Genomic DNA, 43,104 nt, shown 5'->3' with positions numbered 1-43,104 from the left:
CCCCCGCGATCGGCGCGAAAGCGGGCGCGGGGGTGCCGTCCAGATTCCGGCCCTCGTTCACCGCCAAGGCCCGCGTCACAGTGTCGCGGGCTTCCTTGGGGCTGATCCGGGCGGTCTCGGCGAACCAGCCCGCCGTGGAACCGTGCCCATACAGTTCCATCGGGCCCCGCGACTCGATCTCGACCAGGAACTGCCCGACCTCCGCCAACGCCTGCCGTGCCAGCGACAAACGCTCGACCACGCCGTGCGCGAGCTCCCGCGCACCGGCACGCCACAACTCCTGCGGCGGTTCGAGGATCCGTTGGCTGGACACCCCGCAAGAATACCAATAATCGAACAAGTGTGCGAATATGAAATTGTTTCCCGAAAGGGAGTTGAAGGTATTTCGTATTCAATGGTTAGGGCTGGGTGGCTTGTCGATCTGGGTGAAGGGGACTTTCGCCGCATTCCACGCGGGGAAAGATTCCTTCGCGTCACGACACGTTTGCCTTACCGTTCACTAGAACGGCCCTTGCCGCTCGCGACCATGGGTACTGGCCGCCGATCATTCGAGAACGCGGTCTTCCCGCGGCGATTCGATGGTCAGGGGAGCCGACGTGCCGTCGGTGAGCTGGTTCAGCTGGGTCATGGTGCGGTCCAGTTGCTCCGCCAGCCGCGGGATCGTGCTCGAAGGCAGGTAGGCCTCGGCTCCGGCGTCGAGAAGACGGCGGACCGGGCCCTCGTACTTGACGCCGAGTTCGGCGTCCTCGATCTCCGTGATCACGATCCGGGCCTTCGGGTACAGCGCCCGGAAGTTCCCGATCAGCTGCGGGCTGGCAGGCGGGACGAGCAGGACGTCGACGGTCGGGGGCGCCGAATGCAGGTCCAGGACGAGATAGCCGGGGCCGAGCCGGTCGGACAACGAGTCCCGCGCGGACGCGGACAGCTTCATGGCGGTGGCCACGACCGTGATGTCCTCGGAGTCCGCCGAGGGGACCGGGGTTTCGCGGGCAGCGCCGGAAATCGTCCCGATGGTTTCGCCGTTTCGCGTGATCAGCACGTTCTCGCCGGGGCGGAGGGTGTCGATGAGCGCTACGAGTTCTTCAGGAAGCTGGGTGGCGTCGACCCACCGCTCGGACTGATCACTCATGAGGACATGATGGCCCCCTTCCTTGAACCAGGTTCAAGGAAGGGGGCCATCAGGGACTTACTTGTAGCGAGGCCGTCCCGGAACACCGGGCCGGGTCTGCCAGGGGTGCGGCCCGTCGAGCGGCCGGTACTCGACGCCCAGCGCGTCCAGCCTGGGCAGGTGGTGATCCCGCAGGCGCGGCAGGAACTCCGCGTAATCCCGTCCCGCGGGGTCGCTCCACGCCACCTCGGCGAAAGCGCACAGACGCGGGAAGGCGACGTAGTCCACTCGCCGCACGTTGTCGAGGTGCTCCGCCCACACCTGCGCCTGCGCGCCGAGAATCGTCTTCCCCTCGGGGAAATCGGCGGGCACCGGCTCGTAGCCGTAGAAGCTCTCCAACGTGCTCAGATAGCCGACGGGGATCGGCTCGTCGGGGTGATCGGACTGCCGGTGGTCCAGGTAGACGTGATCCTCCGGGCACATGACGACGTCGTGCCCGGCGGCAGCGGCGCGCGCCCCCGCGGCCTCGCTCTGCCAGGAACCGATGACCATCGGCGGCAGATCGCCCGCTTCGAGCACCTCGTCCCAGCCGAGCGGACGACGTCCTCGTTCGACCAGATGCTGTGCGATCTCGCGGACGAACCAGCCGTGTTCCTCGGTCGCGCCGGGCACCTCGTCACCGCCGAGGGCGATGACCTCGGACGGGAAGATGTCCAGTACGTGGTCGAAGATCCGCTTGAAGAAGTCCACAGTGGACTTTTCCGTGTTCAGCAGTGACGTGCTGATACCCCAGCTCGTCCACACCTCCCACGGTTCGTCGGTCTCCGGGCCGAGTTCGGGGTAGGCGGCGATCGCGGCCCGCGCGTGCCCGGGGATGTCGACCTCCGGGACGACGGTCACCGAACGAGCGGCGGCGTACGCGACGATCTCGCGGAGATCATCGACCGTGTAGAACCCGCCGTGCGGCCGCCCGTCGCGCTCGGGCCCGTCGTGCCGTCCGACCATGGACGACTTCCGCCAGCCGCCGACCTCGGTCAGCTTGGGGAACTCGGCGATCTCGATCCGCCAGCCCTGGTCGTCGGTCAGGTGCAGGTTGAGCACGTTGAGCTTGTGCGCGGCGATCAGGTCGATGAACCGCAGCACCTCGGCCTTGGTCCGGAAATTCCTCGCCACGTCGAGGAGACAGCCTCGCCAGCCGAACCGCGGGTGGTCGGTGACCACACCGCACGGGATGGTCTGCTGTCCACTGTGGATCGGCGTGGCCCGGAACGCGTCCGGCCCGATGAGCTGCCGGAGCGTCTGGCGGCCGTAGAACTCGCCCGCGGCGTCGGCCGCGTACAGCGTCACGCCGGACGGGTCGATCTCCAGCCGGTAGCCCTCGGCGGGCAGCCCGGCGTCGGTGCGGACGTCCACTTCGGACGGTGCCGGACACTCTCCCGGCAGCGGTTCCACCGAGACGGGACGGGGGAGCAGGGTTTCGAAACCAGGCATGTCAGCCCTTCACCGCGCCGCCCATGACGGACACGAGTCGTCGTTGCACGAGAATGAAGAACACCAGCACCGGGATGGTCATCAGGGTCGAACCCGCCATCACCGCGCCCCAGTCGGTGTCCTCCGGTTTGAAGAACACCAGGATCGCCAGCGGGAGCGTCTGGTTCTCGGTGTTGGAGATGATGAACGTCTTGGCGAACAGGAAGTCGTTCCACGCGTGGATGAACGCCAGCACGCTGATCGCCACCAGCCCGGGCGCCACCAGCGGGAAGAGGATCTGCCAGGTGAACCGCATGCGGCTCGCCCCGTCGATCTTCGACGCCTCCTCCAGTTCCTGCGGCACCGCGGCGACGAAACCGCGCAGCATCCAGATCGCGAACGGCAGGCTGAACGCCAGGTGCACCAGGATCAGCGAACCGAGGTGGTTGGTGCCGAACGCGGGCGCGACGTCGCCGACCGACCGCATCAGGAAGAACAGCGGGATGGTCAGCGCCTCGACCGGAACCATCTGCGCCACCAGCACCATCACCAGCAGCACTGTCCGGCCCTTGAAGTTGAACCGGGTCAGGGCGACCGCCGAAAGGAACGACAGCAGCAGCGACAACGCCACCACCACGACGGCCACGATCACGCTGTTCAGGAAGAACATCGCGAAGCCCTCGCCGCTGAGCACACGTTCGAAGTGCTCCAAGGTCGGCGTGAGCGTCCAGGGGCGGGGATTCTCCGCCTGGATCTGCCCGGTGGGCTTGAACGCCGAAAGCACCATCCAGTACACCGGGAACGCGACCATGCCCGCGATCACCACGCAGATGATCTCCGCGATGAGCCTGCCCGGCTTCTTGACCCGACGGGTCTTCGGCGCTGTCGTCACACCCATCCCGCGCTCCGGCGTTGCGACCGGACGTACAGCCCGGTGATGGACAGCAGCAGCAAGGTCATCACGACTCCGAGCGCCGCGCCGAGACCGTATTCCTGTCCGGCGAAGGCCTGTTGATAGGCGAAGACGTTGAGCACGAGGTTGCGCCCGGCCACGCCTCCGCCGTTGGTCATCACGTAGATCTGGGTGAAGATCTTGAAGTCCCAGATGATCGACTGGATCGTGGCGATGGTCAGCAGCGGCCGCACCATCGGCAGCGTGATCGACCACGTGGTGCGCCAGGTCGACGCGCCGTCGAGGTACGCGGCCTCGATGACCTCCTCCGGCACGCCCTTGAGCCCCGCGTACATCGTCACCATGACGAAGGGGAACGAGCACCAGATGACCTCGGCGGCCACCAGGCCGAACGTGCTGTAGGTGTCGAACGTCCAGGAGTGGTTCGCCATCCCGGTGAACCCGAGGCCCGAAAGCACCTCGTTCACCAGGCCGAAGTCCGCGTCGAACAGGAACAGCCAGACGTAGGACCCCGCCATCGCCGGTGTCGCCCACGCGGCCAGTGCCGCCAGGAACAGCGGGACCCGCGCCCACGCGCGGACCCGGGTCGCCAGCACGGCGAGCCCCGTCCCGAGCGCGAGACTGCCGACGACGCAGACCGCGGTGAAGCCGAGTGTCTTGGCCAGAACCTCCCAGAACTGGATGTTCTGCAGCAGGTCGGTGTAGTTCTGGAAGCCGAGGAACACCAGCGGCGCGTTGCCGACCGCCTGCGGTTGCCCGTAGTCGTAGAACGAGATCAGGACGAGCTGGTAGATCGGGTACACCAGCATCGCGAGCAGCAGGATGCCGCCGGGCGCCAGGTAGAGCAGGGCGGCCCGCCCGTCCCGGCGACGGCGGGGGGACCGCCGTGCCGGGACGGCCGGAGCCGTGGTGCGGGGGATTTCTTTCGTGACCACTTAGCCGAACGCCTTGTTCATCTCGGCGGACGCGGTCGCGAGCGCGGCCGCGGGGTCCTTGCCGCCGGTCGCGATCTGCTGGATCGCGGTCGGCAGCACGTTCTGCGCGTCGATCTTCGACCAGGCCGCGGTGGCGGGGACGAACTTCGTGCCCGCGGTGAGCGTGTCGACGAACGGCTTGACCGACGGGTCGCTCGCGGCGAGCTTCTGCTGGACGCTGCCGAGCGTGGGCAGGTTGCCCATGGCGACGTACATCTTCTCCTGGTACTTCGCGCCACCGAGCAGTTCGGTGAACTCGACCGCGAGGCTCTTGCGCTTCGTCGCGTTGAACACGCCGAGCAGGTTGCCGCCCGCGAACGCCGGGGCGATCTTGCCCGCCTCGGTGCCCGGGATCGGGATGATCGCGTACTTGCCCTTCACCTGGCCGGCTTCGACGGCCTTGCGGTTGAAGTCACCGCCGATCGACATGCCCGCCTTGCCACCCGCGAACGCCGTGATGCTCTGCGTCCCGGTGAGGTTGGCGCACTGCTCCGGCGGGCAGATGTCCGCCTTCAGCAGGTTCGAGTACGCCGTCACCCCCGCCTTGGCCTGCTCGGAGTCCACAGTGGACTTCCACTTGTCGCCTTCCTGCTTGGCGATCTCACCACCGTGCGCCCACAGGAACGGAAGCATCGCGTAGGTGTACTTGCCACCGACGGAGATACCGTACAGCTCGGGCTTCTTGGCGCGGATGGTCTTCGCGGTCTCGGTCAGCTCCGCCAGCGTCGTCGGCGGCTTGAGGCCGAGTTCGGCGAAGAGATCCGTGCGGTAGTACAACGCGCGGATGCCGGTGAACCAGGGCAGCCCGTAGGTCTTGCCGCCGGACTTCGCCGTCTCCAGCACCGCCGGGAGGATGTCCGCCCCTTCCTTCCACGACGAGAGGTCGCCGGTCAGGTCGGCCAGCGCTCCGGTGGCGGCGTAGCTGGAGACGTCGGTGTTGCCGAACTCGGCGACGTCCGGTGCGCTCGCGGGGTCGTTGAAGGCGCCGGAGAACTTGTCCGCACGGCCCTCCACCGGGATCCACTGGACGTCGACCTCGACACCCGAATGCGCCGCCTTGAATTCGGCGATCGCCTCCTTGACCGCGGCCTCCTTGGGCGCGCGGTTGGCTTCGTCGAACAGCCAGACCCGGACGGTGCCGGTCTTCTCGTCACCGCCGCCCGCGGCGGGGGCGTTCTGGGCGGGCGCGCAGCCCGCGACGAGGCCGACCGCGGCGAGGCCCGCGATGAGCACGCGAGTTCTCATGAAATTTCTCCTTATGCGAAAAAGACGGAATTGACCTGGGGGAGCGCCAGTTTTCCGGCGACGGCCCCCGGGAGGCCGGTGGCGGGATCACGCGGCAGCCAGCTGAGCGTGCCGGACTTGTCGCTGGAGACGTAGAACCAGCGTTCGGTCGGATCCAGGGTGAGGTGACGCGGGTACACGCCGCCGACGGGCGCGTTGTTCAGCAGCTTCAAGGACTTCCCGTCCTCGCCGACACCGAACGACGCGATCGTGTCCGACCCGCGCACGGACGCGTAGACGAACTTCCCGTCCTTGGACGTGGTGATCTCGCCCGGGTACTGCGCGCCGGGCGTACCCGCCGGAACGGCCGCGACGACCTGTCCGGCGGTCAGTTTCCCGGTGGCCGGGTCCCACGCCGCGACGGTCACCTCGGCCCGCAGCTCGCCGAGGATGTACGCGTACTTGCCGTTCGGGTGGAAGGCGAGGTGGCGCGGCCCGGCACCCGACGGGAGCTTCAGCTGCTGGTTCAGCTTCAGTTTCCCGGTGGCGACGTCGAGTTTGTAGACATAGACCGAATCCGCGCCGAGGTCGACCGAGAGCACCCACTTGCCGGTGGGATCGTTGACCACCTGGTGCGCGTGCGCGTCCCGCTCGGCGCCCTTGTGCTGGGCCAGATCGACGACGTCGCCGAGCTTCCCGCCCGCGAGGATCGGGAGGACGACGACGCTGCCGCTGCTGTAGTTCGCGGCCAGCACGTACTTCTGGCTCGAGTGGACGCACAGATGCGTCGGGTGCTTGCCCTTCGCCGACTTCTTGTTGAGCAGCTTGGGTTTCACCGGATCGGCCAGGCTGAGCGCGGAGATCTGACCGTTCTCGTCCTCGTTGGTCACGTAGAGCGTCTTGCGGTCGGCGCTGATGTCGAACCAGGAAGCGTTGCTGACTCCCGGGATCGTCCGGTCGACGACCACCGCGTTCGTGGTCGCGTCCCGGTGAGCGACATCGAGCCCGTGCCCGGAACTGGTGTAGCTGCTGACGTAGATGGCCCCGGTTCCCTTCGGTCCGCAGGTCTGTTCGGAGGCGTTCGCGAGGTGGGAACCCAGAACGGTGGTGAGTCCAGCCGCTCCGACGGCGCCGAGGAAGGTGCGTCGATCGAGTCCGGTCATCGTGATCTCTCCCAGCTTTCAGGTGGTTTAAACCACTGCCATGAGCAATGCTGCCACGCCGAAACCGGAAACGGAAAGGACGGTTTCCAATACGGTCCAGGTTTTCAGCGTCTGGGGCACCGTCATGTTGAAGTAGCGCGAGATGATCCAGAAACCGCCGTCGTTGACGTGGGAGGCGATGATCGACCCGGCGGAGATCGCGACGACCAGCAGCGCGAGCTGCATCTGCGAGTAGCCCAGCGTCGCCACGGTCGGCGCGACGATGCCGCTCGTGGTGACGATCGCGACCGTCGCCGAACCCTGCGCGATGCGCATACCGCAACTGATCACGTACGCCGCCAAGATGACCGGAAGACCGGCGTTGTCCAGCGAACCGGCGACGGCCTTGCCGATCCCCGTGGCGGACAGCACGGCACCGAAGAACGCACCGGCGCCGACCACCAGCAGGATCATCGCCACGGGACGGAGGGACTTCGCCGAAAGCTCGCTCAAGTCCTTGCCCGTCAAGCCTCGGCGCAGGCCCAGCAGCCAGGAGGCGAGCAGCACCGAGATCGTCAGCGCGACGGCCGGGGTGCCGATGAACGCGGCGACGCCGGCGAGCGCGGATTCCTTGGGAAGCCAGATGCTGCCGAAGGTCCCCGCCAGGATCAGCACCAGCGGGACCGCGATGATCGCCACCACCAGCTTGAGCGACGGCGGGTTCTCTTCCTTCTCGCCTTCCTCCTCGGCGATGAGGAATTCCGCGGGAACCGGCACGTCGACGCGCTTACCGATCCAGGTCGAGTACAGCACACCGCCGACGAGGAACGCCGGAATGCCGCAGACCAGGCCCATCAGGATGATCCAGCCGAGTTCCACGTGCAGCAGGCCCGCCGCGGCCACCGGACCGGGGTGCGGCGGGAGGAACGCGTGCGTGATCGAAAGACCGGCGAGCAACGGCAAGGCGTACAGCACCAGCGAACGGCCACCCTGCTTGGCGGCGACGTAGACCAGTGGCGCCAGCACGAAGATGCCGATGTCGAAGAAGACCGGGATACCGAACACGAAGCCCGCGAGACCCATCGCCAGCGGGGCCCGCTTCTCGCCGATGGCCCGCAGCAGCGCGCTGGTGAGCACCTTCGCCCCGCCGGAACGCTCCAAAATGGACCCGAGGATGGTGCCGAGCCCGATGATCGCGGCGATATGCCCGAGGATCCCGCCAAAACCCTTTTCCAGCAAGGAATCCGACGCCTTCTGCGCGGAGCCGACGATCTGGACGACCGGCAGGCCGGCGGCCAGCGCGGTCAGCAGGCCGACCACGATCAGCGCGATGAAGGGTTCCAGTTTGACCTTGATGATGAGGAACAACAACACCGCGATCGAGACGGCGGCGAGGGTCAGGAGACCTCCCGTCGAATGTTGGAGCCAGTCGATCATCGGGCACTCCCGGGGTTCCGCAGTGAACGGCCGGCGAGGGCGCCGGTCGGTTGACCATCGTCGATGGCGGCGACACCGTTGACGAAGACATAGGGGATACCGGCGGCCTGCTGCCGCGGCTCGTCGAACGTGGCGGTGTCGGCGACGGTTTCCGGGTCGAACAGCACCAGGTCGGCCGCGTATCCGGCGCGGACGAGACCCCGGTCGGTCAGTCGCAGGCGGTGCGCCGCGCGGCCGGTGAGGTGGGAGACGCATTCGGCGAGGTCCAGGACACCGAGCTCGCGGACGTAGCGCGCGAGGTAGCGCGGGAACGTGCCCCAGGCACGCGGATGCGGCCGCGCGCCGACGAGGAGGCCGTCACTGCCCCCGGTGTGCGTGCGGTGCCGCATGATCGCCTGGACGTTCTCCTCGTGCCCGACGTGCATCAGGCAGGACGTGCCGAGCTTTTCCGAGAGCAGGACGTCGAAGTACAGCTCCGCGGCCGGTTTCCCGGCCCGCTGCGCCGACGCGGCGACGGAATGCCCTACGAGGTGGGAGTTCTCGTCCCGGCGGACGCCGTTGATCTCGATGGCCTCCCAGTCGATCGGCACGCCGTGCGCGCCGTCGGAGCCGGTCTCCTCGATCTCGGCGCGGATCCGTTCGCGGGTGTCCACATCGGACAGCCTGGCCAGCGTGGCGTCGAGCCCGCCCTCGGTGGACCAGCTCGGCAGCAGCGCGGACAGGTAGGTGGCGCCGGGGAGATAGGGATAGGTGTCGAGCGTGATGTCGCAGCCGTCGTCGAGCGCCTCGTCGAGCAGCTCCAGCAGATTTCCGGCCTTGCCCTTGTTCACCGAGAAGTTCATGGTGGCGTGCGCGAGGTGCAGCGGGCAGCCCGAACGGCGGGAGACGTCGACCATCTCGCCGAACGCTTCCAGCGCGCCCTTGCCGTAGCTGCGGTGGTGCGGGCTGTAGAAGCCGCCGCTCTCCCCGACGACCCGGCACAGTTCGACGAGTTCCTCGGTCGTCGCGTACATGCCCGGCGTGTAGGTGAGCCCGGACGACATGCCCATCGCGCCCTCGGCCAGCCCGGTCGCGATGAGTTCCTTCATCGCGTTCATCTCGGCTTCGGTGGCGGGCCGGTCTTCCCAGCCGACGGTGAGCATGCGGACGGTGCCCTGCGGCACCAGGTAGGCCGCGTTGACCGCGACCCCCGCGTCGAGACGGTCGAGGTATTCGCCGACCGAGCGCCAGTTCCAGTCGAAACCCGCGGGGTCGTCGTTCCAGCCCGCGAGCTGTTGGCGCAGTGACGCGAGGACGTCGTCGTTCACGGGCGCGTACGAGAGCCCGTCCTGCCCGAGGACCTCGGTCGTGACGCCCTGGGAGAGCTTCGCGAGGTGATCCGGGTTGGCGAGCAGCTGGAGGTCGGAATGCGAATGCATGTCGATGAACCCGGGCGCGAGCACGAGTCCTTCGGCGTCGATGGTGCGGCGGCCCGCGAGCGAGCCGGGTTCGGCGACACTGGCGATCCGGCCACCGGAGATGCCCACGTCGTGCCTGGTGAGCGGATCCCCAGTGCCGTCGGCGACCAGAGCGGAGCGGACAACGATGTCCATGATGATTCTTCCTCTGCGGCGGTGGAGGACGGATCAGGGGGTGTTGGCGGAGCTGAAGATCGACCTGTACAGGTGACCGAACGTGAACCCGCTGTGTCGCTCCACGCGCGGGTTCACCAGGAAACTCAGAAATGCGTGCGGACGAAATCGAGCACGGTCTCGCCGTCGGGGCCGACGACCGGGATGAGGGGCCACTTGTCGAACACGGTGCAGGGATGCGACAGCCCGAGGGCGATCCAGTCCCCGACCTCGACCGGTGACGACGCGGGCAGGGTGAGGAAGGCGTGCTGGTCGTTCATCTTCTGGATGGAATGACCTTCGAGCGCGGACGCCTGTCCGTCGCCCTTGCGGATCAGGCGCGGTTCGGGCATGCCTTCGTCGAAGGAGGCGTCCCGTTTGCCGATGGTGAGCAGCGCGAGTTCGCCGGTCGGCTTGGACGTCACCTGTGCCCAGGCACGCAGCGCGGGACGGAACGAAGCGACGCCGCCGATGCGCGGGTGCTCACCCAGCGGCGAGATCACGCGGTAGAAGCCGTCGTCATGGGTCACGTAGGCGCCGCTGCGCAGGATCGGCAGGACGTCCAGGCCGCCCCAGTCCTTGGTGAGCTCGTCGGCGACTCGGTCGAAGTACGCGCTGCCGCCGCCGGTGACGATGATCTGACCGGCGTCGTCGAGCAGGCCCTTGCCGTGGAAGGCGAAGACGAGTTCGCGCAGACCGTCCACATAGGAACTGATCAGCTGGAGCGACTTCTCGTCGGTGTGGTGGGAGAGCGCGCCCTCGTAGCCGCCGGAACCGCGCAGCCGCAGGGCCGGGCTCGCGTGCGCGGCTTCGGCGACGGCGAGCGCGGTTTCGGTGTCGCGGACACCGGTGCGGCCGCCCTCGGCGCCGAGTTCGACGAGGACGTCGACCTTCCGGCGGGCGCCGCTCAGGGCTTCGGTCATCAGCTCGACGCCGCGGACCGAGTCGACCCAGCAGACGAACTCGAAGTCGTCGTCGGCGTCCAGCTCCGCGGCGAGCCACTTCAGGCCCGACGGGTCGAGCAGCTGGTTCGCCAGCAGGATCCGGGAGACCCCGAACGCCCGGTAGATCCGCAGATGCCCGGCGTTCGCGCAGGTGATACCCCACGAGCCGTGTTGGAGCTGTCGCTCGAACAGCTGCGGCGCCATCGTCGTCTTGCCGTGCGGGGCCAGCGCGACGCCACGCGTGGCGCACCAGTCCGCCATCGTGCGCAGGTTGTGCTCGACGGCCTCCTCGTCGAGGACGACGAACGGGCCGAGGAAGCCGTCTTCGAACAGCTTCGCGCCGCGGGCGGCGGCTTCGCCGATCGTGAGACCCGACAGCGAAGGCGCGACCGAGCGGAAGCGCCAGTCGACGCGCTCCTCGCGGACGGCCGCGACCGCGGCGGAATCGATGGTGCCGGCTTCGAACATGAGGTTCACCTCGGTTGCGTATGTTGCAACGGACGTTGCGCATATTGCGTGGGATAGGTGTAGCATCCGGTCCGCTAGAGGTCAACGGCGTGACGACTAGGAGACGCGAAGGTGACAGGTGAGCCTCGGCCGCCCGGGAATTTTTTGATCTTTTGGGGTCGCGCCCTTTTGGCCGGAGGCCCCGTCATCGCGATGGCAGGGCGCTCCCCGTTCGTGAGGCGAGATGGTTCCTTGACGTGCGCCCTGGCAGCGGGATGGCGGTCGGCGCGATGAAGAGCACCGACGTTTTGTGCATCGGGGAGTCGATGGCCTTGTTCGTACCGGCCGAATCCGGGCCGCCCGACGAGGTACGGAAGTGGGTACGGACCATCGGCGGGGCCGAGTCGAACGTCGCCTGCCATCTCCCGGCGCTGGGTTTCGCCAGTGCCTGGGTGAGTGCCGTCGGGGACGACCCGTTCGGCCGCGCGCTGGTGCGCGAGATCGCCGCCGCGGGGGTGGACGTGAGCGCGGTCCTGGTCGACCCGACGCGGCCGACCGGGCTCTACATCAAGGAAAGCGGAGCTCAGGGCAGTCCCGTGCGGTACTACCGCAAGGGCTCGGCCGCGTCCGGAATGGACGCCGGGCTGCTCGGGAAACTCGATCTCGACGGCGTACGCGTCATCCACCTGTCGGGGATCACGCCCGCGCTGTCGGACGGCTGCCTCGACCTGGTGCGCGCCCTGATGGAACGTCCGCGCGGCGACACGCTGGTGTCGTTCGACGTGAACTTCCGGCCGGCGCTGTGGACCGGTCGCGATCCTTCGGTTCTGGCCGAATTGGCCGCCCGTGCCGACATCGTGCTCGCCGGTGAGGACGAAGCCGAGCGGGTGTGGGGGACCGGTGACCCGGAGCGGCTGCGCGCCGCGCTGCCCGGACCGAAGACGCTGGTCCTCAAGCACGGCGAACGCGGGGTGACCCTGATCGACAGCGACGCCGCGCCCCTGTTCTCGCCCGCGCTCCAGGTCGACGTCGTGGAGCCGGTCGGCGCCGGTGACGCGTTCGCGGCCGGTTTCCTCGCCGCCACCCTGCGCGGCGACGCCCCGGCGACGCGGCTGCGGCGAGGTCACCTCCAGGCCGCCGCCACCCTGCTGACCCACGACGACGTGGGGACGCCGCTGCCGGAGTCCGTGGTCGAAGCGCTCATCGGGGCGGATGAGGCAGCATGGGCGGCGGCGAAGCTGTCGGACAAGGGAGTGGTGGGCGGATGAGTCAAAGCCTGGACAGGGCGCTCACACTGCTGAGCGGACTGGCCCGCGAGCCGAAGACCCTCGATCAGCTCGCCGAGGAGATCGGCGTGCACAAGTCGACCGTGCTGCGCCTGCTGCGCACCCTGGAGACGCACCATTTCGTGCGCCGGGAAGGGCAGCGGTACTACCGGCTGGGCAGCGCGCTGTTCGACCTCGCGCAGCAGGCGCTGGAGGACCGCGACGTCCGCCGCACCGCGCAATCGGCGCTCGCCGGGCTCAACGCGCGCACCGGGCACACCATCCACCTCGCGTCCTATGAGGACGGCGAGGTCGTCTACATCGACAAGTTCGAGGGCAGGCATTCGGTGCGGATGTACTCCCGCATCGGGAAACGCGCACCGCTGCACTGCACCGCCGTCGGCAAGGTGCTCGTCGCGGCGATGACACCGGAGAAGCAGGCGGACGTCGTGTCGAGGATCGACTTCTTCGTCCGCACGCCGAACACGATCACCACGCCCGAGGCGTACGAGAAGGAACTCGCGCTCGTCGCCGACCGCGGCTACGCGGTGGACAACGCCGAACACGAGGACTTCATCCACTGCGTCGCCGCGCCGGTCCGCGGCCCGGGCGGCGTCGTGCTGGCGGCCGCGTCGATCTCGGTGCCGAAGGTCCTGCTGGACTACGACGGCCTGATGGGGCTCGTGCCCGAACTCGTCGCCGCCACCGAAGAAGCTTCCGTCCACAGTGGATGGACGGGGAACCGAAAGGGGAAGTTGGAATGAGCAAGACCGCGATCAGCACGGAGAACGCGCCGAAGCCGGTGGCCGCGTTCTCGCAGGCGGTCCGCAAGGGCAACATCCTGCAGGTGGCCGGCCAGGTCGCCTTCGACCCGGCCACCGGCGCCATCGTCGGCGAGACCGTCGGCGAGCAGACCGAGCAGACCTTCAAGAACATCGAAGCGGTGCTCGAGGCCGCCGGTTCGAGCCTGGCCGACGCGGTGATGGTGCGCGTGTACCTGACCGACGTCGACCACTTCGGCGTGTTCAACGAGGTCTACAACAAGCTGATCGGCGAGGCCCCGCACCCGGCCCGCACCACCGTGTACGTCGGCCTGCCCGCCGGACTGCTGGTGGAGATCGACGTCCTGGCCGTGACGGACTGACTTGGCTGAAGGACGCTTTCCCCGCATCGCATGCGGGGAAAGCGCCCTTCACCGCGTCGGATGCGGGTATGGCGTCCTTCAGCCCCCGCTAGAGCACGCTCGTGTACCCGTTCAGCGCGGGCTGCCCGCCCAGGTGCGCGAAGAGCACGTTCGAGTCCCGCGCGATCTCACCGCGCGCGACCAGGTCGATTAGCCCCGCCATCGACTTGCCTTCGTAGACCGGATCCGTGAGAACACCCTCCAGCCGGGCCACCGTCCGGATCGCGTCCAAAGTGGATTCGTCCGGGATGCCGTAGATCCCGGCGTGGTACCGCTCGTCCAGCTCGGCCTCGGCGATCTCACCCGCGCCGATCAGCTCCGCGGTCGCCCGCGCGATCCGGGTGACCTGGTCCCGGGTCTCGGCCGGTTTCGCCGACCCGTCGATACCGAGGATCCGCCGCGGCTTGCCCGACAGCGCGGCCCCGGCGACCATCCCGGCCTGCGTGCTGCCGGTGACCGAGCAGACGACCACGGTGTCGAAGAAGACGCCGAGCTCGGCCTCCTGCGCTTCGAGCTCGACGATCCAGTTCGCGAAACCGAGCCCGCCGAGACGGTGGTCCGACCCACCCGCCGGGATCGCGTACGGCTTCCCGCCGCCGGCTTCGATCTCCTTGACCGCGTTCTCCCAGCTCTCCTTGAACCCGACGCCGAACCCGGCCTCGACCATCCGGATGTCCGCGCCGAGGATGCGCGAGAGCTGGATGTTGCCGACCTTGTCGTACATCGGGTCGTTCCAGTCGACCCAGCTTTCCTGCACCAGCACGGCCTTGAGCCCGGCGCGCGCGGCGGCCGCGGCGACCTGACGGGTGTGGTTCGACTGCACGCCGCCGATCGAGATCAGCGTGTCCGCCCCGGCGGCGAGCGCGTCGGCGACCAGGTATTCGAGCTTCCGGGTCTTGTTGCCGCCGAACGCGATCCCGGAGTTGACGTCCTCGCGTTTCGCCCAGACCTTCGCCCCGCCGAGGTGGGCGGTGAGCCGTTCGAGCGGGTGGACGGGGGAGGGGCCGAACAGCAGCGGATAGCGCGGGAAGTCGGCGAGGGTCATGGCGTCTCCAGGAGGGCTTCGAGTTCGGTCCAGATCGTGGCGGTGATCGCGCAGGCCGCGTCGACGTCGCCCGCTTCGAGGGCGTCGGCCAGCTCCGCGTGACGCTGGACCGACCGGTGGGCGGGCAGGGAGCCGAAGCGGGCGTATTCGAGACGTCGCAGCAGCGGGGTGTAGCGGGCCAGCGTCGCGGCGATCGCCCGGTTGCGCGCGGCGGCCACCGGGACGTCGTGGAGTTCGTCGTCGGCGGCGATCGCGGCCGCGATGTCCCCGGCGGAGATGGCGTCGGCGAACCGGGTGTTGGCCGCGCGCATCGCCGCGACCTCGGCGGGACCCATCCGCGGCGCGCCCGCGCGGACGGCGAACTCGTGCAGCGCGCGCACGAGCTGGAGCGCGTCGCGGACGTCGTCGGGCACGAACGCGGCCACGCGCGTGTAGCTCTGCGGTTTCGACTCGACGAGGCCGTCCTCGATGAGCCTCAGCAACGCTTGGCGCACCGGCGCCCGGGAAAGTCCCAGCTGATCGGCGAGGTCGCCGTCACGCAGGTTCGTCCCCGGCGGCAGCGTCCCGTCGATGATCGCCCGGCGGATGTTCTCGTAGGCCTCGTCCCTGAGGAGGGACCTCGGCACCTTCACTAACCCACTCACATCTGAAATGTTAGTTGACGACGAAGGAGAAGTACATGAAGGCCCCCTTCCTGTACCTGGGCGCAAGGAAGGGGGCCTTCATGTACTGAGCGGCTTAGTAGACCGGGCCCGTGTACTTCTCGCCCGGCCCCTGTCCGGGGGCGTCCGGCACGGCCGAGGCTTCGCGGAACGCCTTCTGCAACGACTGGAGGCCGTCGCGCAACGGGCCCGCGTGCAGGCCGAGGTACTCTGCCGAAGCGGTCACCAGCCCGGCGAGGGCGGTGATCAGGCGTCGGGCTTCGTCGAGGTCGCGGTGCGGTGAGCTGGCCGGGTCCTCGTCCGCGAGGCCGAGCCGTTCGGCGCCGGCGGAGAGCAGCATGACGGCCGCCCTGCTGATCACCTCGACGCTCGGGATGTCCTCCAGGTCGCGGACGTCGGGGGAATACGGGGGTTGCTGAACGGGTTCATCTGACACGTCTGGTACCCTTCCACGAGCGACCAGCCCCCGAGCGATCGGGGGCGGCAAGTGGAGCCCCGCTCCCACCCGCGTCACCGCCGCTTCACCAGGTGTCCGGGTCCGGTTCGCCAAGACGATTTCGGGCGTCAAGGCGGTGTGTTCGGTTCTGGAGACCGAACGCGATCGGAATGAGTGGGCCTCGCGTACCTCACGGTACCGGGGCCTTCGGCATGTGGGCACCAGGTCGAAACGGTAGAAGAATTTACCTCGAACCAGGGAGGCCCCATCAGCTCCGAGACACGCATCAACGACCGAATCCGGGTTCCGGAGGTCCGCCTCGTCGGACCGGCCGGTGAACAGGTCGGCATCGTCCGGATCGAAGATGCGCTGCGGCTGGCACAGGAGAACGATCTCGATCTCGTCGAGGTCGCTCCGCAGGCACGCCCGCCCGTATGCAAGCTCATGGACTTCGGCAAGTTCAAGTACGAGAGCGCGCAGAAGGCCCGCGAGTCCCGCCGCAACCAGCAGCTCACCGTCATCAAAGAACAGAAGCTGCGGCCGAAGATCGATCAGCACGACTACGAGACCAAGAAGGGTCACGTGTCGCGCTTCCTGGCGGCAGGCAACAAGGTCAAGGTCACGATCATGTTCCGCGGTCGCGAGCAGTCCCGGCCGGAACTCGGTTTCCGGCTGCTGCAGAAGCTCGCCGACGAGGTGACCGAGCTCGGTTTCGTCGAGTCGTCGCCGAAGCAGGACGGTCGCAACATGATCATGGTGTTGGCCCCGCACAAGAACGTGAAGCCGCAGAAGGCCGCGAAGGCAGCCAAGGACGATTCGTCCGAGCCGCCCGCCGACGCGTAGCGCCGACCAGCACATGTCAGCGGCACACCGGAGCACCCCGGTGTGCCGCCGCACGAAAGAGGACAACGTAATGCCGAAGATGAAGACGCACAGCGGGACGTCCAAGCGTGTCCGCGTCACGGGTACCGGCAAGCTGCGCCGTCAGAAGGCCGGCCGTCGCCACCTGATGGAGAAGAAGTCCAACAGGCTCACCCGTCGCCTCGAAGGCACGACCGAGATCGCCAAGAACGACGTCGGCCGCGTCAAGCGCCTCCTCGGCCGCTGACACCCCCGCACTTGTAAACCCCGGGCGCGCCCGCCGCGCCCCCAGATCGACAGGATGGACCAGTGGCACGCGTCAAGAGGGCTGTCAACGCCCAGAAGAAGCGTCGCGCGACTCTCGAGCTCGCCAGCGGCTACCGCGGCCAGCGCTCGCGGCTGTACCGCAAGGCGAAGGAGCAGACGCTTCACTCGCTGAACTACGCCTACCGGGACCGTCGTGCCCGCAAGGGTGACTTCCGCCAGCTGTGGATCACCCGTATCAACGCGGCGGCCCGCGCCAACGGCGTGACCTACAACCGGTTCATCCAGGGCCTCAAGGCCGCGGGTGTCGAGGTCGACCGCAAGATCCTCGCGGACCTCGCCGTCAACGACGCCGCCGCTTTCACCGCGCTGGCCGAGCTGGCCAAGGCGAACGTGAACACCGAAGAGAAGAAGTCGGCCTGACCGGCGACAGCGCTCTTCCACGACCCGGGGCGGCTCCGTTCACCGAACGGACGCCCCGGGTCGTTGCTGCGCGCAAGCTCACCCGCCGGGCCGAGCGTGAGAAGACCGGCCGGTTCCTCGCCGAGGGCGCGAACGCCGTCGAGGCCGCCCTCGTAGACGGCGGCAAGGTGTACGAGCTGTTCGTGACCGAACGCGCCGCCGCGCAGCACGAGCGGCTGCTCGGCATCGCGCGCGAGGCGGGCGTCCCGGTCTCGCCGATCACCGACCGCGCCGCCGACGGACTGTCCGAAACCGTGACACCGCAGGGCATCGTCGCGGTCTGCGCGCTCGTCGATCGTCCACAGGAGACTGTCCTCAAGCCCGGCGCGAAGCTCGTCGTCGTCCTCGTCGACGTCGCGGACCCCGGCAACGCGGGCACCGTGATCCGGGTCGCGGACGCCGCCGGTGCCGACGCGGTCGTCCTCGCCGGGGACAGCGTCGACCCGCACAACGGCAAATGCGTCCGCGCGGCCGCCGGCAGCCTGTTCCACCCCGCCATCACCCGGATCCGGGACGTCGACGCGGCCTTGAAGGCCTGCTCCGCCGCCGGACTCCGCACGTTCGGCGCGCACGGCTACGCCGACACCGAACTCGATCAAGTGACCTTCGACGAGCCCACCGCGTGGGTGTTCGGCAACGAGGCGCACGGATTGCCCCGCGATGTCCTGGAAACAGTCGACCTCGCGGTCAAGATCCCGATGTACGGCCGGGCGGAGAGCCTGAACCTCGCGACGGCCGCCGCGATCTGCGTGTACACCAACGCGATGTCCTCGCGCGCGGCTCGTTAAGCTGCCGCTTCACCAATTTCCGTTGATTCACTGGGGGAATCATGGGGCGTATCGCCCGTTCCTTTGCCTTGTTCGGTGCTTCTTGGCGAGTTCTGCGGTCCCGCAAGGAACTCGCGATCTTCCCGGTACTCGCCGCCGTCGCCGGGCTGCTGGTCGCCGCGGTCTTCCTCGGAAGCGGCTACTGGATCTCCCACACCGAGATCGCCGACCACTCCCGGCTGACGCCCGGTTCGTACGTGCTGATCGGGCTGTTCTACCTCGCGGCCGCTTTCGTCACGGTGTTCTTCAACGCCGCCCTCATCTCGCAGGCCGACGTCGCGCTGCGCGGTGACGACCCCCGCGTGGCCACCGGGCTGGCCGAAGCAGGCCGCCGATGGCTGCCGCTGCTGGGCTGGTCGGTGGTGACCGCGACGGTTTCCCTGATCCTCCGGGAGATCGAGCAGCGATTCGGGTTCATCGGCCTCCTCGTCGGCAGGCTGGCCGGAGCCGCCTGGAACCTGATCACGTATCTCGTCCTGCCGGTGATGATGATCGAGGACGCCGGAGTCCGGCACGGGGCCAAGCGGTCGGCGGAGCTGCTCAAGCGGACCTGGGGCGAGCAGGCCGCCGGAAGGTTCGGCATCGGGCTGGTCGGTTTCCTGCTGACGCTGGCCGGGTTCGCGGTCTTCCTGGGCGCCGGTTTCCTGCTCGGCGGAACCATCACGATCTTCGTCGCCATCGGGATTTCACTCGTGTGGGGGTTCTTGGTCTCGATCCTCTGCACGACGCTGGCCGGGATCTACCAGACCGCGCTGTACCGCTACGCCGCCGACGGCGTCGTCCCGGAGGAGTTCGGCAAGGTGGACTTCGAAGGCGCCTTCGCCGGGCGATGAGCCGGAAACGGATGGATTCGGTGCCCGCGGCCACGTAGAGTCGCGGGCAGCACGCCGTCGCACCACGACACCAAGGGAGCTCTCATGGAACGCAGTGTTCGTTCCAGCACCTTGTTTACGGCGTAGAGCGCGTTTTTCGCCTTCCTGAGTGACGGTGTGCCCAGCCCGAGGGTGATCGGGGGCCGCCGTTCGCTGTCCCATAGAATTCAGCAGCTGCTAAACCCATGTGCGCGCTCGCGTGCACCGGACCAGTCCCAGCGGACGCCGAGGAGTTATGTCCGAAGCCAACGACAAGCAGGAACCCCAGGTGGGAGCCCTCGCGCCGGAAACGTTGACGGCCGCCGTCAAGCAGGCCGAGACGGAGTTCGCGGCCGCGGCGGATCTCGACGCGCTGGCCGCGGTCAAGCCCGCTCACCTCGGGGACCAGTCTCCGCTGCTGCTCGCCCGCCGCGAGATCGGCGCGCTGCCGAAGCAGGAGAAGGCCGAGGCAGGCAAGCGGGTCAACGAAGCCCGGCAGGGCATCCAGTCCGCCTTCGACGCGCGTCGTGCGGTGCTGCAAGCGGAGCGTGACGAGCGCGTGCTCCGCGACGAGGCCGTCGACGTCACGCTTCCGTGGGATCGGGTGCCCCGCGGCGCCCGGCACCCGATCGCGACCCTGTCCGAGCGGATCGCCGACGCGTTCGTCGCCATGGGCTATGAGGTCGCCGACGGTCCAGAGCTCGAGGCCGAGTGGTTCAACTTCGACGCGCTGAACTTCGGCAAGGACCACCCCGCGCGCCAGCTGCAGGACACGTTCTACCTCGGCGAGGAGGACTCCGGGCTGGTGCTGCGCACGCACACCTCGCCGGTGCAGGCCCGCACGCTGCTGCACCGCGACCTGCCCGTGTACGTCGTCTGCCCCGGCCGCACCTACCGGACCGACGAGCTCGACTCCACGCACACCCCGGTGTTCTCGCAGGTCGAAGGGCTCGCGGTGGACAAGGGCCTGACGATGGCCCACCTCAAGGGCACTCTCGACGCCTTCGCCCGCGCGATGTTCGGCGGAACCTCGAAGACCCGGCTGCGCCCGCACTTCTTCCCGTTCACCGAGCCGTCGGCCGAGGTCGACGTCTGGTTCGAGGAGAAGAAGGGCGGACCGGGCTGGGTCGAATGGGGCGGCTGCGGCATGGTCAACCCCAACGTCCTGCGTGCCTGCGGTGTCGACCCCGAGGTCTACTCGGGCTTCGCCTTCGGCATGGGTATCGAGCGCACCCTGCAGTTCCGCAACGGAATCCCGGACATGCGCGACATGGTGGAGGGCGACATCCGGTTCACCCTGCCCTTCGGAACGGAGGCCTGAGTGAAGGTCCCAGCCAGCTGGCTGATCGAACACCTCGAAGTCGACGAGGAGGTCACCGCCCAGGATCTGGCCGACGCCTTCGTGCGCATCGGCATCGAGGTCGACGACGTCCGGAAGCTCGAGCCGGTCGCCGGCCCGCTCGTGGTCGGCCGGGTCGCCGAGATCGAGGAGCTCACCGAGTTCAAGAAGCCGGTCCGCTTCTGCCGGGTGGACGTCGGTGAGTCCGACGACGCCGAGGCCGACAAGCCGGACGAGAACCTCGACGACGACGAGGACGACGACGAAGGTCCCTTCGAGGACGACGGCCCCACCGGGATCAGGACCCGCGGGATCATCTGCGGTGCCACGAACTTCGCCGAGGGCGACCTGGTCGTCGTCGCGCTGCCCGGCACGGTGCTGCCCGGCGGTTTCGAGATCGGCTCGCGCAAGACCTACGGCCGGCTCAGCGACGGCATGATCTGCTCCGCGCGCGAACTCGGCATCGGTGACGACCACTCCGGCATCCTCGTGCTGCCCCCGAGCACCGCCAGCCCGGGCGAGGACGCGAACAAGCTGCTCGGCCTCGACGACACCGTCCTCGAGGTGACGCCGACCCCGGACCGCGGGTACACCCTGTCGGTCCGCGGCCTGGCCCGCGAGCTGTCCAACGCGCTCGACGTCCCGTTCGGCGACCCGGCGTCCATCGAGGTCCCCGAGGCCGAGAGCGACGCCTGGCCGGTGCGCCTCGAAGACACCGAAGGCTGCAAGCGGTTCGTCCTGCGCCGGGTGAAGAACCTCGACGCGACGGCGCCGACGCCGTGGTGGATGCGCCGTCGCCTGATGCTGGCGGGGATCCGCTCGATCTCGCTCGCGGTCGACGTGACCAACTACGTCATGATCGAGCTCGGGCACCCGCTGCACGCGTTCGCGACCGGTTCGATCAGGGGCGATCTGGTGGTGCGCAAGGCGAAGCCGGGCGAGAAACTGACCACTTTGGACGATGTCGAGCGCACGCTCGACACGGACGACGTGATCATCGCCGACGACAGCGGGGTCATCTCGCTGGCGGGCACGATGGGTGGCGCGTCGACCGAGATCACCCCCGACAGCACCGACGTGCTGCTCGAGGCGGCGCACTGGGATCCGTCGTCGATCAGCCGGACGGCCCGCCGTCACAAGCTGTTCTCCGAGGCGGCCAAGCGGTTCGAGCGCTACACCGACCCGCAGCTGTGCGCGGCGGCCGTCGAACTCGCCGCGCGCCTGCTGCGCCAGTACGGCGAAGGCTCGATCCTGCCGGGCCGTACCGACGAGGGCGGCGTCGAGCCGAACAAGCCGGTCACCATGCCGATCAGCCTTCCCGACCAGGTGGCCGGGGTGCGCTACGAGCGCGGTGTCACGGTCAAGCGGCTCTCGCAGATCGGCTGCAAGGTCAACGTGGGCACGTCCGAGGACGGCACCGCGCTGGTGACCGCGGTCCCGCCGAGCTGGCGCGGTGACCTGGTGCAGCCCGCCGACCTGGTCGAGGAGGTGCTCCGGCTGGAGGGCTACGACAGCATCCCGTCGGTGCTGCCCGACGCTCCGGCCGGTCGTGGTCTCACCGACACGCAGCGCCGCCGTCGTTCGGTCGCGCGTGCGCTGGCGGAGAACGGCTACGTCGAGGTGCTGCCCTTCCCGTTCATCTCGGACTCGGTCTGGGATTCGTTCGGGCTGCCCGAGGACGACGTCCGCCGCAGCACGATCCGGATCCGCAACCCGCTGGAGGCGGACAAGGACCGGATGGCGAGCACCTTGCTGCCGGGGCTGCTGGAGATCCTGCAGCGCAACATTTCCCGTGGCTTCAAGGATGTTTCGCTGTTCCACCTCGGACAGGTCGTGCTGCCCGGGCCGAACCCGATCCCGATGCCTTCGCTCGGGGTGGACCGGCGTCCGACCGACGAGGAGCTCGCGGTCCTGGAGGCGGCCGTCCCGCCGCAGCCGCTGCACGTCGCCGTCGTGCTCGCGGGCCAGCGTGGCCGCGCGGGCTGGTGGGGCGAGGGCGAGCAGGCGAACTGGGCCGACGCGGTGCAGGCCGCGCGGCTGGTGGCGCAGGCCGCCGGTGTCGAGCTGACCACGGCCGCGGCGGACCAGCCGCCGTGGCACCCCGGCCGCTGCGCGCAGCTGCGGGTGGGCCAGTGGCCCGTCGGTTACGCCGGCGAGCTGCACCCGAAGGTCGTCGAGGCGCTCGGGCTGCCGCCGCGCACCGTCGCGATGGAGCTCGACCTGGACGCGATCCCGATCCCGGACAGCCGTCCGGCGCCGCGGATCTCGGCGTACCCGCCGGTGCTGCTCGACGTCGCCCTCGTCGCCGAGACGGGCGTGCCGTCGGCGGACCTGGCCGAGGCGCTGCGCGAAGGCGCGGGGGAGCTGCTCGAAGACATCACGCTGTTCGACTCCTACCAGGGCGAGCAGCTGGGCGAGGGCAAGCGGTCGATGGCGTACAAGCTGAGGTTCCGCGCCGCGGACCGCACGCTGACCGTCGACGAGGCCACCAAGGCCCGCGACGCCGCCGTCGCGGTCGCCGGTGAACGCTTCGGTGCGAGCCTGCGGGCCTGACCCACGTTCGGAGAAGTCCCGTGAAGGCCCCCTTCCCTCGGCTCACCCGAGGAAAGGGGGCCTTCACGCGCTTCCGGTGTGGCAAAGTGATGCCTTGTGTCACGTCCAGACGGTCGGTCCAGCATCCAAGACGTCACGCGCGCCCGGCTGGGCGACGGTTTCGTCGGCAGAGTCGGGGAACGTGAGGATTTCCGGGTCAATCTGGGGCTGTCCGGGGACGACCGGCGCCGCCGGTACCTGTTCTCGGTCCACGGTCTGGCCGGGGTCGGCAAGTCCTTCCTCCTCGACCAGCTTCGCGGGATCGCCGAGGAGACCCGCGCCGCCGTCGGATTCGCGGACGACAGCCAGCAGGACCTTCCCTCGACGCTGGTGAAGCTGGCGAAGGACCTCGCGCGCGGCGGCAACCGGATGAGCCGGTTCGAGAAGCGGTACGAGTTCTACCTCAAGGCGCGGGAGCGGCTCCACAGCGACCCGCAGGCCCCCGCCGCCGGCCGCGAACTGCTGACGAAGACCGTGGTCAAGGCCGGGTTCGAGCTGGCGAAGTCCCTGCCGGGCGGTGGTCTCGCCGCCGAGGTGATCGATCCGGCCGCGGCGGCGAAGCAACTGGAACAGCTGCAGAGCTATCTGGCGGCGAAGTTCAAGCGGCAGGCCGACATCCGGCTGCTGCTCGATCCCGCCGAGGAGCTGACGAAGCCGTTCGTCGAGGACCTCTGGCGAATCCCGGAGTCCCGCCAGATCGCCTTGTTCTTCGACACCTTCGAGCGGACGTCGCCGGTGCTGGAGACCTGGCTGCTCGATCTGTTCGGCGGGCGGTACGGCGATCTGCCGCAAAACCTCGTCCTGACGACGGCCGGGCAGTTCCCGCTCGACGAGGCGAGGTGGAGCCGCTACGCCGCGCTGCTGCACGAGATCGAGCTGCGCCCGTTCACCGAACAGGAGGCGCGGCACCTGCTCGCGGAGCGCGGGATCACCGACGAGCAGGTGATCGAGGTCGTGCTGCGGCTGTCCGACGGCCTGCCCGTGCTGGTCGCGATGCTGGCCAGGGGCAATCCCGCCGAGGCCGGGAGCGTCGGCGACCGCAGTGGTGACGCCGTCGACAGGTTCCTCCACTGGGTTCCGGAGGAGCGGTTGAAGGACATCGCCTCGATGGCCGCGCTGCCGAGGATGCTCGACGAGGACGTCGTCGGGATCCTGACCGGGCCGGAGCAGGCGGCGGAGATCTTCCGATGGCTGCGGGAACTCCCGTTCACCGGCCGCCGTGAGCTGCCCGTCCGGTATCACCCGGTGGTCCGGGGACCGATGGTGCGGCGCGAACGCGGCCGTTCGTCCAGCGAATTCTCCGGCAGGCACCGGAAATTGGCCGAGTACTACGGAGACCGGGCCGCCGGACTCGGTGCCAAGGGGACCGAGATCCGGAGCGAAGCCTGGGGTGACGAACACTGGGAACGGCTGAAACTGGAGCAGGGGTACCACCTGCTCTGCGCCGATCCGGCGGAAGCGCTGCCGGAGGCCCTGCTGAACGCGGCCAACACGATGACCACCGGCGTCGCCGCCGCCCGTGCCTGGGCGCGGATGATGGAACAGGCGGGAACCGACGCCGACGCCCCGGCCGTGCTCCGGTGGGCCAAGAAACTCGAAGAGTGCCTGTCCTCCGGTGACGGTCCCCGTGACGTGGAGGTCCTTGATCTGCTGGCCGGGGCGGCCGAGCTCGACGCCGTTCGGCTGTCCACCGTGGTCAGGAGACGTGCCTGGGCGTATGACGATCGAGGCGAGGCCGACGCGGCCGAACGGGACTACGACCGGGCCGTCGCCCTGAATCCCGCCGACCCCTTCGCGTGGAGCGATCGGGGCAACCTGTGCCACAACGCGGGGGAGTGGGAACGAGCGCTCGAAGACTTGAACCGGGCTATCGAACTCGACCCCGGTTACGCCTATTCGTGGCGCGGGCGCGGATCGGCCCGCGCCGAGCTGGGTGACCTCGACGGCGCGATGACGGACCTCGACGAGGCGGTCCGGCTCCAGCCGGGCAACGCCTGGGCCTACACCGCACGCGCGAAGGTGCACGAGAAACGCGGAGACCTTCGGAAGGCGATCGCCGAGCTCGACACCGCTGTCAGGCTCGACTCCGACTACCCGTGGGCCGTCCACCGCCGGGCCGTACTGCTGGATCAGCTGGCGCAGCCTGAAGAAGCGCTGGCCGGATTCCGGGCCGCGGCCGCCCTGCGACCGAAGGACGCGTACTACCTGGGCGAGCTGGCCAGATTCCTGGAGAAAGCCGGGAACCAGGACGAGGCGGGCCAGATGTTCGACGCGGCCGTCGCGGCCGAACCCGACGACTCCTGGGCGCTCGCGGCCCGGGCCGCGTTCCACTATCGCGCCGAGCGATACCGGCTCGCGATCGACGGTTTCACCGCGGCGATCAGGCTCGACCCGGACTACGAGTGGGCCGTCTACATGCGAGGAAGCGTCCACCTGTCGGCGGACGACCATGAAGCGGCTCTCGCCGACTTCGACCGGGCGATCGAACTGGCGCCCCAGGACGCGGAGAACCAGCTGAAGCGGGCGACCGTCCTGAGGTCGCTGAAGAGGCACGACGAGGCAAGAGTGGCCTTGGACCGCGCGATCGAACTCGAGCCCGGCGACGCGTGGGCCCATGCCCATCGAGCCAGGACACACGGTAGCTCCGGCGACTGGACGGCGGCGCTCGCCGATATCGACGTCGCGCTCGAACACGAGCCGGACATCGCCTTCTTTCACTCGCTACGGGGCGCCTACTTGGCCGAGCTGGATCGTCACGAGGAAGCCCGCGCCGAGCTGGACGTGGCCGTGCGGTCGGAACTCGACGAGGGGTACGCCTACTACAAGCGGTCTCGTCACCGCCTCTTGTTCGGTGAGTACGCGGGCGCGCTGGCCGATGTGGACGCCGCCCGAGCTCTGGGCTTCGGCGATGTCGACTGCCTCGCCCATCGCGCGGAGATCCACCGCCAGGCGAACGAATACGACAAGGCGGTCCAAGAGCTGCGCGAAGTGGTCAGGCAAGAACCGGACAGCGCGTACTACGGCGGCTGTCTCGGCGAAGCGCTGTTGTTCGCCGGACAGTTCGCCGAGGCGGTGTCCGTCCTCCGACGCTCTATCGCGGGGGCCGACTGGGTGCGGAACGTCTTGGCCCTGGCAGAGCTGAAGGTCGGGCAGAACGAGTCCGCCATGGCCTACTTCGACCAGGCTCTCGGTGAGGCGGTCACCAAAGCGGCGGCGCGGCCCCACGATTGGGAAGCCCGGCTCGGCCCCGTTCTCTACCTGCTGGTCCTCGGGCGCGGGCAGGAGGCGAAACGCCGTCTTGCCGACGTCCTCGCGGACAGCCCGCCCAGGGAACCTCGGCTGGACCTGCTCCAGGATCTCAAGGAGATCCGCGAACTGTTTCCCGAGTACCAGGCGTCGATCGACGAACTGGTAGCCCTCGTCCCGGAGCCGGTGCTCAACCTCCCAGGTGCTTGAGCGCCTCCTTCCTGGACAGAGTGGACAGTGCCGGGTGCGCGGCCACGAAGGCGCGCACCCAGTCAGGCTCGGTCTTCGCGTATTCGCGCAGTGCCCAGCCGATTCCCTTGCGCAGGAAGAAGTCCTTGTCGTCGAGGTTCGCCTCGACGGCACGGGTGAGCAGATCGGTGTCGGTGCCGCCCTTGGCGCCGACCTGGCAGATGACCGAGGTGCGGCGACGCCACCTGTCCTCGTCGTAGGCCCAGGTCAGCATCAGCGGGGTCAGCGTTTCCGGTTCCGCGCGCAGGATCGGCCCGACCCGGCGGATGGCGACTTCGTCCACATAGTCCCACCACGCGCCGGTCACGATCATCTCCTCGTACAGGCCGAGCAGATCGCCGTCCTGCCAGCGGTCGTAGGCGCGGTGTCCGGAAAGGGCGATCGCCGCGTAGCGCTCTTCACGGAAGCTCGCCTCACGCCACAAGGTGAGCACGGCGGTCGAGAAACTCACTCGATCAGGTAGCGAATGCTCGGCGTAGACCTTTTGCAGCAAGGCGGCCCGAGCCGGTGACGCGACACCGCGGAACGGCATTTTTGACTTCATGTACGCCTGCATCGAAGGCGCCTTCTCCGGATCGGCCAGCGCGGCCAAACCGTTGCGAACCGCCGAAACCAGGCTTTTCACCTCGTCCACGCGTTCTCCTTTCCCCAGTGGGCGCCGCGAGCGTACGACAGGGGACCGACAAGACTGATATGCCCGGATCGAGGTTCGGATACCGACTAAAGAGGGATGGCGGTCAACGTGTCGGTCAGCGAGATTGAAGCCGGTTCTCGGTAGCTTCGGCCCGACCGGGTCGAACGCGGACGAAAAGGAACACAGTGAAGAAATTCGTTGCCGCCCTGGCGGTCGCGGGGATCGGCGTCGGCACCATGGCGCTCGCTCCCTCCGCCACGGCCGCCTCGGCGTCGGACTTCGATCCGAAGCCCATCTCCTGGGGAGCCTGCACCCGCCCGAGCCTGGTCAAGGCCGGCGCGGAATGCGGCTTCCTCGAAGTCCCGCTGGACTACGCGAAGCCGGGCGGGGAGAAGATCTCGATCGCCGTCTCGCGGGTCAAGCACAAGTCCGCGCAGTCGCAGGGCGTCATGATCGTCAACCCGGGTGGTCCCGGTGGCTCCGGTCTCGGCCTGTCGACCCTCGGCCGGGCCGTCCCCAAGAAGGCGGGTGAGGAGTACGACTGGATCGGCTTCGACCCGCGCGGTGTGGGGGAGAGCAAGCCGTCGCTGACCTGCGACGGGAACTACGCCTCCTACAACCGCCCGCAGTACGTGCCGACCACCCGCGCCATCGAGGCGGCGTGGCGTGAGAAGGCGAAGGGCTACGCGAAGGCGTGCGCCAAGAACGGCGCGATCCTCGACCACATCAAGACCATCGATGTGGCGAAGGACGTCGACAGCCTGCGCAAGGCGCTGGGCGAGAAGCAGATCAACTACTACGGCTTCTCCTACGGCACCTACCTCGGCCAGGTCTACAGCACGCTGTTCCCGCAGAATGTGCGGCGGATGGTGTTCGACGGCACGGTCGACCCGCGCGACGTCTGGTACAAGGCGAACCTGAACCAGGACATCGCCTTCGACAAGAACATCAAGACCTACTTCGGCTGGCTCGCGAAGTACGACGACGTCTACCACCTCGGCAAGACCGCGTCCGCGGTCGAGAAGCTGTGGTACGGCGAGCAGAAGAAGCTGTACGACAAGCCCGCGGGCGGCGTCATCGGCGGTTCCGAGTGGACGGACATCTTCTTGCAGGCCGGCTACTACGTGTTCGGCTGGGAGGACATGGCGAACGCGTTCTCGGGCTGGGTCCACAAGGGTGACTGGCAGACCCTGAAGGGCCTGTACGACAACTCCAACCCGCCGGGTGAGGACAACGGGTACGCGGTGTACGCGGCCGTGCAGTGCACCGACGTGGCGTGGCCGCAGAGCTGGAACCGCTGGAAGTTCGACAACTGGGTCACCCACTTCCGTGCTCCGTTCGAAACCTGGGGCAACGCCTGGTTCAACGCGCCGTGCATCGACTGGCCCGCGAAGCCGGGCAAGCCGGTGGAGATCGACGGGAGCAAGGTCCCGGGCATCCTGCTGGTCAACGAGGAGAACGACGCCGCGACGCCGTACCCCGGCAGCCTCGAGGTCCGCAAGCGCTACCCGAACTCCAGCCTGATCAGCGCCCCCGGTGGCACGACGCACTCGGGTTCGCTGTCCGGTGTGTCCTGTGTGGACGACAAGATCGCGGACTACCTGCTGACCGGGAAGCTGCCCGTGCGCAAGCCGGGCAACGGTTCGGACGTGCAGTGCACCCCGGTCCCGCCGCCGGTTCCGGCCGGTGCCGCTGCCGGCACGAAGAAGTCGGACGTGCCGTCTTCCGTGGCTGAAGTGAAAAAGGAGGCGCTGGCTCAGGCGCTGCCTTTCTGAGTCCGTCGCTTTCGGGACGCTTCGATGCCCCGGTCCGGTTTCCCGGACCGGGGCATTTCCTTTTCCTCAGGGCCAGGCCAGCTGCTGAGGGAGCCGTGTCCCCAATGTGGCATTGGGGACGTTGAGCGCCTCCAATGCCACATTGGGGACATCGATCGCGGGCAGTCGCGCGAGGGACAGGGCGGGGCCAGCAGTCACCTCAGCAGCACCGGCAGTCACAACGGTTTCAGGTGAAGGTCCCTTTCCTTCGGCTCAGCCGAGGAAACTCGACCTTCACGCCATGTTCCGCAAGTCAGAAGTCCGGCCGGGATCCCAGCTCGCGCATTTAATGAGCAGAAGGGCAAAGGTGTCCTGTCGGTGCCAAGTCCGTGAAGGCCTCCTTGAGGGACTCTGGGTCCCTCAAGGAGGCCTTCACGGGCCGGTGTTCGGTGGCGATCAGCCCGGTGAAGGGGAAGCGTTGCGAAAGCCACTTTCGCAACCTTCAACGTTGCGGAAGTGGCTTTCGCAACACCCGAGGTCGGTGTGCGGGCGGGCGACTGAACACACCATGTTTGCCTCACCCGTCAATAGTCCTCTGAATGCGATGGCCCACCGGCCATGACCGGCACCCTCTCGTCCCGAAAAGCCAGGAAAGTACCGGTCATCCACCGCCCCGGGCCGAATCCCCATCGCAGTGCCGGGGAATTGTCGGGGCCGCCCGTTAGCGTCCCCGGCATGACCATCGTCGAAGAGCACCGGACCGAGATCCGCGTGCAGGACACCGTTTATCGCATCGAGGTCGCCGCCCGTGAGGGTGGCGGCGCGGCCGGGGAAGACCGCTGGGTGACCGTCATGGTCGGCGGAGCCGGACCGCAGGAGGAGCCTGTCGCCGAAGGCAGGCTCGACATCGACGCCGAGGCCGTACCGGCCCTGGCGACCGTCCTTTCCGACACCCTGATGGCGTTCGCCGGCCGGGGAACCGGTCGCAACGGCCGCCGAAGATCGGCCGACCGACCCGCGCATCAGGGCCTGCCGTGGTCCGACGAGCTGGACGCGGAACTGGAAAGCCGTTGGCTGTCCGGGGAAAGCGTCGAGGAGATCGCGCGGCGGTTCGAGCGGACGCCGGGCGGGATCCGGGCCCGGCTGCCCAGGGTCGGCTGCGACCCGGAGCGCCGCGGCGCGTACCTCCCGATCCCGCCGAGCAGGCGAGAGGGAGGTGAACTCGGCTGAATCCAGGCGGCTGCGAGGGCCGACCGGTCTTCGCAGCCGCCGTCAGTCCACTGTGGACCTCGTGCCGCGGTCGGCCCGCGCGGCCATCTCCCGGAGGTGGCCGATCAGTTCCGGCGGTTCGTGCACGGTGAATTCGCAGCCGAGGCCGAGGATCCGGAACGCGAGCCAGTCCAGGGTGTCCGTGCCCGCGTTCAGGACACAGGTCTCGTCGTCGACCGGTTCGAGTTCGCCGACGTTGTCCCCGATCGCGGGGACGACCTGGCTCATCGGCGCGTGCAGGGTCACGCGTGCGCGATAAGTGGGAAGGAGGCTGTACATCTTGTCGGTGACATAGGCCGCCACGTCTTCGGCGGGTGGCTGTCTGGGTGCCGCCCGGCCGCCGGTGGCTCGCGGTTCGGAGATCCGGTCCGCGCGGAAGATCCGCCAGTCGTCCCGGTCGAGGTCGTAGCCGAGCAGGTACCAGCGGTGCCTGGCCGAGACGAGCCGGTGCGGTTCGACGTGCCGCCGGGATTCGGTCCCGTGGCCGGCCCGGTAGGCGAACCGCGTCCGCTCGGTGTTGGCGATCGCGCCCGCGAAGACGGTGAGGTGTTCCGGGTCCACCGCGGGGCCGGTGCCGGGGAGCGGCACGGTCGCGGCGCCCAGCGCGCCGACGCGATAACGCAGTCGCGAGGGCAGGACCTGCTCGAGTTTCGCGAGTGCCCGCACCGAGGACTCCTCGATACCCGAGATCGCCTGCCCGGCGGCGCTCCGGAGACCGACCGCGATCGCGACGGCCTCCTCGTCGTCGAGCAGCAGCGGTGGCATCGCCGCGCCCGCGCCCAGCCGGTAGCCGCCTTCGGAGCCTCGCGACGCCTCGACCGGGTAACCGAGTTCGCGCAGCCTGTCGATGTCGCGGCGGATGGTCCGAGGGCTGACCTCCAGCCGTTCGGCGAGCTCGCTGCCAGGCCACTCGCGAGGGGTCTGCAGGAGCGACAGCAGGCTGAGCAGCCGGGCGGGCGTGTCCGTCATACCGCAAGGATGCCCCGGACAAGGGACACTGGATGGCCTATTTCGGGTGAGCCACGCGACCTTCGTTTGATTGAACTTGCACGGCGGTGCATAATCATGCGTATGACGGTGAAGATCGCGGTGGCCGGAGCCAGCGGGTACGCGGGTGGCGAACTCCTGCGCCTGCTGCTGACCCACCCCGAAGTCCAGATCGGTGCGCTCACCGCGGCCAGCTCCGCGGGGACGCCGCTCGTCCAGCACCAGCCGCACCTCGCGCCGCTGGCGGACCGCGTCCTCCTGGAGACGACCCCGGAGACCCTGGCCGGGCACGACGTCGTCTTCCTCGCGCTGCCGCACGGTCACTCCGGCGCCATCGCGGCCCAGCTGGGCCCGGACGTCCTGGTGGTCGACCTCGGCGCGGACCACCGCCTCTCCGACGCGGCCGACTGGCAGCGCTGGTACGGCGGCGACCACGCCGGGCAATGGCCGTACGGGCTTCCCGAACTCCCGGGCGCCCGCGAGCGCCTCGCCGGGACCAAGCGCATCGCGGTCCCCGGCTGCTTCCCGACCGGCGGTTCGATCGCCCTCGCTCCGGCGCTGGCCGCGGGCCTGGTCGAGCCGGAGATCAACGTCGTCGCCGTGACCGGGACCTCGGGTGCGGGCAAGAGCCTCAAGCCGAACCTGCTCGGTTCGGAGGTGATGGGTTCGGCCACCGCGTACGGTGTCGGCGGTGCGCACCGGCACACTCCCGAGTTCGCGCAGAACCTCTCGGCGGTCGCGGGAGAACGGGTCAAGGTCTCGTTCACCCCCGTGCTGGCCCCGATGCCGCGAGGGATCCTCACCACCGCGAGCGCCGCCCTCAAGTCCGACCTGGACGCCGACGGCGCCCACGAGCTCTACGAAAAGGCGTACGCCACCGAGCCGTTCGTCCAGCTGCTGCCTCCGGGCCGGTGGCCGTCGTCGGCTTCGGTGGTCGGCTCGAACAACGTCCAGCTGCAGGTCACCGTCGACGCCGACACCCGGCGCCTGATCGTGGTCGCGGCCATCGACAACCTGACCAAGGGCACCGCGGGAGGCGCCGTCCAGTCGATGAACATCGCACTCGGCCTCCCCGAAACCACCGGACTTCCGACCGTAGGAGTGGCTCCGTGACCGTCACCCAGCCGAAGGGATTCCGCGCGGCGGGCGTCGCCGCCGGGATCAAGGCCGAGGGCAAGCTCGACCTCGCGCTCGTCGTCAACGACGGGCCGTCGCAGGTCGCGGCCGGCGTGTTCACCCGCAACGTGATCAAGGCCGCGCCCGTCCTCTGGTCGCAGGAAGTGCTCAAGCAGCAACGCCTGAAGGCCGTCGTCCTCAACTCCGGCGGCGCGAACGCCGCCACCGGCCCCGGCGGTTTCCAGGACACCCACCAGACCGCCGAGAAGGTCGCCGGGCTCTTCGAGGCGGGCGCGATCGAGGTCGCCGTCTGCTCGACCGGCCTGATCGGTGAGCGGCTGCCGATGGACGCGCTGCTTTCCGGCGTCGACAGCGCCTTCACGCAGCTCGGCACGGGTGCCGAGGCCGACCTCAACGCCGCCACCGCGGTCATGACCACCGACAGCAAGCCGAAGCAAGCGGCCGCGTCGCACGACAGCGGCTGGAGCGTCGGCGGGTTCGCCAAGGGCGCGGGCATGCTCGCCCCGAACCTCGCGACGATGCTGTCCGTCCTCACCACCGACGCCGTCGTCACGCCCGAAGTCCTCGACAGGGCGCTGCGTGCCGCCACCGGGGTCACCTTCGACAGGCTCGACGTCGACGGCGGCACCTCCACCAACGACACCGTGCTCGTCCTCGCCTCCGGCGCCAGCGGCGTCGAACCGACCGAGGCCGAACTGACCGAGCTGCTCACCGCCGTCAGCCTCGACCTCGTCCTGCAACTGCGCGCGGACTCCGAAGGCGCGACCAAGTACGTCGACGTCACGGTCACCGGCGCGGCGAACGAGGCGGACGCCATCGCCGTCGGCCGGACGATCGCCGAGGACAACCTGGTCAAGACCGCGTTGTTCGGTTCGGACCCGAACTGGGGCCGCATCGCCATGGCGCTGGGCCGGGTGCCCGCGGAGATCGACCCGGAGAAGGTCGCCATCGCGATCAACGGCGTCACCCTGTTCGCCAAGGGGACCCCGGCGGCCGACCGCTCCGAGGCGGACCTCTCGGGCCGGGACATCAAGATCGTCGTCGACCTCGGTCTCGGCGAAGGGGAGTCGACGATCTACACGACCGACCTCTCGCACGCGTACGTCGAAGAGAACAGCGCGTACTCGTCATGAGCCCTTCCGAATCCACGGTCCCCGCGGACGAACGGCTCGCGACGGCCGCCGAGAAGGCCTCGATCCTCATCGAGGCGCTGCCCTGGTTACAGCGCTTCCACGGCGCCACCGTCGTGGTCAAGTACGGCGGCAACGCCATGATCGACGAGAGCCTCAAGCAGGCCTTCGCCGAGGACATGGTCTTCCTGCGCATGGCCGGGCTGCGTCCGGTGGTGGTGCACGGCGGCGGCCCGCAGATCACCGCGATGCTCACCCGGCTCGGCGTCGAAGGCGAGTTCAAGGGCGGCCTGCGGGTCACCACGCCCGAGACCATGGACATCGTCCGCATGGTGCTGACCGGCCAGGTCAGCCGTGAACTGGTCGGGCTGATCAACGCGCACGGCCCGTACGCGGTCGGGATCTCCGGCGAGGACGCGCGGCTGTTCACCGCCGAGCGCAAACAGGCCACTGTGGACGGTGTGCCGGTCGACATCGGGCTCGTCGGCGAGGTCTCCGAGGTGAACCCGGACGCGGTGCTCGACATCGTCAACGCGGGCCGGATCCCGGTGGTGTCCACCGTGGCCCCGGACGTGGACGGCGTCGTGCACAACATCAACGCCGACACCGCGGCCGGCGCGCTGGCCGCGGCGCTGGGCGCGGAGAAACTCGTCGTGCTCACCGACGTCGAGGGCCTTTACGCCAACTGGCCAGATCGCGGTTCGCTGGTCGACCGCATCCGCGTCGACAGGCTCGAAACCCTGTTGCCCGGCCTCGCCAGCGGCATGATCCCGAAGATGGAGGCCTGCGTGCGTGCCATCCGCGGCGGGGTCAGCCGCGCGCACGTGATCGACGGCCGCATCGCCCATTCGGTGCTTCTGGAGGTTTTCACCTCCCGCGGCATCGGTACCATGGTCTTCCCCGAAACGGAGCTCCCGTGACCATCCTGAAGTCCAATGTAGACGGCCAGGAGCACTGGAAGTCCTCCCTCATGGACAACTACGGCACCCCGGCGCTGACCCTGGTCCGAGGCGAGGGCGCGACGGTCTGGGACGCCGACGGCAAGCCGTACATCGACCTGCTGGGCGGCATCGCGGTCAACGCGCTCGGCCACGCCCATCCCGCCGTGGTCGCCGCGGTCACCGAACAGGTCGCGAAACTCGGGCACACCTCGAACCTCTACGTGAACCCGGTCGTCGTCGAACTCGCCGAAACGCTCCTGGACGTCGCCGGTCTGTCCGGCAACGCCAAGGTGCTGTTCGTCAACTCCGGTGCGGAGGCCAACGAAGCCGCGCTGAAGATCAGCAGGCTCACCGGGCGGACCAAGATCGTGGCCTGCGAGGGTGCCTTCCACGGCCGCACGATGGGCGCGCTGACGCTGACCGGGCAGCCCTCGAAGCGGGACCCGTTCGCGCCGCTGGTCCCGGGCGTCACCCACGTTCCCTACGGCGATGTCGACGCTCTTCGCGCCGCGGTGGACGACGAAACGGCGGCGGTGTTCCTCGAACCGATCCTCGGTGAGGCGGGCGTCGTCCCGGCGCCGGACGGCTACCTCCAAGCCGCGCGGGAGATCACCAAGGCGACCGGGACCCTGCTGGTCCTCGACGAGGTGCAGACCGGCATCGGCCGCACCGGCGCGTGGTTCGCCTTCCAGCACGCCGGCATCGTCCCGGACCTCGTCACCTTGGCGAAGGGACTCGGCGGCGGGCTGCCCCTCGGCGCGGTCATCGGCGTCGGCGAGGCGGGAGACCTGGTGAAGCCGGGGCACCACGGGACCACCTTCGGCGGCAACCCGATCTGCTGCGCCGCCGGGCTCGCCGTGCTCAAGACCATCGCCGAGGACAACCTGAACGACCACGTTTCCGCGCTGGGCAAGGACATCGCCTCTCGCGTGGAGGAGCTCGGCCACCCACTGGTCGCCGGGGTCCGCGGCGCCGGGCTGCTGCTCGGCATCGCGCTGCGCGAACCGGTTTCGGCGACGGTCGCCAAGGCCGCGCAGGACGCCGGATACCTGGTCAACCCGATCGCCCCGGACACCATCCGGCTGGCACCGCCGCTGATCCTGAGCGCCGACGAGGCCGCGGGATTCCTCGAAGCCCTTCCCGGGGCGCTCGATTCCACCACCACCTAGGACAGAGACGAACGCATGCTGCGCAACTTCCTCCGTGACGACGATCTCAGCCCCGCCGAACAGGCCGAGATCCTCGACCTCGCCGACCAGCTGAAGGCCGAGCCGCTGAGCTCCCGCGCGCTGGAGGGCAAATCCGTCGCGGCGATCTTCGAGAAGAACTCCACCCGGACCCGGTTCTCCTTCGAGGTGGGCATCGCCCAGCTCGGCGGCAACCCCGTGATCGTCGACGGGCGCTCCATGCAGCTCGGCCGCGAAGAGACCATCGAGGACACCTCGCGGGTGCTTTCGCGGTACCTGGACGCGATCGTCTGGCGGACCTTCGCCCAGAAGCGGATCGACGCGATGGCGTCGGCGGCGAGCATCCCGGTGATCAACGCGCTCACCGACGAGTTCCACCCGTGCCAGGTGCTCACCGACCTGATGACCATCCGCGAGCGCAAGGGCAAGCTCGCCGGGCTCACCCTGGTCTACCTCGGCGACGGCGCCAACAACATGGCGCATTCGCTGCTGCTGGGCGGGACCACGGCCGGGATGCACGTCCGTGTCGTCTCGCCGGAGGGCTTCCAGCCGGATCAGCAGGTCATGCTCGACGCGAAGCATCGGTCGAGCGAAACCGGTGGCAGCACCACGGTCTTCACCGACCCGTACGCCGCGGTCGAAGGCGCGGACGTCGTCGTCACCGACACCTGGACCTCGATGGGCCAGGAGAACGACGGTCTCGACCGCGTCGGCCCGTTCCGTGAGCTGCAGGTCAACACCGCGCTGATGCGCCGCGCCGCGGACGAGGCGATCGTGCTGCACTGCCTGCCCGCGCACCGGGGCTGGGAGATCACCGACGAGGTCATCGACGGTCCGGCGAGCGCGGTCTGGGACGAGGCCGAGAACCGCTTGCACGCGCAGAAGGCGCTGCTGGTGTGGCTCATGGACGAGAAGCGACGATGACCGGCGGCAGAGTCACCCGGCAGGCCCGGATCACCGAACTGGTGTCGTCGATGGCCATCCGCAGCCAGACGGAGCTCGCGAAGCTCCTGGCGGCGGAAGGCATCGACGTCACGCAGGCGACCCTGTCGCGGGACCTCGACGAACTGGGCGCGGTGAAGCTGCGGGGCGCCGATTCCGGCGCGCCGGTGTACGTCATCCCGGAGGACGGCAGCCCGGTCCGCGGGGTGCAGGGCGGTACGTCCCGGCTTTCGCGGCTGCTCGCCGAACTGCTCGTTTCGGCGGACTCGTCGGGAAACCTGACGGTGCTGCGCACGCCGCCGGGCGCGGCGCAGTTCCTCGCCAGCGCCATCGACAGGGCGGCGCTGGAGGAGGTCGTCGGCTCGATCGCCGGCGACGACACCGTCGCGGTGATCGCGAGGGAGCCGTTGTCCGGCAAGGACCTGGCCGAGCGCTTCATGGCGCTGGCCCGACGGTCGTCCACTGTGGACGGCGGTGAGGAGGCCGAAGGTGACGCCTGACGGGTTCGCCTTCCCGGAAGATCCGGAGAAGCTGGTCATCACCTTCGACGAAGGGGTGCCGGTCGCGATCGACGGGGAGACCGTGACACTGCTGGAGGCCTTCCAGGAGCTGAACCGCCGTCTCGGCGCCTTCGGGCTCACAGGGCGCAGGATCCACGAGGGTCCCGCCGCGCTCGCGCTGGTCAGCGCATACGAAGAATTGAAGAAGGTCAGTATCGGGCAGATCTCCGGCGAGGTCTGCCTGGTCCTGCACCGAGGGAACGCGGTCGTGAACAGCGCGCGGGACGAGCACGCGCTGTACGACTTCACCACAGGCGCTACCTTCGACCGGTCAGTCGCCTGAAGAGAACCAAGGAATCCGAGGAGTGTTGTGAGCGGGAATGAGCAGCCGGTGCAGCTGTGGGGCGGCCGGTTCGCCAGCGGACCGGCGGAGGCGATGGCGGCGCTGAGCGCGTCGACCCATTTCGACTGGCGGCTGGCGCCGTACGACATCGCCGGGTCGCGGGCCCACGCGCGGGTGCTGCGGAAGGCGGGCCTGCTCACCGAAGACGAGCTGACCGGCATGCTCGCCGCGCTGGACACCCTCGCGCAGGACGTCGCCTCGGGCGCGTTCACCCCGACCGTCGCCGACGAGGACGTCCACACCGCGCTCGAACGCGGTCTGCTGGAGCGCGCGGGCACCGAACTCGGCGGCAAGCTTCGGGCGGGCCGTTCGCGCAACGACCAGGTCGCGACGCTGTTCCGGATGTGGCTGCGGGACGCCGCCCGCCGCGTGGTCGCCGGCACCCTCGGCGTCGTCGACGCGCTGGTTTCGCAGGCGAAGCGGCACCCGGACGCGATCCTTCCCGGCCGCACCCACCTCCAGCACGCGCAGCCGGTCCTGCTGGCCCACCACCTGCTCGCGCACGGCCAGTCGCTGCTGCGCGACGTCACCCGGTTGCGTGACTGGGACGCTCGCACCGCCGAGTCGCCCTACGGTTCCGGTGCGCTCGCGGGCTCCTCGCTCGGGCTCGACCCCGAAGCCGTCGCCGAGGAGCTGGGCTTCGACACCAGCGTCGAGAACTCCATCGACGGCACCGCCTCGCGGGACTTCGTCGCCGAGTTCGCCTTCGACGTCGCGATGCTCGCGGTCAACCTGTCCAGGATCGCCGAAGAGGTGATCATCTGGAACACCGCCGAATTCGGCTACGTCGCCCTCGACGACGCCTGGGCGACCGGCAGTTCGATCATGCCGCAGAAGAAGAACCCGGACGTCGCCGAGCTGACCCGCGGCAAGGCCGGACGGCTCATCGGGAACCTGACCGGTCTGCTCGCGACGCTCAAGGCGCAGCCGCTCGCGTACAACCGGGATCTGCAGGAGGACAAGGAGCCGGTCTTCGACTCCGTCGAGCAGCTGGAACTGCTGTTCCCGGCGATCGCGGGCATGCTCGAGACGCTGACCTTCCACACCGACCGGCTCGCCGAACTGGCGCCCGCCGGGTTCACCCTCGCCACGGACATCGCCGAATGGCTGGTGCGCCAAGGGGTTCCGTTCCGTGTCGCGCACGAAGCGGCGGGGGAGAGCGTCCGGGTCGCCGAGGGCCGCGGCGTCGGCCTCGACGAACTGACCGACGAAGAGTTCGAGAAGATCAACCCGGCGCTCACGCCCGCCGTGCGTGAGGTGCTGACCGTCGAGGGCTCCGTGAGCTCGCGCAACGCCCGTGGCGGTACCGCTCCGGAGCGGGTCGCCGAGCAGCGGGACCGGCTGGTCGCGCGGGTCGCCGAACACCGCGCCTGGCTGAGCTAGCAGTACATGAAGGCCCCCTTCCTTGCGATAGGCGCAAGGAAGGGGGCCTTCATGTACTTCAGGGAAGCTTCGCCGCCAGGCCGTCTAGGACGCAGTCGAGGCCGCGCTCGAAGTCCACGTCGTTGATCTCGCCGGGTTCCCGGTTCCGCCGAGCCGTGTACAGCTTCTTGAGCCGCGGGTGCTCCCGCACCGCCTGCTCGGCCGCGGGCCACAGCCGGTCCTTCCATTCCTGCTCGCTCTGCCCACTGCGGTTGAGCGTCGTGAGCCACGCGGCCTCGCTGGTGGCCCGTCCGACGACGAACGCCGTGACCGTGTTCCACGCCAGATCGGCGTCTTCCAGCGGGAAACCGGCTTCCTCGAACAGCGCCAGCGCGGCTTCCGACATCCGCAGGACGTTCGGCCCCAGATACGCCACTCCGGTCTCACCCAGTAGCGACCCGATCCACGGGTGCCGCAGGAACGTCGAACGCAGGTCGTGCGCGAACCGCGTCGCCTCCGCTCGCCACGGACCCGGCCCCGGGATCGCCACTTCCCCGTAGACCTCGTCGACGACCAGTTCGACCAGCTCGTCCTTGCTGGCCACGTGCGTGTACATCGACGGGGCGGCCACTCCGAGCCGGACGCCGAGCTTGCGCATGCTCAGCGCCTCGATGCCGTCGGCGTCGAGGAGTTCGACGGCCGCCGAGACGATCTGAGCACGACTCAGCGACCGCTTCTGTTTCGGGGGCCGAGCCCACACCGACATCCGCGTCCCTCACTTTTCCGTACAGTGTTCGGTATGCCTAACAGTGTACGGAAAGCTTTCGACAACGCCCACTGGCAGTCCAGGCTCGACGACCTGCGAACCGAACACGAGGTGCCGGGGGCGGCACTCGCGGTGCTCTTGAACGGCGAGATCCACGAACTGGCCGGCGGAATCCTGCACCGGGGGACCGGTGTGGAGGCGACCACGGATTCGATCTTCCAGCTCGGTTCGATCGCGAAGGTCTACACGGCGGCCTTGGTACTGGGGCTGGCCGAAGAAGGCCGCCTGGACCTCGACGCGCCGGTGACCGAAGTGCTGCCCGAGTTCGCGACGCTCGATCCGGAGGCGACGCGGGCGATCACCGCACGGCGCCTGCTCAGCCACACCGGTGGACTCACCTGCGACTTCATGGCGGACACCGGCCGCGGCGACGACTGCCTCGCCAAGTACGTCGAGGCCGCCAGGGGAGTCGCCCTCGACTGCCCGCCGGGGACGGCGGCGTCGTACAGCAGCGTCGGCTACAACGTGCTCGGCCGGATCGTCGAAGTGCTCACCGACCTGACCTGGGACGACGCCCTGCGGGAGCGGATCGTGACGCCGCTCGGGCTCACCGCGACGATGACCCTGCCCGAGGAAGCACTCCGGTTCCGCGTGGCGATGGGGCACCTCGGGCAGGAGCCGACCGCCGCCTGGGATCTCCTGCCGCGCAACGCCGGTCCCTACGGGCGGGTCCTCGCCACCGCGGGCGACGTCGTCCGTTTCGCCCGGATGCTGCTGGACGGCAAGGCGACCGACGGCACTCGCGTGATCTCCGAAGAGACCGTGACGGCGATGCGGCGCCGCGAGATCGAGGTGCCCGACAAATGGACGCTCGGTTCCGACGGCTGGGGGCTCGGCGTCTCGATCCACGACTGGAACGGCGTCGCGGGCTTCGGGCACAACGGATCGTCGATCGGACAGCGTTCCTACCTGCGGGTGGTACCGGAAGCCGGGCTGGCTTTCGCCCTGCTCACCAACAGCGGCACGACCGACAGGCTGTTCACGGAGCTCTCGCGAGAACTGCTCGGCGAGCTCGGCGGCGTCCAGGTGCCAGATGACTTCGCCCCGCCAACGACACCGCCCTCGGTGGACGTCGCGCCCTTCGCGGGCACCTATCGCCGCGAAGGCGTGATCATCACCGTCACAGAGACGGACGGGAAGCTGCGCTTCGTCTACGAATTCGCCGACGGGCTCAAGGGCATCGCCCCGGCGATCGAGGCGGATCTGGTGCCCGTGTCGGAGAACGTCTTCGCCGGGATGAACCCGATGTTCGGCGACGACTGGATGCCGGTGCTGTTCACGAAACTCCCCGACGGCACCGAGTGCTGCCACACCAGCATGCGGGTGGCGCCGAAGATCGGGGCCGCCGGTTAAGGTCGGTGCCGGGAGATCGCGGCGTAAGGGAGTGCGGAGAACTTGGTGACCGGCAGACAGTTCACCCGGCGCGAGCTGGCGTTGGATCCGGTGGAGCTGGCCACCCTCCTGCTCGGCGCGGTGATCGAAGCGACCGGTCCCGACGGCACGGTCGCCGTCCGCTTGGTCGAGGTCGAGGCCTATCGCGGACTCGACGATCCCGCGTCGCACTGCTACCGCGGCAAGACCCCGCGCAACGCGGTCATGTGGGGACCGGCAGGCCATCTGTACGTGTACTTCGTCTACGGGATGCACTTCTGCGCCAACGTCGTCGGCACCGAAGACGGGCAGCCCGGCGCCGTGCTGCTGCGTGCCGGGGAGGTGGTGTCCGGGGCGGACGTCGCCCGCGCGCGCAGACCGTCGGCGCGGGGCAACGGCGAACTCGCCAAGGGGCCGGCCATCCTCACCTCGGTGCTCGGCATCGACCGGGCCGAGAACGGCGTCGATCTGACCGACCCCGCGTCACCCGTCCGGCTGTTCACCGGCGAACGCGTCCCCGAAGCCGGCATCCGCACCGGGCCGCGCGTCGGCGTCGCCATGGCGATGGACACGCCATGGCGGTTCTGGGTCGACGGATCGCCCGCGGTCTCCACCTATCGCCGGGGCGGCAAGCGACGGGCGGCCGCCCCCGGCCGATAGTCGGTTGACCTGGTGCGGGAGGATCTACAGGCGTGAGCGAGCACATCCTTGACGAGCTGACCTGGCGCGGCCTGATCGCGCAATCCACCGACACCGACGCACTGCGGCGAGACCTCGACCAAGGACCCCTCACGCTCTATTGCGGATTCGACCCGACCGCGCCCAGCCTGCACGCTGGCAACCTCGTCCCGCTGTTGATGCTCTCGCGCTTCCAGCGAGCCGGGCACCGGCCGATCGTGCTGGCCGGCGTCGCCACCGGGATGATCGGCGACCCGCGCGACACCGGTGAGCGCACCCTCAACACGCTGGACACCGTCGCCGCATGGGCCGACCGGATCCGCGGTCAGCTGGAGCGGTTCGTCGACTTCGACGACTCGCCCACCGGCGCGGTCATCGAGAACAACCTGAACTGGACCGGCAAGCAGACCGTGGTCGAGTTCCTGCGCGACGTCGGCAAGCACTTCCCGGTCAACACCATGCTGAACCGGGAGACGGTCAAGCGCCGCCTCGAAGCCGACGGCATGTCCTACACCGAGTTCAGCTACCTGCTGCTGCAGTCGCAGGACTACCTGCACCTGTACCGCGAGTACGGCTGCAAGCTGCAGATCGGCGGCTCGGACCAGTGGGGCAACCTCGTCGGCGGTGTCGACCTGATCCGCCGGACCGACGGCGGGCACACGCACGCGCTGACCGCGCCGCTGGTCACCGACACCGAGGGGCGCAAGTTCGGGAAGTCCACCGGTGGCGGCAGCGTCTGGCTCGACCCGGAGATGACCTCGCCGTACGCGTGGTTCCAGTACTTCGTGAACGTCGCCGACTCCGACGTCATCCGCTACCTGAGGATGTTCTCCTTCCTCGGGCAGGAAGAGATCGCGGCGCTCGCCGAGGACACCGAACAACGCCCCCACCTGCGGTCCGCGCAGCGGAAGCTGGCGGAGGACTTCACCACCCTGGTGCACGGCGAGGAAGCGACCCGGCAGGTCATCGCCGCCAGCCAGGCGCTGTTCGGCAGGGGAGAGCTGCGTGAGCTCGACTCCTCGACCCTCGACGCCGCGATGGCCGAGGTGCCGAACGGCAAGGTGGACCCCAACGGCGAGTCGACGATCGTCGACCTGCTGATCGCCGGCGGGCTCGTCGACAGCAAGGGCGCCGCGCGCCGCACCGTCAAGGAAGGCGGCGCGTACGTCAACAACACGAAGATCGCCGACGAGGCGTGGAAGCCGTCCGCGGAGGACGCCCTCCACGGCCGTTGGCTCGTCGTCCGCAAGGGCAAGCGCAACGTCGCCGGCGTGCGCGTCGGGGGCTGATCGCGGCCCTGGCTCGAGACAGGGGCCTTGACCTGCGGAAACGCAGTTAAGGTACCCCCCTGTTTCGGGCCCTTTCGGGCCATGTAAAGTTCTCCAAGTCGCCAGGGAAACCGGGTGGCCGCGGGACACGAACCAAGCTCTCA

Annotated in this window: 39 protein-coding genes and 1 pseudogene; 24 read left to right on the top strand and 16 right to left on the bottom strand. The window is 68.9% G+C overall.

The features are described from left to right. The 10 genes and pseudogenes from B0293_RS40470 to B0293_RS40425 form a co-directional block, all read right to left on the bottom strand. A pseudogene (locus B0293_RS40470) lies at nucleotides 1-313 on the bottom strand (HNH endonuclease); the annotation flags it as partial. A 231-nt stretch (nucleotides 314-544) separates the two neighbouring features. Beyond that, nucleotides 545-1,129 carry a hypothetical protein gene (locus tag B0293_RS40465; RefSeq protein WP_005163312.1) on the bottom strand — a complete coding sequence of 195 codons (585 nt, stop codon included), beginning with the start codon at nucleotides 1,127-1,129 and terminating at the stop codon, nucleotides 545-547. Nucleotides 1,130-1,186: 57 nt separating this feature from the next. Then, entirely contained in the window at nucleotides 1,187-2,599 is a 1,413-nt protein-coding gene (locus B0293_RS40460; RefSeq protein WP_005163309.1) for a beta-N-acetylhexosaminidase, read from the bottom strand. 1 nt (nucleotide 2,600) lies between these two features. Next, complete coding sequence (locus B0293_RS40455) at nucleotides 2,601-3,476, bottom strand: carbohydrate ABC transporter permease (RefSeq protein WP_039919148.1); 876 nt, start codon at nucleotides 3,474-3,476, stop codon at nucleotides 2,601-2,603. After that, nucleotides 3,467-4,426, bottom strand: coding sequence for a carbohydrate ABC transporter permease (locus B0293_RS40450; protein ID WP_005163307.1), 960 nt, complete (start codon nucleotides 4,424-4,426; stop codon nucleotides 3,467-3,469). Before B0293_RS40450 ends, B0293_RS40455 begins: the two co-directional genes overlap by 10 nt. After that, nucleotides 4,427-5,710, bottom strand: a complete 1,284-nt coding sequence (locus B0293_RS40445) for an extracellular solute-binding protein (RefSeq protein WP_005163306.1) — start codon at nucleotides 5,708-5,710, stop codon at nucleotides 4,427-4,429. It abuts the gene before it with no gap. 11 nt (nucleotides 5,711-5,721) lie between these two features. Further along, nucleotides 5,722-6,852 (bottom strand): lactonase family protein, encoded by a 1,131-nt coding sequence (locus B0293_RS40440; protein ID WP_005163304.1) that lies wholly within the window; start codon nucleotides 6,850-6,852, stop codon nucleotides 5,722-5,724. A 27-nt stretch (nucleotides 6,853-6,879) separates the two neighbouring features. Then, complete coding sequence (locus tag B0293_RS40435) at nucleotides 6,880-8,268, bottom strand: GntP family permease (protein ID WP_005163303.1); 1,389 nt, start codon at nucleotides 8,266-8,268, stop codon at nucleotides 6,880-6,882. After that, a complete protein-coding gene (locus tag B0293_RS40430) occupies nucleotides 8,265-9,860 on the bottom strand; it encodes an N-acyl-D-amino-acid deacylase family protein (protein WP_005163302.1) in 1,596 nt (531 codons plus the stop codon). The genes B0293_RS40435 and B0293_RS40430 overlap by 4 nt, the downstream gene beginning before the upstream one ends. A 125-nt stretch (nucleotides 9,861-9,985) precedes the next feature. After that, nucleotides 9,986-11,290 (bottom strand): amino acid deaminase, encoded by a 1,305-nt coding sequence (locus B0293_RS40425; RefSeq protein WP_005163301.1) that lies wholly within the window; start codon nucleotides 11,288-11,290, stop codon nucleotides 9,986-9,988. Between the two features lie 269 nt (nucleotides 11,291-11,559). On the opposite strand from B0293_RS40425, the gene B0293_RS40420 reads away from it, so the two are divergent. From B0293_RS40420 to B0293_RS40410, 3 genes are read left to right on the top strand one after another with little or no spacing between them, the layout of a single operon-like run. Beyond that, the gene (locus B0293_RS40420; RefSeq protein WP_077241506.1) at nucleotides 11,560-12,537 is read left to right on the top strand and encodes a sugar kinase; all 978 of its coding nucleotides are present in this window, start codon (nucleotides 11,560-11,562) and stop codon (nucleotides 12,535-12,537) included. Next, nucleotides 12,534-13,298 (top strand): IclR family transcriptional regulator, encoded by a 765-nt coding sequence (locus B0293_RS40415; protein ID WP_005163294.1) that lies wholly within the window; start codon nucleotides 12,534-12,536, stop codon nucleotides 13,296-13,298. The genes B0293_RS40420 and B0293_RS40415 overlap by 4 nt, the downstream gene beginning before the upstream one ends. After that, complete coding sequence (locus B0293_RS40410; protein WP_005163292.1) at nucleotides 13,295-13,678, top strand: RidA family protein; 384 nt, start codon at nucleotides 13,295-13,297, stop codon at nucleotides 13,676-13,678. The genes B0293_RS40415 and B0293_RS40410 overlap by 4 nt, the downstream gene beginning before the upstream one ends. Before the next feature lie 88 nt (nucleotides 13,679-13,766). On the opposite strand, the gene B0293_RS40405 is transcribed toward B0293_RS40410, so the two are convergent. From B0293_RS40405 to B0293_RS40395, 3 genes are all read right to left on the bottom strand, one after another. Next, the gene (locus B0293_RS40405) at nucleotides 13,767-14,762 is read right to left on the bottom strand and encodes a 1-aminocyclopropane-1-carboxylate deaminase (protein ID WP_005163291.1); all 996 of its coding nucleotides are present in this window, start codon (nucleotides 14,760-14,762) and stop codon (nucleotides 13,767-13,769) included. Then, nucleotides 14,759-15,406 carry a GntR family transcriptional regulator gene (locus B0293_RS40400; RefSeq protein WP_039919147.1) on the bottom strand — a complete coding sequence of 216 codons (648 nt, stop codon included), beginning with the start codon at nucleotides 15,404-15,406 and terminating at the stop codon, nucleotides 14,759-14,761. The genes B0293_RS40405 and B0293_RS40400 overlap by 4 nt, the downstream gene beginning before the upstream one ends. A gap of 94 nt (nucleotides 15,407-15,500) precedes the next feature. Next, on the bottom strand, nucleotides 15,501-15,860 hold the full coding sequence (locus B0293_RS40395) for a DUF1844 domain-containing protein (protein ID WP_005163289.1): 360 nt from the start codon (nucleotides 15,858-15,860) through the stop codon (nucleotides 15,501-15,503). 267 nt (nucleotides 15,861-16,127) lie between these two features. Here B0293_RS40395 and infC point away from each other — a divergent pair, with 267 nt between their 5' ends. The 8 genes from infC (at nucleotide 16,128) to B0293_RS40355 (ending at nucleotide 26,512) form a co-directional block, all read left to right on the top strand. Next, entirely contained in the window at nucleotides 16,128-16,703 is a 576-nt protein-coding gene (gene infC, locus B0293_RS40390; protein WP_051137636.1) for a translation initiation factor IF-3, read from the top strand. A 70-nt stretch (nucleotides 16,704-16,773) separates the two neighbouring features. Further along, nucleotides 16,774-16,968, top strand: coding sequence for a 50S ribosomal protein L35 (gene rpmI, locus B0293_RS40385; protein ID WP_005163285.1), 195 nt, complete (start codon nucleotides 16,774-16,776; stop codon nucleotides 16,966-16,968). 62 nt (nucleotides 16,969-17,030) lie between these two features. Beyond that, nucleotides 17,031-17,408 (top strand): 50S ribosomal protein L20, encoded by a 378-nt coding sequence (rplT, locus tag B0293_RS40380; protein WP_005163284.1) that lies wholly within the window; start codon nucleotides 17,031-17,033, stop codon nucleotides 17,406-17,408. Beyond that, the gene (locus tag B0293_RS40375; protein ID WP_077241505.1) at nucleotides 17,405-18,235 is read left to right on the top strand and encodes a TrmH family RNA methyltransferase; all 831 of its coding nucleotides are present in this window, start codon (nucleotides 17,405-17,407) and stop codon (nucleotides 18,233-18,235) included. Before rplT ends, B0293_RS40375 begins: the two co-directional genes overlap by 4 nt. Before the next feature lie 41 nt (nucleotides 18,236-18,276). Beyond that, entirely contained in the window at nucleotides 18,277-19,107 is an 831-nt protein-coding gene (locus tag B0293_RS40370) for a DUF6159 family protein (protein WP_005163279.1), read from the top strand. Nucleotides 19,108-19,381: 274 nt separating this feature from the next. Next, the gene (gene pheS / locus B0293_RS40365; RefSeq protein WP_005163277.1) at nucleotides 19,382-20,446 is read left to right on the top strand and encodes a phenylalanine--tRNA ligase subunit alpha; all 1,065 of its coding nucleotides are present in this window, start codon (nucleotides 19,382-19,384) and stop codon (nucleotides 20,444-20,446) included. Continuing rightward, entirely contained in the window at nucleotides 20,447-23,017 is a 2,571-nt protein-coding gene (pheT, locus tag B0293_RS40360) for a phenylalanine--tRNA ligase subunit beta (protein WP_005163276.1), read from the top strand. It begins immediately after the preceding gene. 96 nt (nucleotides 23,018-23,113) lie between these two features. Then, entirely contained in the window at nucleotides 23,114-26,512 is a 3,399-nt protein-coding gene (locus B0293_RS40355; RefSeq protein ID WP_005163275.1) for a tetratricopeptide repeat protein, read from the top strand. Here B0293_RS40355 and B0293_RS40350 read toward each other — a convergent pair. After that, on the bottom strand, nucleotides 26,493-27,185 hold the full coding sequence (locus B0293_RS40350) for a DNA alkylation repair protein (RefSeq protein ID WP_005163273.1): 693 nt from the start codon (nucleotides 27,183-27,185) through the stop codon (nucleotides 26,493-26,495). The genes B0293_RS40355 and B0293_RS40350 overlap by 20 nt on opposite strands. A gap of 185 nt (nucleotides 27,186-27,370) precedes the next feature. Here B0293_RS40350 and B0293_RS40345 point away from each other — a divergent pair, with 185 nt between their 5' ends. Both B0293_RS40345 and B0293_RS40340 read left to right on the top strand, forming a co-directional pair. Beyond that, nucleotides 27,371-28,960 (top strand): alpha/beta hydrolase, encoded by a 1,590-nt coding sequence (locus tag B0293_RS40345; RefSeq protein WP_005163271.1) that lies wholly within the window; start codon nucleotides 27,371-27,373, stop codon nucleotides 28,958-28,960. A 714-nt stretch (nucleotides 28,961-29,674) separates the two neighbouring features. Then, nucleotides 29,675-30,169, top strand: coding sequence for a hypothetical protein (locus B0293_RS40340; protein WP_005163269.1), 495 nt, complete (start codon nucleotides 29,675-29,677; stop codon nucleotides 30,167-30,169). A gap of 42 nt (nucleotides 30,170-30,211) precedes the next feature. On the opposite strand, the gene B0293_RS40335 is transcribed toward B0293_RS40340, so the two are convergent. Beyond that, nucleotides 30,212-31,177, bottom strand: coding sequence for a helix-turn-helix transcriptional regulator (locus tag B0293_RS40335; protein ID WP_005163267.1), 966 nt, complete (start codon nucleotides 31,175-31,177; stop codon nucleotides 30,212-30,214). 102 nt (nucleotides 31,178-31,279) lie between these two features. Between B0293_RS40335 and argC the strand changes: the two genes are divergently transcribed. The 8 genes from argC to argH are packed head-to-tail and all read left to right on the top strand — an operon-like array spanning nucleotide 31,280 to nucleotide 38,818. Then, nucleotides 31,280-32,308, top strand: a complete 1,029-nt coding sequence (gene argC / locus B0293_RS40330; RefSeq protein ID WP_005163265.1) for an N-acetyl-gamma-glutamyl-phosphate reductase — start codon at nucleotides 31,280-31,282, stop codon at nucleotides 32,306-32,308. Further along, on the top strand, nucleotides 32,305-33,465 hold the full coding sequence (gene argJ, locus B0293_RS40325; RefSeq protein WP_005163263.1) for a bifunctional glutamate N-acetyltransferase/amino-acid acetyltransferase ArgJ: 1,161 nt from the start codon (nucleotides 32,305-32,307) through the stop codon (nucleotides 33,463-33,465). The genes argC and argJ overlap by 4 nt, the downstream gene beginning before the upstream one ends. After that, nucleotides 33,462-34,382, top strand: coding sequence for an acetylglutamate kinase (argB, locus tag B0293_RS40320; protein ID WP_005163261.1), 921 nt, complete (start codon nucleotides 33,462-33,464; stop codon nucleotides 34,380-34,382). The genes argJ and argB overlap by 4 nt, the downstream gene beginning before the upstream one ends. Next, nucleotides 34,379-35,572 carry an acetylornithine transaminase gene (locus tag B0293_RS40315; protein WP_005163259.1) on the top strand — a complete coding sequence of 398 codons (1,194 nt, stop codon included), beginning with the start codon at nucleotides 34,379-34,381 and terminating at the stop codon, nucleotides 35,570-35,572. The genes argB and B0293_RS40315 overlap by 4 nt, the downstream gene beginning before the upstream one ends. A 15-nt stretch (nucleotides 35,573-35,587) precedes the next feature. After that, nucleotides 35,588-36,514 carry an ornithine carbamoyltransferase gene (gene argF / locus B0293_RS40310; protein WP_005163258.1) on the top strand — a complete coding sequence of 309 codons (927 nt, stop codon included), beginning with the start codon at nucleotides 35,588-35,590 and terminating at the stop codon, nucleotides 36,512-36,514. After that, nucleotides 36,511-37,032, top strand: coding sequence for an arginine repressor (locus B0293_RS40305; protein WP_005163256.1), 522 nt, complete (start codon nucleotides 36,511-36,513; stop codon nucleotides 37,030-37,032). Before argF ends, B0293_RS40305 begins: the two co-directional genes overlap by 4 nt. Then, nucleotides 37,022-37,375, top strand: coding sequence for an adenine nucleotide alpha hydrolase family protein (locus tag B0293_RS40300; protein WP_005163255.1), 354 nt, complete (start codon nucleotides 37,022-37,024; stop codon nucleotides 37,373-37,375). Before B0293_RS40305 ends, B0293_RS40300 begins: the two co-directional genes overlap by 11 nt. Before the next feature lie 27 nt (nucleotides 37,376-37,402). Then, nucleotides 37,403-38,818, top strand: a complete 1,416-nt coding sequence (gene argH / locus B0293_RS40295; protein WP_039919146.1) for an argininosuccinate lyase — start codon at nucleotides 37,403-37,405, stop codon at nucleotides 38,816-38,818. Between the two features lie 58 nt (nucleotides 38,819-38,876). Here argH and B0293_RS40290 read toward each other — a convergent pair whose 3' ends face one another. Further along, entirely contained in the window at nucleotides 38,877-39,563 is a 687-nt protein-coding gene (locus B0293_RS40290) for a TetR/AcrR family transcriptional regulator (RefSeq protein WP_005163251.1), read from the bottom strand. Between the two features lie 33 nt (nucleotides 39,564-39,596). On the opposite strand from B0293_RS40290, the gene B0293_RS40285 reads away from it, so the two are divergent. The 3 genes from B0293_RS40285 to tyrS are packed head-to-tail and all read left to right on the top strand — an operon-like array spanning nucleotide 39,597 to nucleotide 42,961. Next, complete coding sequence (locus tag B0293_RS40285; protein WP_039919150.1) at nucleotides 39,597-40,976, top strand: serine hydrolase domain-containing protein; 1,380 nt, start codon at nucleotides 39,597-39,599, stop codon at nucleotides 40,974-40,976. A gap of 42 nt (nucleotides 40,977-41,018) precedes the next feature. After that, a complete protein-coding gene (locus B0293_RS40280; RefSeq protein ID WP_005163246.1) occupies nucleotides 41,019-41,654 on the top strand; it encodes a DNA-3-methyladenine glycosylase in 636 nt (211 codons plus the stop codon). Between the two features lie 32 nt (nucleotides 41,655-41,686). Continuing rightward, on the top strand, nucleotides 41,687-42,961 hold the full coding sequence (gene tyrS / locus B0293_RS40275; RefSeq protein ID WP_005163244.1) for a tyrosine--tRNA ligase: 1,275 nt from the start codon (nucleotides 41,687-41,689) through the stop codon (nucleotides 42,959-42,961). Nucleotides 42,962-43,104: the final 143 nt, after the last annotated feature.

The organism is Amycolatopsis azurea DSM 43854, assembly GCF_001995215.1.
Classification (GTDB): Bacteria; Actinomycetota; Actinomycetes; order Mycobacteriales; family Pseudonocardiaceae; genus Amycolatopsis; species Amycolatopsis azurea.
This window is presented reverse-complemented; position numbering and strand designations above follow the sequence as displayed.

Excerpts from the sequence above, each read along its gene's own strand:
- B0293_RS40465 (WP_005163312.1), bottom strand. The coding sequence starts at position 1,129 with ATGAGTGATCAGTCCGAGCGGTGGGTCGACGCCACCCAGCTTCCTGAA.
- B0293_RS40460 (WP_005163309.1), bottom strand. The coding sequence starts at position 2,599 with ATGCCTGGTTTCGAAACCCTGCTCCCCCGTCCCGTCTCGGTGGAACCG.
- B0293_RS40455 (WP_039919148.1), bottom strand. The coding sequence starts at position 3,476 with ATGGGTGTGACGACAGCGCCGAAGACCCGTCGGGTCAAGAAGCCGGGC.
- B0293_RS40445 (WP_005163306.1), bottom strand. The coding sequence starts at position 5,710 with ATGAGAACTCGCGTGCTCATCGCGGGCCTCGCCGCGGTCGGCCTCGTC.
- B0293_RS40440 (WP_005163304.1), bottom strand. The coding sequence starts at position 6,852 with ATGACCGGACTCGATCGACGCACCTTCCTCGGCGCCGTCGGAGCGGCT.
- B0293_RS40435 (WP_005163303.1), bottom strand. The coding sequence starts at position 8,268 with ATGATCGACTGGCTCCAACATTCGACGGGAGGTCTCCTGACCCTCGCC.
- B0293_RS40430 (WP_005163302.1), bottom strand. The coding sequence starts at position 9,860 with ATGGACATCGTTGTCCGCTCCGCTCTGGTCGCCGACGGCACTGGGGAT.
- B0293_RS40425 (WP_005163301.1), bottom strand. The coding sequence starts at position 11,290 with ATGTTCGAAGCCGGCACCATCGATTCCGCCGCGGTCGCGGCCGTCCGC.
- B0293_RS40420 (WP_077241506.1), top strand. The coding sequence starts at position 11,560 with ATGAAGAGCACCGACGTTTTGTGCATCGGGGAGTCGATGGCCTTGTTC.
- B0293_RS40415 (WP_005163294.1), top strand. The coding sequence starts at position 12,534 with ATGAGTCAAAGCCTGGACAGGGCGCTCACACTGCTGAGCGGACTGGCC.
- B0293_RS40410 (WP_005163292.1), top strand. The coding sequence starts at position 13,295 with ATGAGCAAGACCGCGATCAGCACGGAGAACGCGCCGAAGCCGGTGGCC.
- B0293_RS40405 (WP_005163291.1), bottom strand. The coding sequence starts at position 14,762 with ATGACCCTCGCCGACTTCCCGCGCTATCCGCTGCTGTTCGGCCCCTCC.
- rpmI (WP_005163285.1), top strand. The coding sequence starts at position 16,774 with ATGCCGAAGATGAAGACGCACAGCGGGACGTCCAAGCGTGTCCGCGTC.
- B0293_RS40370 (WP_005163279.1), top strand. The coding sequence starts at position 18,277 with ATGGGGCGTATCGCCCGTTCCTTTGCCTTGTTCGGTGCTTCTTGGCGA.
- pheS (WP_005163277.1), top strand. The coding sequence starts at position 19,382 with ATGTCCGAAGCCAACGACAAGCAGGAACCCCAGGTGGGAGCCCTCGCG.
- B0293_RS40340 (WP_005163269.1), top strand. The coding sequence starts at position 29,675 with ATGACCATCGTCGAAGAGCACCGGACCGAGATCCGCGTGCAGGACACC.
- B0293_RS40335 (WP_005163267.1), bottom strand. The coding sequence starts at position 31,177 with ATGACGGACACGCCCGCCCGGCTGCTCAGCCTGCTGTCGCTCCTGCAG.
- argC (WP_005163265.1), top strand. The coding sequence starts at position 31,280 with ATGACGGTGAAGATCGCGGTGGCCGGAGCCAGCGGGTACGCGGGTGGC.
- argB (WP_005163261.1), top strand. The coding sequence starts at position 33,462 with ATGAGCCCTTCCGAATCCACGGTCCCCGCGGACGAACGGCTCGCGACG.
- argF (WP_005163258.1), top strand. The coding sequence starts at position 35,588 with ATGCTGCGCAACTTCCTCCGTGACGACGATCTCAGCCCCGCCGAACAG.
- B0293_RS40305 (WP_005163256.1), top strand. The coding sequence starts at position 36,511 with ATGACCGGCGGCAGAGTCACCCGGCAGGCCCGGATCACCGAACTGGTG.
- B0293_RS40290 (WP_005163251.1), bottom strand. The coding sequence starts at position 39,563 with ATGTCGGTGTGGGCTCGGCCCCCGAAACAGAAGCGGTCGCTGAGTCGT.
- B0293_RS40285 (WP_039919150.1), top strand. The coding sequence starts at position 39,597 with ATGCCTAACAGTGTACGGAAAGCTTTCGACAACGCCCACTGGCAGTCC.